52 protein-coding genes (2 of these 52 running past the window's edge) are annotated in these 57,671 nt (G+C 42.1%); 31 read left to right on the top strand and 21 right to left on the bottom strand.

Annotated elements, in window-relative coordinates; genetic code table 11:
- Both ACFOWS_RS03455 and ACFOWS_RS03450 read right to left on the bottom strand, forming a co-directional pair.
- A protein-coding gene (locus ACFOWS_RS03455) for a carboxypeptidase-like regulatory domain-containing protein (RefSeq protein ID WP_379762583.1) crosses the window boundary here: on the bottom strand, nt 1-208 show its beginning. 1,103 nt of this gene lie to the left of the window's left edge; the window shows 208 of its 1,311 coding nt (coding positions 1-208); its start codon is at nt 206-208; its stop codon lies off the left edge, out of view.
- A 117-nt stretch (nt 209-325) separates the two neighbouring features.
- Nucleotides 326-2,776: a M14 family metallopeptidase gene (locus tag ACFOWS_RS03450; protein WP_379762582.1), complete on the bottom strand. Its 2,451-nt coding sequence runs from the start codon at nt 2,774-2,776 to the stop codon at nt 326-328.
- Between the two features lie 147 nt (nt 2,777-2,923).
- Between ACFOWS_RS03450 and bshC the strand changes: the two genes are divergently transcribed.
- Nucleotides 2,924-4,525 (top strand): bacillithiol biosynthesis cysteine-adding enzyme BshC, encoded by a 1,602-nt coding sequence (gene bshC / locus ACFOWS_RS03445; RefSeq protein ID WP_379762581.1) that lies wholly within the window; start codon nt 2,924-2,926, stop codon nt 4,523-4,525.
- Nucleotides 4,526-4,737: 212 nt separating this feature from the next.
- Here bshC and ACFOWS_RS03440 read toward each other — a convergent pair whose 3' ends face one another.
- The 3 genes from ACFOWS_RS03440 to pgmB all read right to left on the bottom strand — a co-directional run bounded on the left by ACFOWS_RS03440 (nt 4,738) and on the right by pgmB (nt 9,530).
- Nucleotides 4,738-6,711, bottom strand: a complete 1,974-nt coding sequence (locus tag ACFOWS_RS03440) for a thiol-activated cytolysin family protein (protein WP_379762579.1) — start codon at nt 6,709-6,711, stop codon at nt 4,738-4,740.
- Nucleotides 6,712-6,934: 223 nt separating this feature from the next.
- A complete protein-coding gene (locus ACFOWS_RS03435) occupies nt 6,935-8,779 on the bottom strand; it encodes a tetratricopeptide repeat protein (RefSeq protein WP_379762578.1) in 1,845 nt (614 codons plus the stop codon).
- A 91-nt stretch (nt 8,780-8,870) separates the two neighbouring features.
- A complete protein-coding gene (pgmB, locus tag ACFOWS_RS03430) occupies nt 8,871-9,530 on the bottom strand; it encodes a beta-phosphoglucomutase (protein ID WP_379762577.1) in 660 nt (219 codons plus the stop codon).
- Between the two features lie 235 nt (nt 9,531-9,765).
- On the opposite strand from pgmB, the gene guaA reads away from it, so the two are divergent.
- From guaA to ACFOWS_RS03410, 4 genes are read left to right on the top strand one after another with little or no spacing between them, the layout of a single operon-like run.
- Complete coding sequence (gene guaA / locus ACFOWS_RS03425; RefSeq protein ID WP_379762575.1) at nt 9,766-11,298, top strand: glutamine-hydrolyzing GMP synthase; 1,533 nt, start codon at nt 9,766-9,768, stop codon at nt 11,296-11,298.
- Nucleotides 11,295-13,466: a LysM peptidoglycan-binding domain-containing protein gene (locus tag ACFOWS_RS03420; protein WP_379762574.1), complete on the top strand. Its 2,172-nt coding sequence runs from the start codon at nt 11,295-11,297 to the stop codon at nt 13,464-13,466. Before guaA ends, ACFOWS_RS03420 begins: the two co-directional genes overlap by 4 nt.
- Nucleotides 13,444-13,848, top strand: a complete 405-nt coding sequence (locus tag ACFOWS_RS03415; RefSeq protein ID WP_379762573.1) for an OsmC family protein — start codon at nt 13,444-13,446, stop codon at nt 13,846-13,848. Before ACFOWS_RS03420 ends, ACFOWS_RS03415 begins: the two co-directional genes overlap by 23 nt.
- The gene (locus ACFOWS_RS03410) at nt 13,836-14,369 is read left to right on the top strand and encodes a DUF922 domain-containing protein (RefSeq protein WP_379762571.1); all 534 of its coding nucleotides are present in this window, start codon (nt 13,836-13,838) and stop codon (nt 14,367-14,369) included. Before ACFOWS_RS03415 ends, ACFOWS_RS03410 begins: the two co-directional genes overlap by 13 nt.
- 18 nt (nt 14,370-14,387) lie before the next feature.
- Here the strand turns inward: ACFOWS_RS03410 and ACFOWS_RS03405 are convergent, their stop codons facing one another.
- The 3 genes from ACFOWS_RS03405 to ACFOWS_RS03395 form a co-directional block, all read right to left on the bottom strand.
- Nucleotides 14,388-15,740 (bottom strand): NAD-dependent succinate-semialdehyde dehydrogenase, encoded by a 1,353-nt coding sequence (locus ACFOWS_RS03405; RefSeq protein WP_379762570.1) that lies wholly within the window; start codon nt 15,738-15,740, stop codon nt 14,388-14,390.
- Nucleotides 15,741-15,897: 157 nt separating this feature from the next.
- Complete coding sequence (locus ACFOWS_RS03400) at nt 15,898-17,274, bottom strand: S41 family peptidase (protein ID WP_379762569.1); 1,377 nt, start codon at nt 17,272-17,274, stop codon at nt 15,898-15,900.
- Nucleotides 17,275-17,323: 49 nt separating this feature from the next.
- Nucleotides 17,324-18,931 (bottom strand): sulfatase family protein, encoded by a 1,608-nt coding sequence (locus tag ACFOWS_RS03395; protein WP_379762568.1) that lies wholly within the window; start codon nt 18,929-18,931, stop codon nt 17,324-17,326.
- Nucleotides 18,932-19,066: 135 nt separating this feature from the next.
- Between ACFOWS_RS03395 and ACFOWS_RS03390 the strand changes: the two genes are divergently transcribed.
- A complete protein-coding gene (locus tag ACFOWS_RS03390; RefSeq protein WP_379762567.1) occupies nt 19,067-19,309 on the top strand; it encodes a hypothetical protein in 243 nt (80 codons plus the stop codon).
- Here ACFOWS_RS03390 and ACFOWS_RS03385 read toward each other — a convergent pair.
- Nucleotides 19,277-20,140, bottom strand: coding sequence for a hydroxypyruvate isomerase family protein (locus ACFOWS_RS03385; protein WP_379762566.1), 864 nt, complete (start codon nt 20,138-20,140; stop codon nt 19,277-19,279). The two genes, ACFOWS_RS03390 and ACFOWS_RS03385, sit on opposite strands and share 33 nt — an antisense overlap.
- A 46-nt stretch (nt 20,141-20,186) precedes the next feature.
- Here ACFOWS_RS03385 and ACFOWS_RS03380 point away from each other — a divergent pair, with 46 nt between their 5' ends.
- From ACFOWS_RS03380 to ACFOWS_RS03350, 7 genes are all read left to right on the top strand, one after another.
- The gene (locus ACFOWS_RS03380) at nt 20,187-20,429 is read left to right on the top strand and encodes a DUF3820 family protein (RefSeq protein WP_366587144.1); all 243 of its coding nucleotides are present in this window, start codon (nt 20,187-20,189) and stop codon (nt 20,427-20,429) included.
- 49 nt (nt 20,430-20,478) lie between these two features.
- Nucleotides 20,479-22,113, top strand: a complete 1,635-nt coding sequence (locus tag ACFOWS_RS03375) for a CTP synthase (protein WP_379762565.1) — start codon at nt 20,479-20,481, stop codon at nt 22,111-22,113.
- A 66-nt stretch (nt 22,114-22,179) separates the two neighbouring features.
- Nucleotides 22,180-24,048, top strand: a complete 1,869-nt coding sequence (gene yidC, locus ACFOWS_RS03370; RefSeq protein WP_379762563.1) for a membrane protein insertase YidC — start codon at nt 22,180-22,182, stop codon at nt 24,046-24,048.
- An 84-nt stretch (nt 24,049-24,132) separates the two neighbouring features.
- Complete coding sequence (locus ACFOWS_RS03365; protein ID WP_379762562.1) at nt 24,133-24,672, top strand: DUF6515 family protein; 540 nt, start codon at nt 24,133-24,135, stop codon at nt 24,670-24,672.
- A gap of 334 nt (nt 24,673-25,006) precedes the next feature.
- Complete coding sequence (gene mnmA / locus ACFOWS_RS03360; protein WP_379762561.1) at nt 25,007-26,197, top strand: tRNA 2-thiouridine(34) synthase MnmA; 1,191 nt, start codon at nt 25,007-25,009, stop codon at nt 26,195-26,197.
- Nucleotides 26,198-26,323: 126 nt separating this feature from the next.
- The gene (locus tag ACFOWS_RS03355) at nt 26,324-27,265 is read left to right on the top strand and encodes an NAD(P)H-dependent flavin oxidoreductase (RefSeq protein WP_379762560.1); all 942 of its coding nucleotides are present in this window, start codon (nt 26,324-26,326) and stop codon (nt 27,263-27,265) included.
- Nucleotides 27,266-27,311: 46 nt separating this feature from the next.
- A complete protein-coding gene (locus ACFOWS_RS03350) occupies nt 27,312-27,782 on the top strand; it encodes a hypothetical protein (protein WP_379762559.1) in 471 nt (156 codons plus the stop codon).
- On the opposite strand, the gene ACFOWS_RS03345 is transcribed toward ACFOWS_RS03350, so the two are convergent.
- The 6 genes from ACFOWS_RS03345 to ACFOWS_RS03320 are packed head-to-tail and all read right to left on the bottom strand — an operon-like array spanning nt 27,779 to nt 33,935.
- Nucleotides 27,779-29,065 carry a DUF58 domain-containing protein gene (locus tag ACFOWS_RS03345; protein WP_379762558.1) on the bottom strand — a complete coding sequence of 429 codons (1,287 nt, stop codon included), beginning with the start codon at nt 29,063-29,065 and terminating at the stop codon, nt 27,779-27,781. The genes ACFOWS_RS03350 and ACFOWS_RS03345 overlap by 4 nt on opposite strands.
- Nucleotides 29,066-29,117: 52 nt before the next feature.
- Complete coding sequence (locus tag ACFOWS_RS03340; protein ID WP_366587129.1) at nt 29,118-30,116, bottom strand: AAA family ATPase; 999 nt, start codon at nt 30,114-30,116, stop codon at nt 29,118-29,120.
- Between the two features lie 2 nt (nt 30,117-30,118).
- Nucleotides 30,119-31,330, bottom strand: a complete 1,212-nt coding sequence (locus tag ACFOWS_RS03335) for a DUF4350 domain-containing protein (protein ID WP_379762557.1) — start codon at nt 31,328-31,330, stop codon at nt 30,119-30,121.
- A gap of 1 nt (nt 31,331) precedes the next feature.
- The gene (locus ACFOWS_RS03330) at nt 31,332-32,051 is read right to left on the bottom strand and encodes a hypothetical protein (protein ID WP_379762556.1); all 720 of its coding nucleotides are present in this window, start codon (nt 32,049-32,051) and stop codon (nt 31,332-31,334) included.
- Nucleotides 32,048-32,986 carry a hypothetical protein gene (locus tag ACFOWS_RS03325; RefSeq protein ID WP_379762555.1) on the bottom strand — a complete coding sequence of 313 codons (939 nt, stop codon included), beginning with the start codon at nt 32,984-32,986 and terminating at the stop codon, nt 32,048-32,050. Before ACFOWS_RS03325 ends, ACFOWS_RS03330 begins: the two co-directional genes overlap by 4 nt.
- The gene (locus ACFOWS_RS03320; protein WP_379762554.1) at nt 32,976-33,935 is read right to left on the bottom strand and encodes a stage II sporulation protein M; all 960 of its coding nucleotides are present in this window, start codon (nt 33,933-33,935) and stop codon (nt 32,976-32,978) included. Before ACFOWS_RS03320 ends, ACFOWS_RS03325 begins: the two co-directional genes overlap by 11 nt.
- Nucleotides 33,936-33,969: 34 nt before the next feature.
- Here ACFOWS_RS03320 and ACFOWS_RS03315 point away from each other — a divergent pair, with 34 nt between their 5' ends.
- The 14 genes from ACFOWS_RS03315 to ACFOWS_RS03250 all read left to right on the top strand — a co-directional run bounded on the left by ACFOWS_RS03315 (nt 33,970) and on the right by ACFOWS_RS03250 (nt 49,610).
- Nucleotides 33,970-34,695 carry an RDD family protein gene (locus tag ACFOWS_RS03315; protein WP_379762553.1) on the top strand — a complete coding sequence of 242 codons (726 nt, stop codon included), beginning with the start codon at nt 33,970-33,972 and terminating at the stop codon, nt 34,693-34,695.
- A gap of 3 nt (nt 34,696-34,698) precedes the next feature.
- On the top strand, nt 34,699-35,319 hold the full coding sequence (locus tag ACFOWS_RS03310) for a trimeric intracellular cation channel family protein (protein WP_366587117.1): 621 nt from the start codon (nt 34,699-34,701) through the stop codon (nt 35,317-35,319).
- A gap of 193 nt (nt 35,320-35,512) precedes the next feature.
- The gene (locus ACFOWS_RS03305) at nt 35,513-36,658 is read left to right on the top strand and encodes a hypothetical protein (RefSeq protein WP_366587115.1); all 1,146 of its coding nucleotides are present in this window, start codon (nt 35,513-35,515) and stop codon (nt 36,656-36,658) included.
- Nucleotides 36,659-36,670: 12 nt separating this feature from the next.
- On the top strand, nt 36,671-37,156 hold the full coding sequence (locus ACFOWS_RS03300; protein ID WP_379762552.1) for a hypothetical protein: 486 nt from the start codon (nt 36,671-36,673) through the stop codon (nt 37,154-37,156).
- 258 nt (nt 37,157-37,414) lie between these two features.
- The gene (locus ACFOWS_RS03295; RefSeq protein ID WP_379762551.1) at nt 37,415-37,987 is read left to right on the top strand and encodes an RNA polymerase sigma factor; all 573 of its coding nucleotides are present in this window, start codon (nt 37,415-37,417) and stop codon (nt 37,985-37,987) included.
- A 186-nt stretch (nt 37,988-38,173) separates the two neighbouring features.
- Entirely contained in the window at nt 38,174-39,337 is a 1,164-nt protein-coding gene (locus ACFOWS_RS03290; RefSeq protein ID WP_379762550.1) for a FecR family protein, read from the top strand.
- Nucleotides 39,338-39,479: 142 nt separating this feature from the next.
- The gene (locus ACFOWS_RS03285; protein WP_379762549.1) at nt 39,480-42,791 is read left to right on the top strand and encodes a TonB-dependent receptor; all 3,312 of its coding nucleotides are present in this window, start codon (nt 39,480-39,482) and stop codon (nt 42,789-42,791) included.
- 10 nt (nt 42,792-42,801) lie between these two features.
- Nucleotides 42,802-44,430 carry a RagB/SusD family nutrient uptake outer membrane protein gene (locus tag ACFOWS_RS03280; protein ID WP_379762548.1) on the top strand — a complete coding sequence of 543 codons (1,629 nt, stop codon included), beginning with the start codon at nt 42,802-42,804 and terminating at the stop codon, nt 44,428-44,430.
- A complete protein-coding gene (locus tag ACFOWS_RS03275; RefSeq protein WP_379762547.1) occupies nt 44,408-45,082 on the top strand; it encodes a YhcH/YjgK/YiaL family protein in 675 nt (224 codons plus the stop codon). The genes ACFOWS_RS03280 and ACFOWS_RS03275 overlap by 23 nt, the downstream gene beginning before the upstream one ends.
- Before the next feature lie 44 nt (nt 45,083-45,126).
- Nucleotides 45,127-46,092 carry an RraA family protein gene (locus ACFOWS_RS03270; RefSeq protein ID WP_379762546.1) on the top strand — a complete coding sequence of 322 codons (966 nt, stop codon included), beginning with the start codon at nt 45,127-45,129 and terminating at the stop codon, nt 46,090-46,092.
- A 7-nt stretch (nt 46,093-46,099) separates the two neighbouring features.
- Nucleotides 46,100-46,600, top strand: a complete 501-nt coding sequence (locus ACFOWS_RS03265) for a nuclear transport factor 2 family protein (protein WP_379762545.1) — start codon at nt 46,100-46,102, stop codon at nt 46,598-46,600.
- A 36-nt stretch (nt 46,601-46,636) separates the two neighbouring features.
- Complete coding sequence (locus ACFOWS_RS03260) at nt 46,637-47,737, top strand: bile acid:sodium symporter family protein (protein ID WP_379762543.1); 1,101 nt, start codon at nt 46,637-46,639, stop codon at nt 47,735-47,737.
- Nucleotides 47,738-47,870: 133 nt separating this feature from the next.
- Entirely contained in the window at nt 47,871-48,917 is a 1,047-nt protein-coding gene (locus ACFOWS_RS03255) for a PfkB family carbohydrate kinase (RefSeq protein ID WP_379762541.1), read from the top strand.
- 12 nt (nt 48,918-48,929) lie between these two features.
- On the top strand, nt 48,930-49,610 hold the full coding sequence (locus ACFOWS_RS03250; RefSeq protein WP_379762539.1) for a bifunctional 4-hydroxy-2-oxoglutarate aldolase/2-dehydro-3-deoxy-phosphogluconate aldolase: 681 nt from the start codon (nt 48,930-48,932) through the stop codon (nt 49,608-49,610).
- 45 nt (nt 49,611-49,655) lie between these two features.
- Here ACFOWS_RS03250 and ACFOWS_RS03245 read toward each other — a convergent pair whose 3' ends face one another.
- Complete coding sequence (locus tag ACFOWS_RS03245) at nt 49,656-50,372, bottom strand: dienelactone hydrolase family protein (RefSeq protein ID WP_379762537.1); 717 nt, start codon at nt 50,370-50,372, stop codon at nt 49,656-49,658.
- Between the two features lie 51 nt (nt 50,373-50,423).
- On the bottom strand, nt 50,424-51,143 hold the full coding sequence (locus ACFOWS_RS03240; protein WP_379762535.1) for a peptidylprolyl isomerase: 720 nt from the start codon (nt 51,141-51,143) through the stop codon (nt 50,424-50,426).
- On the opposite strand from ACFOWS_RS03240, the gene ACFOWS_RS03235 reads away from it, so the two are divergent.
- Complete coding sequence (locus ACFOWS_RS03235) at nt 51,142-51,783, top strand: NUDIX hydrolase (RefSeq protein WP_379762533.1); 642 nt, start codon at nt 51,142-51,144, stop codon at nt 51,781-51,783. The two genes, ACFOWS_RS03240 and ACFOWS_RS03235, sit on opposite strands and share 2 nt — an antisense overlap.
- Before the next feature lie 35 nt (nt 51,784-51,818).
- Entirely contained in the window at nt 51,819-52,631 is an 813-nt protein-coding gene (locus tag ACFOWS_RS03230; protein WP_366590969.1) for a lysophospholipid acyltransferase family protein, read from the top strand.
- On the opposite strand, the gene ACFOWS_RS03225 is transcribed toward ACFOWS_RS03230, so the two are convergent.
- The 3 genes from ACFOWS_RS03225 to ACFOWS_RS03215 form a co-directional block, all read right to left on the bottom strand.
- Nucleotides 52,628-53,269: a hypothetical protein gene (locus ACFOWS_RS03225; protein ID WP_379762603.1), complete on the bottom strand. Its 642-nt coding sequence runs from the start codon at nt 53,267-53,269 to the stop codon at nt 52,628-52,630. The two genes, ACFOWS_RS03230 and ACFOWS_RS03225, sit on opposite strands and share 4 nt — an antisense overlap.
- Nucleotides 53,270-53,275: 6 nt before the next feature.
- On the bottom strand, nt 53,276-53,770 hold the full coding sequence (locus tag ACFOWS_RS03220) for an RNA polymerase sigma factor (RefSeq protein ID WP_379762531.1): 495 nt from the start codon (nt 53,768-53,770) through the stop codon (nt 53,276-53,278).
- 73 nt (nt 53,771-53,843) lie between these two features.
- A complete protein-coding gene (locus ACFOWS_RS03215; protein WP_379762529.1) occupies nt 53,844-55,271 on the bottom strand; it encodes an amidohydrolase in 1,428 nt (475 codons plus the stop codon).
- Between the two features lie 99 nt (nt 55,272-55,370).
- On the opposite strand from ACFOWS_RS03215, the gene ACFOWS_RS03210 reads away from it, so the two are divergent.
- Both ACFOWS_RS03210 and ACFOWS_RS03205 read left to right on the top strand, forming a co-directional pair.
- Complete coding sequence (locus ACFOWS_RS03210; RefSeq protein WP_379762526.1) at nt 55,371-56,681, top strand: NAD(P)/FAD-dependent oxidoreductase; 1,311 nt, start codon at nt 55,371-55,373, stop codon at nt 56,679-56,681.
- 100 nt (nt 56,682-56,781) lie between these two features.
- On the top strand, nt 56,782-57,297 hold the full coding sequence (locus ACFOWS_RS03205; RefSeq protein ID WP_379762524.1) for a hypothetical protein: 516 nt from the start codon (nt 56,782-56,784) through the stop codon (nt 57,295-57,297).
- Nucleotides 57,298-57,301: 4 nt separating this feature from the next.
- Here the strand turns inward: ACFOWS_RS03205 and xerD are convergent, their stop codons facing one another.
- Nucleotides 57,302-57,671, bottom strand: the 3' portion of a protein-coding gene (gene xerD, locus ACFOWS_RS03200) for a site-specific tyrosine recombinase XerD (RefSeq protein ID WP_379762522.1). Its footprint extends 527 nt past the window's final position; only the last 370 of its 897 coding nucleotides appear in the window; the start codon falls outside the window, past its right edge — the gene reads right to left on this strand; it ends in the stop codon at nt 57,302-57,304.

Below are 57,671 nucleotides of genomic sequence, written 5' to 3'. Positions count from 1 at the left end.
TACTGATATTGGTGCCCTCCACAGAAATTGTGGCAAAAACAAGTGGCTTATTGCTCGATTCGTCGACGACCTCACCTCTATATTGATTAAAGTCATTGGTGTCCTCTTCTTCTTGGAAGGCCCAGGAATGGGTTGGGCAAAAAATTATCCCAGCCACCAACAAAACAAGGGATGTTATTTTCTGAAAAAAATGGGTTCTAGCGCGCATATCCTAAAAACTTATACCTGTTGAATCTATTAAAGATACAAAAATTAAGACATCAAAATTGCTTCAATTTTCTTAAAATTTAACCGGTAATGGGTTTAAAATCAATTAAAAAGAACACTAATCCACCATAAAGAGTGCATTGGCAAAAAACAGTTTTCCGTTTTCCCAAAAACCACGGAAAAGTGGGTTGTCCACCATATAAACCACCTGACCTGCTCCAAAATTCTCTACACCAAAAACAAGGGATTCCTTCACTTTTTTCTGGGCTTCACTTCCAGCAAATCCAGAAAATGGCTTGGTGTTTTCCTCCAAATACACGGCATTACCGCTATTCATGTAACTGTAACTGGCATTACCCAATTTTAAAGTGAAATAATCCTTACCATACCCGTATGCCAACGGATGGGTGTTGTCTACCTTGGTCTTAAAAATAGCACCGGTTATGGCATCCTTGATTCGTTCCCGCTCCGAATTTTTGTGGGGGCTTGGTATGTTGGCGGCTGAATCATTTTCCATTTTCTTTTTCGCTATTCCAAAACCGTTCTCACCTTCCAAGGCTTCAATGGCACCGCCCATAGCAATTATTTTGCCCCCTTTTCGGACCCATTGCTGTAATTTCTGGAGTTGTTTTTCATTAAAGTGATTTCCATACCGTCCTCCGGGGAGAATTAAGATATTGTATTCGTCCAAATCTACTTGGTCTGCATATTCATCATCGATTACGGTTAGGGGGTAGTACAATTGTTGTTCAAAAAAGTGCCATATTTCTCCAAAACGAAGGGTAGAGGTGGGACCACCTGAAAGCACTGCAATCTTAGGCTCGGTAATCATTTTAATGGAGGATGAACCAAAGTCCTTTCCAGAATCCACAAAACCTGTCATTGAACTTGTGATATCCTTATCATATTTCTGGGAAGCGGTCGTAAGAACTTCCACAAAATCATTTTTATGCTGGTTGTCACCTTTGGTTATGATCAAGGAGCCTCTTTCAAACGATTGCCCTTCAATGGAAAAAGGATGGTCTGCTTTACGAACACGGATTCCCGCCTTGAGCAAATCCGCAAGAAATTTTGCATCCTTTAAGCTGTTCCAGTCTGTGATATAGGCATAACTATCTGGGGAGATATCACTGCTGGATATCTGTTCTGCTGCTCCATTGGCAGAAACCAAGGATGTAGATGCAATCGCATCCAACCCATAAGCATAAGGAAGCGACCAAGCCGTAATATCATAGGTGAGGGAATCACTCAATTTGGCATTGGGCTCAAACAATACCTTTACCAAAGTCCCCTTGGTCTGATTGGTGGAAACCACTAAACTGTTGTTGGTCGTGGTCATGCTGCCGCTACCTCCCGTAGTGTAGTCAAAACCTTTTACAGTTCCATTGGAAGGACTGCCATAGTTTATTTTATGTTTGTCCAAGAGCGATTTTAGGGCGTCAATTTTGTCTTTGTCCCCATTCAACACATAGCTTTTGTATTTAAAATTCTGGTTGTCATAGAATTTTTTGAACTCTGTATTCAACCGCTCGGCATTTTGTGAAGAAACCTCAACGGTGGACATTCCTGTGGTGAAGTGATGCTCAATTCTGTCTTTTAAGGTCAATGTATCTCCAATAGCTGTAATAACGCCCAATCCACCCTGTCCACTGCCACCTTGTTCATAGGTCATTCCAATAGCTCCATTGTATGTGGGATAGGTGTCGCCGTAGCTTGGATAAAATAGGTCAAAAACCTCTTTTGTGAAGTAAAACCAGCCGTTGGCATCAAAATATTTGGCATGGTTCTTTCCCAGGGTAACCTGGAAATCACGTTGAAAATCGGTTATCACTTCGTGATAAGGTTCTGCTGCAGGTGCAAAATAATAGGGGTTGTTCATGCCTTGCTCATGAAAATCCACATGCACGTGTGGCAGCCATTCGTTATAGACTTTTAGACGTTGTTGGCTCTCAACCTGGGTCAACCATGCCCAATCACGGTTAAGGTCGAACATATAGTGATTGCTTCGCCCGTTCCACCAACCTTCATGGTGTTCCTTGCTATTGTAATCTACTTGATACGGTGTGTTCTTATATTGATTGTACCAATTGCTGTATCTATCTCGGCCATCAGGATTGATACATGGATCCATGATGACCACTGTATTTTCCAGATATTGGCTTTTGGAAGTCAAAAGCTCATATATGGTCTTCATGGAAGCCTCGGTGCTCACACTTTCATTTCCGTGTACGTTGTAACTCAACCAAACAATGGCCTTGGAGGTATCTCCACCCGCTTCCGTATCTTTTAAATGCTCTTGACGGATACTTTCTAAATTGGAAATGTTTTCAGCAGAGGACACATAGGCCAAAAGCAGGGGCCTACGTTCATTGGTCTTTCCATAGACGGTCAATTTTACCCTATCTGGGGCCTCTTTGGCCAAATACTCGTAGTAATCGACCACTTCATGGTGGCGCGTAAATTGGGTGCCCAATTCATACCCCAAAAACTCCGAAGGGGACTTTAATTGTGCTGTTGCGGATATGAAAAAAGCAAAAGTTGTAATGAAAGAGAGGAATAGTTTTGCCATGTATGAGGTGATTAGTCAGAACCAAATCTAACAATAAATTGAACTATTGTCATAATTTTTGTTCAAGATGAGCCATTTGTAATTAACGTATTTTTAGGATGAGAAAAAAACAAGAGGTTTATCTTTGACCACCTCATTGCAGTGTTAATGGAAGTAGATTGTATACCCTTTAAAGAAACCGGTTATTTTTCCAAGCTTATTTGCGACTATTTGGATCAGTTGGAAAGTCTAAAACCATTTTATAGCCGATTTCCCTCAGCTGAAAATTTTAAGGAACAGATTAAGGAGAAAGGGGGTAATTATCCTGCCGCACACCGAAAGGTCTTGGTTGAGGCATTGAAGGGACAATACAAGGGATTTGAGGTTTCCGAATCCACACAGGCCAACATTACAGCCTTGGAAAAGGAGAATTCTTTTACTATTGTTACGGGGCATCAATTGAATTTATTCACGGGTCCTTTGTACTTTTTATATAAAATTGTATCCACCCTTAACTTGGCTAAACAACTCAATGATTTATACCCGGACAACCATTTTGTGCCGGTGTATTGGATGGCCACGGAGGACCATGATTTTGATGAAATCAACTATTTCAACCTTCACGGAAAAAAAATTCAATGGAATCGTTCAGCGTCTGGAGCGGTTGGTGCGTTGAGTACTGAAGGACTTGATGCCGTTTTTGAGTTGCTGTCCCCTGAACTGGGTAATACCGGAAATGCGGAAGAACTCAAAAAGTTGTTTAAAAAAGCGTATTTGGAGCATTCTACCTTGACCGATGCCACACGCTATTTGGCCAATGCTCTATTTGGCAAAGAAGGTTTGGTCATTGTTGATGGTGACGATAAGGCTTTAAAAAAAATACTGATTCCCTATGTAGAAAAAGACATTATTGAGCATATTCCATACAAGGCTGTCTCAGAATCCATTACAAAGTTGTCCGAAGTATCATCAGATTATTCCATTCAGGTGAATCCACGGGAAATCAATTATTTTTATTTGAAAGATGAGATTCGCGAACGCATTGTTAAAAAGAATGGGAAGTTTCATGTCCTCAACACCGAAATAAGTTTTTCAGCCGAAGAACTCAAGGATGAACTGCATAAGTATCCAGAGCGATTTTCACCAAATGTAATAGCACGACCATTATATCAAGAGGTGATTCTGCCTAATCTCTGCTATATTGGAGGAGGTGGGGAGTTGGCGTATTGGTTGGAATTGAAATCATATTTCGGGGAGATGGGGGTTACCTTTCCCATGCTGCTGTTGCGAAACTCTGTGTTGGTCATTACTAAGAAGCAGTCTGAAAAGTTGGAAAAATTGAATCTGAAAATTTCCCACCTCTTTTTAAAACAACACAGTTTCATCAATAAAAAGATTCGGGATATTTCCAATATCGATATTGATTTTTCACCCCAGAAAAAATTGTTGGAAGAACAATTCAAAGATCTTTATGAATTGGCGCAGCAAACCGATAAGAGTTTTTTGGGAGCTGTAAAGGCCCAAGAAGTTAAACAGAAGAAAGGTTTGGATGCATTGGAAAAGCGTCTGCTGAAAGCCCAAAAAAGAAAGCTCAAAGATCATGTCGTCCGCATGACCGATATCCAAAATGAGCTTTTTCCCAATAAGTCACTACAGGAGCGGCAGCTTAATTTTTCAGAACTCTATCTGGAAATGGGAGATGCGCTAATCCCAACACTTCTAGACTCTTTGAATCCATTGAGCGGTGATTTCACCATATTAAAATACTGACAATCAGTTATTTGTGTTATTTAAAGCGATTTTTTTAAAAAAAGTTTAGAATTGAGGTAGGGTATTTCTTCTTACAACTGTTTTAGTAATGAAAATTGCTATGAAAATTAATATTTGAGTTGGTAAACTCATATGTTTAGGTTGGTTTTGATTTTATTTAAAAGCCCCGGAGTGGTTCCCGGGGCTTTTGCTTTTATTTTTAAGAAGATAATTTAATTAATCACCCAAGGTCCCTCAAAACGATCCTGACCGACAGTTGCCGAGGAAAACCATTCATTTATTTCATCTCCCTCTTTATTTACAAAAATGAACCTTCTACTGGAACCTCCGATGGTAAAGCTTGTGGCCGCCCCAACTTCATCAAACAGTGCTCCATTGTTTTCTATACTTTGCGGGTCCCCAAACCATTCATTGGATGGCTTTGTAGAGGTCCAACTTCCACCGCTGGCAGAGTTGTAAACTTGGTATTCGTCACCATCTAGTCCGAAAAATGCCATGGAGGTAGCTCCAACGCTTACTCCAGCTCCTATTCCTTGGGTGCCCAAGGAAAAATTGTTGCTGTCCCCAAAGGTTTCATTGACCAATATGGTAGAACCTGCTGTCCCAATGGGCCCTTCTGGCAACTGATTGTTATCTACATAATTGGTAAGTTGGAATATTTGTAAGTTGAATCCGTTCCCACTAAAGATGTAAAGTCTAGGCTGAAGGTTGTCCGCAAATTTCACAGCTGCTCCAACACTTTCCAATTCCAGTTCTCCTAGAGGGGCATTAGGATCTTTAATGTCAAAGATTTTTCTGTCGCCATCACTTAAAATACCTGGGGTATTTCCATTGAACCATGCATATTTTGTTCCTGTCTTATTAAAAACAAGGACATCACTGTTACCTAAATTGGCCATGGCTCCGATTCCATCCTCAAAAAGGTCTAAAAGATCGCTATATATTCCTGGGGGAAGAATACCTTTTAATTCACAATTTTTAACGGTGTATTTAGTCGCCAAATTCGTGCTAACAACTTGGCTGGGATCTTCCAAGCTGTTCACCACGTATGATAGAGGTAGACCACCAGAGATATCACTGGACGCAGCAAGTCGATCTACAATATCTTTGAGATTGTCAACGGCATCCTCTCCGCCAAATGTTGCACCTACGGCGTTTAAAGTGCCTTCGGAATCCCCTCCATAAGCTATTACCTTTACACTTAAATTATTGTATTCCCGTAAGGACTCTATATCTACATTGCCACTTACTTTTCCAGCAACTGCGTTGTACGAACCTTTCAAGGCAAATTCCATATCCTGGGCTGATGCGGTGGATTCATACAGCATATAAAATATGCGACCGTAAGTCACTGAGGAAATAAAAGTTGCTGGGTTGTTCGGTTGAATAAATTTTGCCAATTGTTCTGCAGTTACATCTTCATGAAAAACTTCATCAAGATCTGTAGGTTTTACATAACTCATGGTATAATAGGCCTGGGTCAATTTTACCAAAACACTGCTGTATTCCGAGTTAGTGTTCAATGAAAAGTTGGAGCTAACTTTTGAAGTCAGAGAGGATGCCTTTAAACCCATTTCCAATGCCAATTGCTCCCTGGAATTTATAGCTACAACATCTAAGGTAAAATTTGCTGGGGTGATCTCCCCGTTTTGTGCTATGACATCATTCATGGCCTGTTGCACTGTTCCTTGGTCTATGACATCCACCTCTACCGTGGCCTTTGGATTTCCGGTGACCAGATTATAGGTGATTTTTCCACCGGCACGCTTTACCACAATGTCAGATGGTGTGGCATTGTCCAAGGTTTTACCTTGTAACAGATTACCAGGCCAAATCACTGAAGCATTGGTATTGTATAGTGGAAAAGTATGGGTTCCTCCGGTGATGTCCACTTCTTTCTCGGTACAGACCCAGCGCTGTTCAATGGTTTCACCTTCGTCTTTTCTGTCATAATCTTCATCTGCTGTTTGTTCGGTACCCGCAACTTCTGTTTCTGTAGTATTCGGCGGATAGTTTTCAAATTCATCTCCGCTGGCCACAATTTCTGCAACGGTGGCTGTTGAAGGGTCAATTGGGTCTGTTGGGTCTGTTGTGTCATCACCATCTCCACTTTTGCTACAGGCTATTGCGGAAAATATCAGTACGTGGGTCAAAAATCTACTGAATAATTTCTTGATTGCTTTCATCACTTCTTTTTGTTTTGTGGTTAAACTTTAAGATTCTGTTTTGTGTGACCCGCCCGGTAACGGTCTGCAGCCCTTAGCCGAGCAAGACCACAAAACTGGTGTCAAATACATGACAATACAAACCTAAATCGCTGATTTTGAGCAATGAAATAATGAGGGTGGACAAAAGGTGGACACTCTTATAAAAGTGAAAGGACACTTGGTGGACAGGGTAACGGGCCCATTAAAGACTCAATACCAAATCCTGTAGAGAGTCTTCAGTTGTGATATTCAATTTTTTACGTAATCGGTAACGGGCTTTTTTAATACCCTCCTGCGAAATGTTGAGAATGTTGGCTATTTCTTTGGAGGAGAGGTTCATCTTTAAAAGTGCTAAAAGCCGAAGCTCGTTAGAGGTAATTTCCGGGAATTTGGCTTTTACATTGCTGTTAAAATCCTTGTGGACCTGCTCAAAATAGCGGGAAAAGTTTTTCCAATTGTCATCATCCTGCAAATCAAAATTGATTGTGCGGATAAGTTGTTGGTATCCATTTTTGGAGGTTTCTCCCTCTTTTAGCTCCTTGGCCTTTTGTTTGAGTCCCTCTAAAACTTCGTTCTTTTTGGCCAAATGTAGTGCATGGGTGGTCAATTCTTTCTTTTTAAAGGCGAGCTCCACATCAAGTTTTTCCCTTTCCGCTTTGTTACGCTTTAATTTCTGCCTAATCCCATAAAATCCAAATCCAAATACCAATACAGATAATCCCAATCCGCTTCCCAAAAGCATTTTTTGAAGATGGCTTACTTTGGCCTCTTGCTCAAGAAGAACAATTTGCTGTTCTTTTTTTTCGGTTTCATAAATGGTTCGAAGCTCCTCTATTTGCTGGGATTTAGTTGTATTGAAAATAGAATCGTTAAGGTTTATGAAGTGCTTTTTATCTTCTAATGCTTCTTTAAATTGACCATTCTTTTCATAGGCAAGTGACCTACCCTCGTAACCATCCTTGAGTTCGGCAAGGCTTTGAATGGAATCAGCCAAATGAATGGCCCTTGTATGATTTTTTATAGCATCAGCCATTTGATTTTTCTCTAGAAACAAACTGCCCAATTCGTTGTAGGAACTCACATTGTTGTTGGCCGTTGTCTTACCAAGTGCAATGCTTTTGGTTAGAAAGTCTTCCGCTAGAACAAGGTTTCCCTTTTTTCGGTTGGCCAACCCCAAATTGTGGTAGCAGATGGCTTCAAAACCTTTTCTACCCGAAGAAATGGAGATTTCCAGACTCTTGTTGAAATGCTCAATACTCTTGTCAATTTTGTCAAGGCCAAGGTATGCATAACCAATTTCGGTATGGGTGATGCATTGCCAAAGATGATTTTTCTGTTTTTCAAAGATTTTGAGTCCTTCCATGAGTTGGGGCAGGGCGGCCCCATCGTTTCCTCTAAGGCTTTCTATCCTTCCAACACCAACCAACATGTCAGCACGTTTTTCTAAGTAGGGTTTTTTAAGGGAATCCAATCCACGGAGTCCATTCAACATGTATTTTATACCAATTTCATAACTCGCTTTATCCATGTAAATCGTGGCAATTTCCCTATTGGTTTCAGCAATACGAATTCCACTTTTCATGTTTTTGGCGGTCTGCATGACCTTCTCGTATAATTCCAAGGATTTGGTAAAATTACCCTGTAATTGTTCAATCTTGGCTAAGCCGTTAAAGGTTTTAAATCTACCCTCATTGTCATCCAACTCTTCCCAAATGGATGCAGAACGTTCAAAATAGTAGTGGGCCGAATCAAAGGCATAAATACGACGATAGTAATTGCCATAATTGAAAAGGGCATCACCTTCTCCTTTTTTATAGTTGAAAGTTTTTGAAAGTTGAAACTGTTCCTTTACGTAAGGCAGTACATCTTCAGGTTTTCTTAAATGCAAGGTTCCATAATAGAGTTGGTCCAGCGTTTCAATTTTTTCAATCCCGTCCGGTTGATTTTCATATACGTTTAGAAGGCTATCGAGTCTCTCTTCTTTTTGCGCTTGAAGAATAAAGCAAGAGAATAGCAGGTAGATTGAGACAAAGAATCTGGTTTTCATGGAGGCTGAATTACCTCTTAAAAATAGACATTTTGCCCCAACTTTATGAATAAGAGTAGTTTGAGTCGAAGAAAGGGAACTGTAAAGTTTATTAGAACAATTCTTTGAAATGTGACTTCACTTCAAACAAAGTGGCTTCCTTCATGGTATTAAACCGAATATCGGCATGACCTACACGTTCCTCTGGACCTATTCCAACGCTGTGAAAACCTCCGGCCTTGGCAGCATCAATGCCTTTTTCGGCATCTTCAAAAACGATACAATTGGCAGGGGGAAGTTGCAACTTCTCGGCCGCATACAGGAAAATATCAGGAGCGGGTTTACTTTTTGCAACGCTGTTTCCATCACCAATAACATCAAAATACCCCGTTGCGTTGAGTTGCTGTAGCACTTTTTCAGCATTCTTGCTGGCACTTCCCAAAGCCACACTAAATCCTTCGGTTCTAAGATGGGTCAATAATTCTCGTGCTCCGGGCAGATAATCTTCGGGCGTTACGTTATCCAAGCTGGCCACATACAGGTCGTTCTTTTTGGTGGCCAATTCAACAATGGTGCTTTCATCTAAAGAGACCTTGTTGTGCTGCATAATGACCTTAATGGAGTCCATTCTTGAGATACCCCTAAGTTTTTCATTGACTTCCCGGTCAAAATTCCAGCCCATTTCATCGGCCAATGCCTTCCAAGCTTCATAATGCAGTTCAGCCGTATCGGTAATTACGCCATCCAAATCGAAGATAAAACCCTTGATCATGGTTTAGTGTTTATGAATGGCAAAGAAATAACGAAATGTGTTAAGAAAAAAACTACATAACGTTATATTCGCTAAAATGTAACTTGTTCACTTTGTTAGGAGATTATGAGATCTTGCTATAAAAAAGATGTTAAAAAACTTTCTATAATCCACATACAATAAGCTGTTTACAAACTTGTCATAAATATCCCTTAAAAGATACTTTTTTAAAAAAACCAAATCGCTATTTTTGCCCATGCAGAACAACGTACTCATCCTTGATTTTGGTTCCCAGTACACTCAGTTGATCGCAAGACGCGTAAGGGAACTCAATATTTACTCTGAAATAAAACCATATAACAAGCTGCCCGAGGACCTCTCGGAATATAAGGCTGTAATCCTTTCAGGTTCCCCATCATCGGTGAGGGGAGACAATGCCCCGCATCCCAATTTATCCGAAATAAAAGGCAAAAAACCATTGTTGGGCATCTGTTATGGGGCCCAATATTTATCGCATTTTAATGGAGGTAGTGTAGCACCTTCAGCAACACGCGAGTATGGAAGGGCAAATCTCTCTTTTGTAAAGCAAGGGGAGGAATTTTTAAAAGGATTGGCTGAAGGCAGCCAAGTGTGGATGAGCCATAGCGATACCATTAAGGAACTGCCCGAGGGCGGAATTCGACTGGCAAGTACGCATGATGTTGAAAATGCAGCCTACAAGATTGAAGGTGAACATACCTACGGAATCCAATTCCACCCCGAGGTCTACCATACCACCGATGGGAAAAAACTGCTCGAGAACTTTTTGGTGAACATTGCCGGATTGAAACAAGACTGGACCCCTGATGCCTTTGTGGAGACCACTGTGGATGAACTTAAGGCACAGATTGGGGACGACAAAGTAATTTTGGGTCTCTCTGGAGGTGTTGATTCCAGCGTGGCAGCCATGTTGCTGCACAAGGCCATTGGAAAACACCTGCACTGCATTTTTGTGAACAATGGTTTGCTTCGAAAAAATGAGTTTGGAAGTGTACTGGACCAATACAAGCACATGGGACTCAATGTGAAGGGTGTTGATGCTTCGGCACGTTTTTTGGACGCCTTAAAAGGTGAATCCGACCCAGAAAAGAAACGTAAGATTATTGGCGGCGTCTTTATTAATGTTTTTGATGATGAGGCCCATAAAGTGGAAAATGCCAAATGGTTGGCGCAAGGAACCATTTATCCCGATCGGATTGAATCCGTTTCGGCCAGTGGAGGTCCATCCGCAGTGATTAAAAGTCACCACAATGTAGGCGGATTGCCAGATTATATGAAATTGAAGATTGTTGAACCCCTAAAAATGTTGTTCAAGGATGAGGTGAGAAGAGTAGGGGCCAGCATGGGTATGGAAGATTTTATTTTGGGGAGACACCCTTTTCCCGGACCTGGTTTGGGAATCCGTATCTTAGGGGATATTACCGCAGAAAAAGTGGCCATTTTACAAGAAGTGGACGCTATTTTTATTGACGGATTAAAAAAATGGGGACTTTATGATAAGGTTTGGCAGGCCGGAGCCATGCTTTTGCCCGTAGATAGTGTAGGGGTCATGGGCGATGAACGAACGTATGAAAAATGTGTGGCCTTAAGAGCGGTTGAAAGTACGGACGGAATGACCGCAGATTGGGTAAATCTGCCATACGAATTCCTACAAAAGACCTCAAATGATATAATAAATAAGGTCAAAGGCGTTAATAGAGTAGTGTATGACATAAGCTCAAAGCCACCAGCAACTATAGAATGGGAATGAAAAAGTATATTTTACAACTGGGTTTTGTGGTCTTTTTGTTGGCCTCAATCTCGGTTTCTGCACAAAATAAGTATGAAACACATGCGGTAAAGGAAGGCGAGACCTTACAGAGTATTTCGCAAAAGTACCGCGTTACTCCGTATAGCATACTTCAGGCGAACAAGGAAATAAAGAGTGCCGCCGACGTAAAGGAAAACACTATTTTGATCATTCCTTTGAATGGTGCGGTCAACGTTGAAAAAGAAAAACCCAAGGAGGAAGTCCAACAAGAGCCAAAACCCATTGGATTTACCCGACACAGAGTACGAAGGAAAGAAACCTTATTTGGACTTACCCAGAAATATGAGATTACCGAAGAGCAACTGAAACGGTACAACACTCAGTTGTATTCTGAGCCTTTGAAGAAGGGAATGGTTCTGCAGGTCCCCAAATATCCAGAGATTGACCCTGAGGATGAACGTGAGCTGGATTTTGAAACGTATATCGTTCAACCCAAGGAAACCCGATGGAGCATCGCACACAAATATGGTATTACCGTGGACAGTCTTCTTATCCTCAATCCAGATTTGAGCAAAACAACCAATTATCTTGCTGCTGGCCACGAATTGAAATTACCCCGACCCAAGGGTGACAGTTTAAAAGAACAAAAAGTTGAGATTTTCACTTCGTACACCGTTCCTCCCAAAATGACCTTGTACAGTTTGGGTAGGGAATATGGCATACCTTCAGATTCCATTGTTAAGCTAAACCCTGAAATTATGGCCCTGGGCGGTTTAAAAGAAGGGATGGTCATTCGGCTTCCTAAAAAACAAGACAAAGCCGGGGTTGTAAATACTGACAACTATATTTTTTACGAGGTAAAACCCAAGCAAAATATCTTCAGGTTGACCCAAAACCTAAAAATTACCCGTGAAGAACTATTCCGATTAAATCCTGCGCTTGAGAATGGACTTAAAGCGGGAATGGTCCTAAAATTGCCAAAGGAAAAGGCGGAAGGTCTTGAAGTAAAAAATGCCTTGGTTTTGGATAAAATCAATCTTTTGGACAGTGTCAATGTGGAGAACAAGCCCAAGGTGGTGTTCATGTTGCCGTTTCGATTGGACCGGATTGATGTTAACAACAAGGAAAAAACCGAAAGTCAGATTAAGACCAGACGGGACTTGACCCTAAGTCTTGGTTTTTATTCAGGGGCTATGGTGGCCTTGGATTCCATCAAAAAATTGGGCATTTCGGTAAATGTTAAAACGTATGACACTGAGTTGAGCCAAACCAAAGTGAAAGAAATCCTTTTTCGGGAAAATCTACAGGGCGTCAATGCGATTATTGGTCCAGTGGCCTCCGCGGCTTTAAATGAAGTTGCGGTGCAGGCAGCATCCAAGAATATTCCGGTCATTGCACCGATTGCTTCGGACAGTGAGTTTAGCCATTCCAATGTATTCTTTTCTGTGCCTAGGGATGAGGTCCTCAGAAGCAAGATGCTTTCCTACATGGAAAAAATCTATACGAATCAAAATATAATTATCATCGCTGATTCCACGCATCAGGTGGCGCACGATTCTATTTTAAGCAAGTTTCCTGCGGCGCAGATTGCCAAGGTAATCGATAATAAATCCTTGCACTTAGACAGGTTTTTAGTACGACTCTCAGAAGACAAGGAAAATTGGGTGTTTTTGGAGACTGACCAACCCAATATGGTGGCCAGTGTCACTTCCATATTAAATTCAGCCAATACTGCGAGTCTTCTATCAGAAAAAGAGACCCAAATTAGAGTCCGCATGTTCACTACAAGCTATAATAGCGCCTTTGAGGACGATGCCGTATCCAATACGCATCTATCCAACTTAAGGTTTACGTACCCCTCTCTTTACAGGGAAGCGGGCAATGATTCTTTTGTACAGGCGTACCAGAAAAGATTCAATGGCCTAAGACCTGATCGCTACGCGGTTCGTGGATTTGACGTGACTTTTGATGTGTTGTTGAAGCTCGCACACAAGAACAACCTATTTGAAACCTCCAAGATCATTGGCCTTACTGAATATACCGGAAACAGTTTTGATTATATCAACAACTGGACCTCGGGGTATTTCAATAGGGCTTGCTATATTATGGAGTACAATAATTTAGAAATTAAAGAAGTAAAATTGGATGACCTCAAAAGTAACCTATAACGGGAATTTACGCACCACCTGTGTGCATATACGGTCGGGAAATGAATACATTACCGATGCTCCAATTGATAACAACGGAAAGGGTGAAGCCTTTTCACCCACGGATACCGTTGCTACTGGTTTGGCCAATTGTATGTTGACCACCATGGGCATAAAAGCTGGAAATCTGGAGGTGAATTTAGACGGTTCCACTGCCGAAGTAACCAAACACATGGCCGCTGATCCAAGGCGAATCGTTAAAATTGAAGTGAAATTGGAACTTCCAAAAGATGTTTCCGAAAAAAACCGTAAGATTTTGGAAAATACGGCAAGAACCTGCCCGGTGGACTATAGCTTGCACCCAGATATTGAAAGAGTAATCGATTTTCATTGGGTAAGATAATTACCATACAATGTTTATTGTTCCTTGGTTTTTTTGGTTTTGGTCAGGAAATCGAGGAAGGTGTCCTTTGGGACCCTAATTTACGGCTTACTTGGGCCGATTTTAAGGGGAAAGTCCCACCAGCGGCTGTACCTGCAGCCACCACCGCCAGCGGTATCAGCTACACCTATTCCGCGAATTTGATGCACCATGAGGTGGAACTGGATTATGAGGTGAACGCTTATTTTTACCCCAATGAATCGTGGTACAAACCGCAAGTTTGTGATGAAAATACGCTGAGCCACGAACAACTTCATTTTGATATTGCCGAACTTTTTGCCCGAAAAATGCGGGAACGGTTAGACCAAACCTCTTTTTCAGATAATGTAAAGGCCGAAATCAGAAAAATCTACCAAGAGATTCTACAAGAGCTTCAGGACTATCAAGAGCAATATGATTGGGAGACCAACTTTTCCCGGAACCGTAAAAAACAAATGGAGTGGAACCAAAAAATTGCCCAAGAACTTCGAATGGAAGAATAAAGCGCTTGTAAAAAGTGGCTACTTAATGTAGACGGTCTTCTTGTTCACAAACTCCTGAATGCCATCCGAAGAAAGTTCCCGTCCATACCCTGATATTTTAGTCCCACCAAAAGGTAATCGAGGGTCGCTCTTCACTAACTCGTTCACAAAAACGGCGCCATCCTCAAATTGTGGTGCGAGTCTTTTTGCTGTTTCCAAATTCTCGGTAAACAGGGAAACGCCCAATCCAAATGCACTTTGGTTGACGAGATTTACAGCTTCTTCTTCGGTTTCAAAAACGGTAATGCCAATCAAAGGACCGAAGGTTTCTTCCTTGAAAATGGTCATGTTTGCAGATACATTGCTTGCAACGGTGGGCTCAAAATAGGCGTCTTTTCGATTTCCGCCGACAAGAATTTTTGCGCCTTGTTCCACCGATTGCTTTAATTGTTGTTCAAGTTCTTCGGCAAGGTCAACTCGCGCCATTGGACCTATGTAAGTGTCTTTGTCCAGTGGGTCACCACTTTTGAGTTTACGAACGGCATCAATAAATTTTTTGGTGAAATCTTCCGCAATGGGTTTTTGCAATAGCAATCGTTTTCCGGCAATGCAGCTTTGGCCCGTGTTCTGATATCGCGCCTGAATACAGGTTTTAACGGTTTCTTCCATGTTGCAATCATCAAAGACCACAAGTGCATTGCTTCCACCCAATTCCAACACGGATTTTTTGATTTCGGACCCTGCCAAAGATGCCACAGCGCTACCGGCGGGTTTACTTCCGGTAAGGGTCACAGCCTTTATTTTTTTGTTTTTGATGATGTCTTCAACCATCCCGCTATTGATGGGGAGATTGGTAAAGCATCCTTCCGGAAATCCCGCTCTTGAAAACACCTTTTCAATATTGGCAGCGCTTTTCATGACATTACTGGCATGCTTCAACAACCCAACATTGCCGGCCATTAAAGCAGGCGCAGCAAAACGGAACACCTGCCAAAAGGGATAATTCCACGGCATAACGGCCAAGACCGCTCCCAAGGGCTCATAGCTCACATAACTTTCTAAGGCATCCGTTTCTATGGACTTATTTGCCAGCTGTCTCTCGGCATTTTCAGCATAATATTCACACACCCAAGCACATTTTTCAATCTCCGCTATGGACTGACTGATGGGTTTTCCCATTTCCAAGGTAATATCTTCTGCATAGGTCTCTTTGTTCTTTTTAAGCTCTTCCGCTGCAGCCAGCATATGGTCACTTCTTTTTGAAAAAGAACGTGTTCTCCACGATTTAAAGCATTCATCGGCCGTATCAATAGCTGCCTTAGCTTGTTCAAAAGAAAATTCTTTTATGCTATAAACTTCTTTTAGGGTATATGGATTTATGGATTGGAGCATGACAATTATGTTGTTCTCGAAATGAATCTTTAACAGAAGGTTGATATTACCTGTCGCTATTTAAATATACAACATGTGTCAGCTTTGTAATGGTTTGGCCCTAGCTTTTTCAAAGCAGGTCCAAAAAGTTCAACTTAGCTCAAATTGAAAAAATGACTTAGTTAGCAATCATATCCATTACACCGTTCAATATTTCATCGGTTTCATCCAATAAATGGTCTTGGATGTAGACATCTGGAATCACACCTTCTGCCTTGGTGTTTCCATTTACCCGAACGATATATCCTTTGGATACTTTAACGGGAATACCCGTATTGGGGAGACTATATTGAAATTGGGATGCATACAACGAAGGATAGTCGCCTGTTTCTTCTCCAACAAGAGTCCCAAATTTATAATCCTGAATTTGGGCTGCGGTAACAGCGGATTGGGAATGGGATTGCCTATTTATCAGCACGTATACCTTTCCATCAAATCTTTTGGATTTAGGTTGAGGTTGGTAGGAGTTAAAACTATAGGGATAAATCTCACCATCTTGATGGGAAAGAATTTTTTGGAAAAAGACCGATGTGGTATCGTTGTGTTGCCGCACATGATTTTTTAAAAATTTACTGGTCTTTAGTGTGAAGCTGGAATTCCAAGTAAAAGGCTTATCAGCGATATAGGAAACCAGATAATCGCTGAATGAATCATTACCACCGCCATTGTTTCTAAGGTCAATGATGATATTTTGGATTGCCTTTTTTTTAACGGCAGTAAAAGCGGAATCGATAAATTGTTGATACTTTGCTTCATCGCCGCTAAAATTTCCGGGGTTGAGATAAGCCGAATTCTCAAAATATTTAAGTTCCATTTTGGCGTTCAGTACCTCATTTCGTTTCATCTCATAACCATCAATTAGGTCAACTGCTTTAAAAGTGTGCTTCTTTATATTTCCGTTGGTCCGGATTTCAACCACAAAATCGTCCTGTTTGCCAAACACCTGCCAGTACAGCCTAGGAAATGAATACAGCTCAATCTTCACATTTTTAAAATAGGGTCTTTCTGCGGATATCTGCGGATATATCTTGGACAAAATAGCTTCCATGGACATTCCGTTTATGCTGAGAATTTCAGAGCCGATAGTTATGCTTTCGTCACCCGAAAAATTCTTTCGTACCAACGATTTTCCATTTTCAAAGGCAATTTCCAAAGGAAATAGGGTCCCACCACCGTAGGCATAATTCCCGTAGGATTGTCCCGGGAAGTCAATTTCGGTATGGCCGTTGTTCACTACAGAAATCAATCGCTGAAAAATAGTTGTTGCTTCCAACAAGCTGATGGAATCTTTTTTTATCGAGTTTTTTACATTTTGATAGCGAGCTTCAAACTCTTCTTCCGTGGTATAGGCAAAGAGGTTATAATGGGCATCTTTTAAGGATTCACTTAAAGTTTGTAAATCTTCCAATATGGCTTTTCTAGAAAATGTGGTGGCTGATTGTCCAAAGGAAGATATGGTAAAACAGAAAAAAAGAATTAAAAATGGTAATCTCATGGGTTCATGTGTTGTTTTCTATTGGCACAACGACTCAGTCCACTATTTGTTACTGTTTTTTTGTGTTGTATTGATCAATAAACTTCTGGTCCAATTCCTCAGAATCCTTATACTTCACCCGAAGGGTCATTAATTCCTCTTTTAACTTCTCCCGAATTTCGGCATAGGCAGGGTCATCGTACACATTTTGCATTTCATGCGGGTCTTTGGCGAGGTCGTACAGCTCCCATTCATCCACATCATGGTAAAAGTGCATCAACTTATATTGCTTGTTGGCCATGCCATAATGCCTTTTTACAGCATGTTCGGCAGGATATTCGTAATAGTGGTAATATACATTCTCCCTATTCCACTGCTCTAAATTTCCGGTGAAAATGGGCATTAGGCTTTCCCCTTGCATATCATCGGGAAGAGCAGCCCCGCCAGCTTCCAAGAAAGTTTGGGCAAAGTCTAGGTTTTGCACCATTTCATCACTAGTGATTCCGGGTTTTATGGTATTGGGCCAACGAATCAACAGTGGGGTCCTAAAAGATTCCTGGTACATGAATCGCTTATCGAACCAACCATGCTCGCCCAAATAAAACCCTTGGTCAGAAGTATAGACCACTAAGGTATTCTCGGCCAAATTGGTTTCGTCCAAATAGTCCAGCACCCGACCCACATTGTCGTCCACAGAGGCAATAGTGGCCAGGTAATCCTGCATATAGCGTTGGTATTTCCAGCGGGTCTTTTCGGTATCGTCCATATTTGGCCACTTGGTCTTGAAATCTTCGGCAATGGCATCTAAAATGGGAAGATACTCCGCTTGTTGTTCCTCTGTGAGGCGCGCAACCTCCCCATTACTGAAAAGCGGTGTGTTCCTGGGGTCGGTGTTCATACCCAATTCATCGGCAAGTTCGGGATAGACCTTGCAATCATAGCTGAGCATCATGTGTTTAAAAATATTCATCTCGGCGGTCCGTGCTGCAGTGCCCCGATTTGAATAGTCGTCAAAAAGCGAGCTGGGTTCAGGAATTTCCTTCTCCAGATAGGCTTTGAACTTGTCCGCCTTGGGCCACCATGGTCGGTGCGGTGCCTTGTGCAGATACATCATTAGGAATGGTTTTTCAGGGTCCCGTTTTTGATCCAGCCATTCCAAGGTCATATCAGTAATAATATCCGAGGCATAGCCCATTTTTTGGATGGTATCGCCCTCGGGTGTAATAAAGTCGGGGTTCATGTAGCGCCCCTGTCCGGGTACAATCATAAACTCATCAAACCCCCTGGGACTGTTGCCAAAGTGCAACTTGCCGAACATGGCCGTTTGGTAACCCGCCTTTTGCAACAGTTGTGGAAAAGTGACCTGGGTGGTATCAAAAGGGGAGAGGTTGTCTATTTTTCCATTGATGTGGGTATGCTTCCCGGTTAAAATGGTGGCCCGTGAAGGGGCACAGATGGAGTTGGTGACTGAGGCATTGGTGAACAACATTCCTTCCTTTGCCAATCGGTCTATGTTTGGGGTTCGTATCAATGTGCTGTCATAGGCGCTGATGGCTTGGTAGCCATGGTCATCGCTCATAATGAACAGGATGTTGGGCCGGGCCTTGGCGGTTTCGGCATGTTCTTTTGGGGTATCTTTACATCCGATAAGGAAGAAGATAAGGACAAGGAGTAACATTAATGCGGGGTTAGACCTCATGATGTTGGATGGGTTTAGAGGTTGAAAGGTAGCAAAATCAAATGGTACGATATATAAGGCTACTGTTTTCAAAATAATTCGAGAACTTGCGGATAGGAATCAATACAAACCGATATGCCATCCAATAATCCATTCATTGAACTATCCAATTTTGTAGAGGACACCTACGGCACGCCCGAAACTTTGGCCAATTGGCTAGATTTGGCTGTGGAAATGTTATTTTATGCAGAAGAAGATACCTTTTCTCGAGTTGAATTTCAGGAAGTAGCTATGGCGATAAAAAATGTTGTCCGTGCTTTACGGAGTTGTCAACCCTGCACAAAATCAAACATCACATCGTATAAAAGCATCCTTTAGGGCCCCAATCTTGTCCTCCCAGGTTACAATAAACTCTTGGGCCACGTACCCCTTAAATCCTGTAGCGTGAATCGCTTTAATAATCGCGGGGTAGTAGAGCTCTTGGGTCTCATCAATCTCATGCCGGCCGGGAACCCCAGCGGTATGGTAGTGCCCAAAATACGGGTGGTAGTTCTGTATGCTGCGTATAATGTCCCCCTCCTGAATCTGCATGTGGTAAATGTCAAACAACAATTTAAAGTTCTCGCTGCCCAAATGTTTACAGAGTTCCACGCCCCAGAGCGAGTTGTCGCACATATAATCAGGGTGGTTCACTTGGTTAAAAAGCTCCATTTGAATGACCACGCCGTGCTTTTCGGCCAAGGGCATAATTTGTGAAAGCCCCTCCACACAGTTTTGCAAACCCACATAATCGTTCATGCCATTGCGGTTGCCACTAAAGCAAATGAGGTTGGTGTAGCCTGCTTCCGCCACTTTTGGAATGATTTCGGTGTAATTTTTAATGAGCTGTTCGTGGTATTTGGGGTTGTTCCATCCCTCGGTCAAACTGATTTCAGCCCCGTTGCACATGGAGCAATGGATATCGTATTTTTTCAAGATGTGCCATCTATCCGGGCCTATTAAATCAATGGCCTTTACGCCCAATTCATTCAAGGTCTGTAAAAACTCTTCAAAGGGAATATCGTTAAAGCACCATTCACAAACGCTATGGTTGATGTTGTGCTTCAGTTTAAAATCTTTTTGTGATTGGTTGTCCTTGGCAAAGCCAGATACCGATGCCAAACCTGCGGAACCTGCAGCGGCAGTGGCAATAAAATTTCTTCGTTTCATTATTGGGATAGATTGTTCAGCGAAAGATAGTACATTAGGCCTACAAATGGAAATGCAACCCGACCCGAAACAACTTTTGGAACTGGCCCATTATAAAATGCCTTTTGGCAAATACAAGGGCCGTTATCTGGTGGATTTGCCGTTGGCTTATCTGGTGTGGTTCAGGCAAAAAGGATTTCCCGAAGGGAAACTTGGCAACCATCTTAGCGCCATGCTCACCATTAAAGATGAAGGCTTGGAACCGCTCATCAGAAAACTACAAAAAGATTTTCCAAAGGAATCCTCCTGATTTCTGCGCGGCAATTTGTAACTTTACGCCCCGTAATAGAAAGATCAATATGTCACAGACCAAGTACATTTTCGTTACGGGAGGCGTTACCTCATCATTGGGTAAGGGAATCATCGCCGCATCCTTGGCTAAACTACTACAGGCCAGGGGTTACCGCACCACCATACAAAAATTAGATCCTTACATCAATGTTGATCCTGGAACGCTGAATCCATACGAACATGGCGAGTGTTATGTGACCGATGATGGCGCTGAAACCGATTTGGACCTAGGCCACTATGAGCGGTTTTTGAACGTTCGTACTTCGCAGGCCAATAATGTGACTACGGGTAGGATTTACCAAAGTGTGATTGAAAAGGAGCGTAGAGGTGAATTTTTGGGGAAAACCGTTCAGGTAGTGCCCCATATTACCAATGAAATCAAAGAGCGTATCCAAAATTTGGGCAAAAGTGGCGAGTATGATATCGTCATCACTGAAATTGGAGGTACCGTGGGTGACATTGAGTCACTACCTTATATTGAAGCCGTGCGACAATTGCTTTGGGAACTAGGTGAACATAATGGTATTGTGGTACACCTTACTTTGGTTCCGTTTTTATCCGCCGCCGGCGAATTGAAGACCAAACCTACCCAGCACTCCGTAAAAACCTTGATGGAAAGCGGTATCAAAGCCGATATTTTGGTCTGCCGTACCGAACATGAGATTTCCGAAGACATTAAGGAAAAACTGGCACTGTTCTGCAATGTAAAGAAAGAGGCCGTGATTCAATCCATCGATGCGTCCACCATATATGATGTGCCGATTTTAATGCAAGAAGAAGGTCTCGACACCGTGGCCCTGGAAAAATTGGCCTTGCCCAATGATACTGAGCCAAATCTGGACCAATGGAAAGAATTTTTACAACGACATAAGAATCCAAAGAACAAAGTCACTATTGGATTGATTGGAAAATATGTGGAACTCCCAGATTCCTATAAATCCATCCAAGAAGCCTTTATTCATGCTGGAGCGACCAATGAAGTTGAGGTTGAGGTGCGTTCCATTCATTCAGAACATCTTGAGGCCAAGAACATCGATAAAAAATTGATGGGCTTGGACGGTCTATTGGTAGCCCCCGGTTTTGGGGAGCGTGGTATTGAAGGGAAAGTAAAAGCTGTTCAATATGCACGTGAAAACGATGTTCCCTTTTTGGGAATTTGTTTGGGTATGCAAATGGCTGTAATTGAATTTGCCCGTAATGTTTTGAACTTGAATGGGGCCAATTCCACCGAAATGGACAAAAGCACTGCGCATCCTGTCATAAGCTTGATGGAAGAACAAAAATCCATTACCGATATGGGCGGTACCATGCGTTTGGGGGCCTGGGATTGCCATTTGTCCGATTACAGTTTGGTACACGAAGTATACGGAACTACTGATATTTCAGAGCGCCACCGCCACCGTTTTGAATTCAATAACGACTACAAGCAGCAAATGGAAGAAGCTGGGTTGGTGCCCACGGGTTTCAATCCCAAAACGGGACTGGTGGAAGTGATAGAGATTCCGTCCCATCCTTGGTTTATTGGCGTGCAGTATCATCCAGAGTATCGAAGTACCGTGGCCAGTCCTCACCCCTTATTTGTGGGGTTTGTTAAAGCGGTATTGGCACAGAAACAACAACAAAAGAGTGCCAGTTTGACATAAAGTGCGGTTTTGGACATATATTTGCCACCTGAAATACCGATAATAGATTTCTACTAAATAATTTTCATGGAAGAGAAGAAGCTGGATATCAATTCCATTATTGGATTTGTACTGATTTTTGGGATACTCATCTTTATGTTTTACCAAAATCAGCCTACCCCAGAAGAGTTGGAGGCACAGAAAGCAGAGCAAGAGCAGGTTGAAGCGGCTGCAAAGGAAGCTGAGAAGAAAGCCGACACCACTCCGATAAACCAACCAGAGCCCATTAACTTGCAGGATTCCACCGCAGTGGCCAATTACAAAAGTGAGGTAGGTGCGTTTGGCTTTACCCAAGCTTCTGACGGAACCACCAAATTGGAAAACGAAGTACTGTATTTGGAAGTATCCAATAAAGGGGGACAGATTGTGGAGGCCAAAATGAAAAATTTTGTCACCTACGATTCAGTTCCGGTGTATTTGGTAAAAGACGGCAATGCCAACTTTGCGCTAAATTTTTCTACCAATGATAATAGGGTGCTCAGTACAGCCGATTTGTATTTTGAGCCATCACTGACCAAAAGTGGTGACAATCAGGTACTTTCCATGAAGGCCAAAGTGGGCAATAACCAGTTTTTAGAGTATCGCTATGAAATGAAACCGAATGAGTATTTGGTTGATTTTACGGTACGTTCCCAAGGATTAAACGGAATCATCAACAGCACCAGACCCATCGAATTGAATTGGGACTTAAAAGGTATCCGCCATAACAAAAGTGTGCAGTATGGAAACCGCTATACCCGTTTAACCTATAATCATGATGACGGAAAAATCAGCAAACTTTCCGAAAGCAGTGACTTGGACGAAGAAACCGAAGAGGACGTAAAATGGCTGTCGTACCGTCAGCACTTTTTCAGTTCCATTTTGGCAACGGACAATCATTTTAAAACAGCTGAACTCAGTTCCAAAAATTTGGTAGAGGAGGAGAGCAAGGATGTTTTGTTTACCAAGGAATATAGCACTAAGGCCCCTTTGGAGCTTCAAGGTGGGGAATTGTCCCAGAACATGCACTGGTACTACGGTCCAACCGATGTGAAAATATTGGACGATTACAAAGAATTGGGCTTGGCGGATTCAATCCCATTTGGTTGGGGAATTTTTGGTTGGATCAACCGTTACATCTTCACCCCGTTTTTTAGCTTTTTGAGCTCATTCTTACCTTTTGGTATTGCCATTGTTGTGATGACCATTATTGTGCGTTTGGTGCTATCACCCGTAACCTATAAGTCCTATCTCTCACAGGCCAAAATGAAGGTGTTGAAGCCGGAGATTACCGAAATCAACGAGAAGTACAAGGACAACGCCATGAAAAAGCAGCAAGAAACTATGAAGCTATACAACAAAGCGGGGGTGAGCCCCATGAGCGGATGTATTCCGGCCCTGTTGCAATTGCCCATTTTCTATGCCCTTTTCATGTTCTTCCCGACTTCGTTTTCATTACGACAAAAATCCTTTTTGTGGGCGGAAGATTTGTCTTCTTATGATACTATTTTTGAACTTCCATTCACCATTCCATTTTATGGAGATCACGTGAGTCTATTTCCAATTTTGGCATCGGTAGCCATCTTCTTTTATATGATGATGACTACGGGTCAGAGCATGCAGATGCAACAGCAACCTGGCATGCCCAACATGAAGTTCATCATGTACCTGTCGCCCATTATGATGTTGTTTTTCTTCAACAACTATGCGAGTGGGTTGAGTTTGTACTACTTTGTTTCCAACCTGATTACCATTTTCATCATGTTGGCCATAAAGAACTACATTTTGGATGAGGATAAAATCCATGCCCAAATTCAGGAAAACAAGAAAAAGCCGAAGAAGGAAAACAAGTTCCAGCGTAAAATGCGCGAAATGATGGAGCAGGCCGAAGAGCAGAAAAAAGCCGGTAGAAGATAGTTTTGGATTAAAATTTGGGGTCAACCTTTAAACCTTTCAATTTTTTGAAGGTCTTAACCGTATATGATCCTAAATTTTAATAGTATGAAACATCTACATTTAGTATTCCTCCTTGTTGCTTTTTTGTCCGTGGGCTCCATAGAGTACGTTGAAGCCCAGGTCACCCGGCATGAAAAACGTGTCATTAAGCGCAAGGTGCGTCGTCATAACCGTCGAGTGGTTCGAAGAACGTTACGACGTTTACCAGCCAACACCCGTCCCATTGTTTATCGAAGAATCTCGTACTATCCGGTTGGTGGAATGTACTACGTTCAACGAAAAGGTGTTTACGTAAGAACTTTTCCGCCAAGAGGTTTCCGTTTAAGGGCATTACCTGTTACCGCCGTTGTTTTAACGGTTCGAGGTGTTCCATATCGCTATGCGGATGGCGTTTTCTACAGGGAAATCGATGGTGAATATGAAGTTTCCGAAACACCTATTGGCGCTGTGGTAAAAGAACTACCGCAAGATGCCGAGGAAATCAACTTTGATGGTATCTCCGCTTACGAACTTAATGATGCTGTCTATAGGGCCGTGGAAGATGGTTATGAAATCATCGATATCTTGGAAGAGGAAGAAAATTAGGAATGATCACTAAACAAAAAAACTCCCTCAAGTTGTTGGGGGAGTTTTCCATTTGTAGGTATAGTTTGGAAAGATTTGGGACTTCAAAGATGCGGCATTGTGGTTGGTAAAAAAATTAATAGTTGTCAAAACGGGGTTTTTTGTATGGTAAAAGGAACCCTTTTGATGTGTCATCGACGAACGGTAATCTCCATCGATGAAAGGCTCCCAAAAATTGGTTTTTCAATGCGCACCTCTGTGGAACTTCAACCTGCTTTGTAAGGTATGCGCCAAACTACGGACTACATACGGTCACTAAACATATTTTGTATTTTTGTACCCATAATCAAGAACGATGAAAAAGGTTGTTGTAGGACTTTCGGGAGGAGTGGATTCCAGTGTCACTGCTTATCTTTTAAAAGAGCAGGGATACGAGGTGATTGGTCTTTTTATGAAGAATTGGGTGGATGATTCCGTCATCATTTCCGAAGAATGCCCTTGGGTGGAGGATAGCAACGATGCCTTGATTGTGGCCGAGAAACTTGGGATTCCTTTTCAAACCGTTGATTTAAGTGCCGAATACAAAGAGCGTATTGTAGACTACATGTTCAGTGAATATGAAAAGGGGAGGACACCCAATCCTGATGTACTTTGCAATCGCGAAATAAAGTTTGATGTGTTCCTAAAAATTGCCCTGCAATTGGGAGCGGATTATGTGGCCACAGGTCATTATTGTAGAAAAGGGATCATCAAAAATGAAGATGGTACCGAAACCTACCAACTTTTGGCCGGAGTGGACAAAAACAAAGACCAATCCTATTTTCTGTGCCAATTGTCTCAAGAGCAACTTTCAAAAGCTTTGTTTCCCATTGGAGGTTTGACCAAACCTGAGGCACGAAAGATAGCCGCTGAAAATGATTTGATCACGGCGGACAAAAAAGATTCCCAAGGACTTTGTTTTGTTGGGAAGGTACATTTGCCTGAATTCTTACAACAAAAACTGAGCCCTAAAAAAGGAGTTATTGTTGAAGTACCCACAGATGCTTCGCAATTTTCGGTAGTGGCTCCTGCTTTTCACAATAAACGCGAAGAGTTGGCCTTCAATGCGGAAAAGCCTCTCTATTCCCAAACGGATGGAAAAGTAGTGGGAGAACATCAAGGGGCACATTATTTTACGATTGGACAGCGAAAAGGGCTCAATGTAGGGGGAACCAAGGAGCCTTTGTTCGTCATTGATACCGATGTGGAGAAAAACATCATCTATACCGGTCAGGGAAAGCAACATCCCGGCTTGTACCGCCATACCCTATTTGTCAACGAAGATGAACTGCATTGGGTGCGCCCCGATTTGGCCTTAAAAGTGGATGAAACCTTGGAGGTCATGGCACGAATCCGGTACAGACAACCGCTGCAACCCGCTACGCTCTATAAAATTGAAAATGGGTTGTATGTGGACTTCAAGGAAAAACAATCCGCCATTACGGAGGGTCAGTTTGTGGCATGGTATATCGATGATGAATTGGTGGGATCTGGGGTGATTTCATAGCTTCTTAGTATCTTTCGTTATTCTGAATTTGGGCGGCAGGCAAGCTATTTCAGAATCTTTTAGCCTATTATTTTTATTTTGATGTGAAGCTGGAACAAGTTCAGTTTGACAATTATTTACTATTTCATGCAAAACAGAATCACACAACTATTCGGAATACAATACCCCATCATTCAGGCAGGAATGGTCTGGGCCAGTGGTTGGCGTTTGGCCTCTGCGGTTTCCAATTCAGGCGGACTGGGACTCTTGGGCGCGGGTAGTATGTACCCCGAAGTCCTTCAAGAACACATAGAAAAGTGCAAAAAAGCAACGGACAAACCTTTTGGGGTGAATGTACCCATGCTCTACCCAGATATTGACCGACTGATGCAGATTATTGTGGATTCTGGAGTGAAAATTGTGTTCACTTCCGCAGGAAACCCCAAAACCTGGACCTCTTTTTTGAAAGAAAAAGGCATCACCGTAGTGCATGTGGTGAGCAGTGTGAAATTTGCCCTAAAAGCTCAGGAAGCAGGTGTGGATGCCATTGTAGCTGAAGGCTTTGAAGCAGGCGGGCACAATGGACGGGATGAGACCACTACCATGGTTTTGATTCCTTCGGTAAAGGAGAAAATCAGTGTTCCGTTGATTGCGGCTGGTGGCATTGCCACGGGTAGGGCCATGCTGGCTGCGATGGTGTTGGGCGCCGATGGCGTTCAGGTGGGAAGTCGGTTTGTGGCCAGCCCAGAAGCATCATCACATCAACTTTTTAAACAACGAGTAGTCGATGCAAAGGAAGGGGACACTCATCTTACGTTAAAGGAATTGGCCCCGGTTCGACTCCTCAAAAATAAATTTTATCAAGATGTTCAAGCAGCCTATGCAAAGGGGGCTTCGGTTGAGGAATTAAAAACGTTGTTAGGAAGGGCACGAGCCAAAAAAGGGATGTTTGAGGGCGACATGGAGGAAGGGGAACTGGAAATTGGTCAGGTTTCTGGGTTGATTCATGAAATTACCCCAGCCGCCGAAATTGTCCAAAACCTGATGTCGGAGTTCAATTTGGCCAAAAAAGAAGCGGAAGACCTGTAGACTTTGGGATGTAACTCAGTAACTTTTCATACATTTAGCCCGCGCAATGAGAATGCTAATCCCCACACTACTCTTTTTTGTGCTCGCTTTGCATGGCCATGGTCAGGTTGAGCGGGACAAAGCTCTTCACTTTTTGGGCGGAAACCTCTTTGGCCTAGCCGGAGCGGGAATTGCAAAACAGGCTTCGGACGGGAATCGTATCTGGACCTTTGTAGGCTCGGTAGCAGGCAGTGCTTTGATTGGGGTTGCCAAAGAAGCAGTGGACGCAGGACAGCGTGAAAACGGTTGGGATAACGATGATTTGGCCGCTACGGTACTGGGCGGTGTTACGGTTGGTGTTACCATTGACCTCTTCTCAAAGAAAAAGGACAAAAAAAGGCTTCGGGGCAACTATACCCAAAACAACAAACGTAATTATGATTTCCAATTGAAAAAGAACACTGGGACACTGGTGTTGGAAGCCGCTCCTGTATCGCTAAGTTCCCTTGGGTTTTCGTATCAAATGCTCGAAGATTAGATAAGCCCTCTTGCTTTTATCTCCAAATATTTATTGATGGTGTTGATGGTCAAATTCTCAGGCTTGGTCAAGATGGTTTGTATGCCGTGCTTTCGTAATTCGTTCACAATGAGCTTTTTTTCATAAATGAATTTCTCCGCAATGGTCTGCTCAAAGATTTGATGGACTGTATTCGCTTTTTTATCCGCGAATTCATTGAGTTCCGTATTTTCAAAAAAGATTACCACCAATAAATGCTGTTTGGCCATGGCCACCAAATAGGGGAGTTGGCGATGGAGTGCGTCCAAAGTCTCAAAATTGGTGTATAGCAGCAATAAGCTCCGTTGGTTGAGATTGCGTTTCACATCAATATACAATCTACTGAAATCGCTCTCAATAAAATTGGTGTTCAGATTGTAGAGCGTTTCCAAAATCAGGTTCATTTGAGAGCTCCTGCGTTCGGCCACCACCCGATTTTCAATCTTGTTGCTAAAAGAGAACATTCCCGCCTTGTCGTGCTTTTTAAGAGCTATGTTGCTGATGACCAAGGTGGCATTGATGGCATAATCCAATAGACTCAACCCATTGAACGGCATCTTCATGACCCTTCCCTTATCAATTACGGAGTAAATGGGTTGTGATTTCTCATCTTGGTATTGGTTGACCATGAGTTGCCCCCGTTTGGCCGTGGCCTTCCAGTTGATGTTTCTTATGTCATCTCCCAAAACATAATCTTTGATTTGTTCAAATTCCATGGTATGGCCAATCCGACGGATTTTCTTGAGCCCGTATTCATGTAACCGATTGGTAAAGGCAATCAAATCATACTTCTGCAATTGCAGAAAGGAAGGATAAACAGGTACTTCCTGGGCTTGGTCAAACATATATTTTTTGGCCAGAAAACCAATCGGGGAAACTGCAAAAACATTCAAACTTCCAAAGGAATACACGCCTCGTTCTGTTGGTCTTAACTGATAGTCGTACACTTTGTTTCCACCACTGGCAATCTTGCTGACCAATCCAAAATCCCGTTTTTGAAATTGAAACGGAATTTCATCAATAAGTTTCACTGTTACTGCAAAAAGGTAGGTGTTTGCTACATTCAACTGGATTGGATTGTCATCACCATTGGAAAGTTTGTCGGGTAATATGCGTTTACCTTCAATTTTTCCTTTCGAGGCAAACAGTAGGAGCAAATCAACAATAAAAAACAGTACAAAGACAAAGAACAGCACTTTTAGGGCACCAAACAAATTGGGAACCATATAGGAGACCACAAAACCCACAATGAGGGCAACCAGCACTATAAAGAACCGTTTTTGAAGATATATGGGCCTAAAGAACCGTTTCACTTGCTTACCTAGGAATTTCGATACTGTCCACTATTTGATTCACCACCTGTGCCGAGGTCAATCCTTCCATTTCACGTTCAGGGGTTAATATGATTCTGTGCCCCAAAACCGGACCTGCCACTTTTTTAATGTCATCTGGAGTGATAAAGTCCCTACCGTTCATGGCGGCTAATGCCTTAGATGCGTCCATAATGGCGATGGATGCCCTTGGCGATGCCCCCAAATACAGATTGGCATTGGTTCGGGTATTGTCCACAATGGATGCAATATATTTAAGTAGATTTTTTTCAACGATGATTTCCTTGATGGTCTTTTGGTAATCTGCTATCTGCTGAGCAGAAAGTAGACTGTTCACCAAATCCTCCTCAATTTTGGTTTTCTGTTCGTGCTTGCTCTCCAAAATCTGAATTTCCTCTTCCAAGGAGGGATAGTTCACATTGATTTTGAACAAGAAACGGTCCAATTGGGCTTCGGGCAGTCTGTAGGTGCCCTCTTGCTCAATGGGGTTTTGTGTAGCAAACACCAAAAAGGGTGGCTCCATGGCGTATTCGGTACCATCCATAGTAATTTGGCGTTCTGCCATGGCCTCAAAAAGGGCAGCCTGGGTCTTGGCCGGGGCGCGATTAATCTCATCAATCAAAATGATGTTGGAAAACAATGGGCCCTTTTTAAACTCAAATTCAGAAGTTTTTACGTTAAAAATGGAGGTGCCCAAAATATCGCTGGGCATTAAATCTGGGGTGAACTGGATTCGGCTGAAATCCACACTCATGGTCTTGGCCAATAATTTGGCGGTCACCGTTTTGGCCACTCCGGGCACACCTTCAATGAGGGAATGCCCATTGGCCAAAATTGAAATGATAAGCAACTCTATCATGTCTTGCTGGCCAATGATTACTTTTGCCAATTCAGATTTAATACCAGAAACGGCCTCTTGCAATTGGGTCAGGTCAATCCGGCTATTGAATTGTAACGCGTCGTCCTGTTGTTCGTTTTCTTCCATATTTACTGCTTAAATGCGGTTATTCTTTTATTGAGTTCTATGCTGTCTTGTTCGGTATGGGTGTTTTTTTGCTTTAACGTCACGATATATTCCACTAACTTTTTGGTTTCCCTCACTTCTTTTCCAGCTCTGGAGGCCAACACTTGAATCGTCTTTTCATCGAGTTGGGAGGTGTCAATTTGATATCGGTTTCTTAAATAGGCCAAAAAATAGTTCAATTTTTTATGAATGAGGTCCGTATAGTCCTTATTTTGATGGTATAGGGACCCCACGGCCTGGGCAAACTCCACCGAGGAATTCTTTAGAGGTTCTATCACTGGAATGATGCGTTGTTCCCGTTTTCCCCGGAAAAGTACGAACAACAAAATACCCAAAATGGTAAGATAATAGGTCCATTTTAGTGCGGGTTGCGTGAGTACAAAGCGCATGGGTGAATTAATGATGATACGACCCGATTTTTTGTAATTGTCCCAGTAGAGAAGGCCTTTATTTTGCAGATACGAAAAAGTATGGGCCACATAATCTTGGTTTCCTTTGAGCATGTAGTAGTTGGAATAGGCTTGTGGGGTACTACTCAGAATAAAATGCCCTTTTCCGAATTTTGTCTTGATGAAATTGGGCTTGGTGACGGTAATCTCTGGCTGATTTTCCAAAAAGTTTTCCTTGGTATAGGTGATATGCCCCAGAATGGTAGTGTTGGTGGAGTCCACACTGGTAAAATGTGAATTGAAAACACCTCTGGACAGTTCAAATTGTTCGTTGTTGAATTGGTTATGGGTCAAATTTAGGACAGCGGTACCCTCCTTGAGGTTGTAATCCGATTCTATGGAGATATTCAGGGTGTCGAGCAGTGGCCATCCGAATCCGGTAGCTGAAATAAAAACGGAGTTTCCTTGCTCAACATATTTCAAAAGCTGATGGGTTTCCTGTTCATCCAAATCGATGTACTCGTTGATGAAGATGTAATTGGAACTTAAAGTGGAATCCCTACTGACCATAAGGTCATACACACTTTTATCCACCGTTTCAATAGTATCATCAGGAAAAATGGAAGGGAGTTCGTTATAAAGGACGTAGCACCCAAACGGGATTTTATCGGTTGAGGTATAGGAAGGCCTCCAATTAATGGGTTTTGGCCTGGCAATTTCGGTGATGATGATGACCACCACGACCAAGGCAAAAAGCGCAATGACTAGTTTCGATTTCCGGTCCATGTCATCGCTGAATTAAATTGTTCAAAGTGGTAAATCGGGAACTTGTTTTGGCATACCCAACCTCGTCAATGGGTTGTTCCCCGTACCAAATATTCTCGTAGAGATAGGAGGCGTTTTTAAACGCCTCCTGAAGATTGCCGTGTTTTATTTCCCGTTCGTAATCCACATTGGTCTTTTCAAAATGCCATTCAATGAGGTTCTTTTGGGAAAGTAGTTTCAGGATTTTTAAAAATTGATATCGTACTGCAAGCCGGTAATCTTTGTTTGTTAAAGCTTCATTCATCAGGGAATCCAAATCCAAGGATTCAATATGTTGCTCGGATAAATCGATGTCAACAATGGACTTGGCTTTTTTGGTAAATAGGGCATTGAATTTTTCATTGACAAACACCCGAATCAGCAGGAAAATAACCAAGGCTCCCATAAGCCCATAAATAATATATTCAAGGATGAGCAGGGTCTGGGGAGAGATATCCAAACCAAAGGTTTCGCCCAAACTGTTCAATAGCCATCGGATAAAGCGGGCCAACAAGTTGGCCGATTCCCCGGTCTTTACCTCATAATTGAAATCATCGCCCGTGTATTTATCGCTGAGGTCTTCTTGAATTTCACGCTCAGTCAGGGCGGAGCCTTCATCTATGGGAATGGCAATGGAATCATTCTGGGCAAACGAAACCGAAACCCAAAGCAAAAAAAATATGATGAAATTTAATCTGATCACTGTTCGGATTGTCCTATTTGTTCAATTTTACTCCGTGTGTTGACATTATAGGTCTTCTCATGCAGGGTGTAGAAAAGAATTCCATTGATAAACTGTGACAAACATTGAGCATAAACCATTAAAATGAGCAATGCGCACAAACCAAGGGTATAGACAACTGTGGATACAATACCGCCTACATCCACATTATTTTCCACTACGTGGAAGGTGTAAATACCAATCAATATCCCCGGAATTATGAGCACAATAAACATGAGCAACCCATTAAGTAGGCCCAGAATGAAGTTGACCCCAACAGATTTCCAGAAGTTTTTGCTGACCAGATTCCACCCTTCGCCAAAAGCATCGGTTACACCTTTGTTTTCACTCAACATGCTGAAAAAGGAAACCCCAATCCATGCCGTCATAAAAAATTGGATGATATATTGTGCAAACATGCCCAGCAAAGGAATAAAGGCAAAAATTATGGAAGCAATAAAAAATAGAAGGTAGATCGGTATCAAGAGCAAGATAAAGACCACAGTGTTGCCAAGTTTTTCCTTGGTAAGGTTCCAAACTTCGGTTTTAGTGAAACCTGTGCCTTTATGCTCATCGTATTTGATCATATAAGAAGAACTGAGACTAAAGTTCAGTCCGGCAACCATTAGGAAAATCAGGAAAAAGAGAATTCCTCCGGCAATGATGTAGATCCAATAGGTCTCATCATCGGTTTGCCCAGCATCAATACCATATAAAGCTGAATTTGTTGATATCATACCAACAAAGCCACTCACCAATAAATAACTGGTAATCAGTAGGCCAATAAGGAAAATACCGTTGTAGCTGAGAAAAACATTGGTGAACTTTTTGATGTTCTGCTTTAAGAAATCAAAATACGCGGTGAGGATGTCACCGAAATCGCGATTGATTCGAAGTTCAATGTATTTATCTTTCATAAGATCGGTTTAGTAAGATTGGATATAGAATGTAATAATAGGCGATAAGAAATAACGACCCTCCAATAATCAAAAAGGCGAGCCAATCGGGCATTGAAGCATAACGTGTTATGAATCCCTCAATAAATCCGGCAATGATGAAAAAGGGAATGGTGCTCACCACCACTTTTAAACCATCTTTGGCCCCTTTCATAAAGGAAACCCGCCTGGAAAAAGTTTTGGGGAATAAAATACTGTTGCCCATAATGAGTCCAGCGCATCCAGCAATAATAATCACCGAAATTTCAATGGTGCCATGCAGCCAGATTTGTCGGTTGGCTTCAAAAAATACCCCTTTGGTGTAAAAAAATGTGATAAAAGCGCCTAGCATTACCCCATTGCTAAATAGAATGTAAGCTGTTCCAATACTTGTGATCACACCAAAAGCAAAAGCCAAAAAGGCTACGCGAATATTGTTGATGGTGATTCCCAAAAACGTACCCACTTCGCTTCCACTTTTGTAAATGGCTGTGGGTTCGCCATTGGCAATATTATTCAAGGTCTCATTTACATAGGCATCCCCCAGAATAAGACGCACAAACGAAGAGTCGTTCAAGGCTGAGATACAACCAATGGCCGAGGCCACGATAAAAATCAAAAAAGCTACAAGCAGTGTCTTGTGATAATGCCTGAAAAAAAGTGGAAATTCCCGTGCCCAAAACGAAACGATTCGGTTCCCCGATTCCTTTTTGTTCTTATAAATTTTTTGATGCGCTTGGGAAGCCAATGAGTTCAAGTACAATAAAGTCTTGCTTTCTGCGTAATACGTCTGTGCGTAGGCCAAATCGTTTGTGAGTTGGATGTAGCCATCCACAAGAGCATCTGGGTCGGTATGGTTACCAAATGATATTGCTTTTTCAAAAGCAATCCATTTTTCCTTATTTTGTTTCACAAAGGCAGCTTCGCGCATAAGTGGAAATTCCTAAAGCTAAAATTACGGTTATATGGGTAACCTCCAAATCAATACAACGCAAAATGTCAACTTAGATTATAAGATTGTCAGTATTGGTGAACGTATTGTGGCATTTTTAATAGATGGCTTCATTCTGTACATGTATGCCTTCTTGGTCAATCTTATTGGCGATGCCATCGGTTATGTGTACGAAGATGTCTGGACCCAACGCGGGTTGGTGGCTCTAATTTTTCTGCCCGCCATGTTCTATTCCCTTTTGATGCACAGCCTTTTTAATGGTCAGACGGTGGGCAAGATGTTGCTAAAAATGCGGGTAGTCCGTTTGGATGGTACCCCTGTGCATTGGAGCAATTTGTTGGTGAGATGGATGCTTCGCTTGGTGGATATCTGGATTTTTTTGGGTTCTATTGGAATCTTGAGTATTCTATTTTCAGAGAGAAGACAACGGGTGGGTGATGCCGCCGCAGGTACGGTGGTCATCAGTACTAAAAAGAAGACCAAAGTTTCGTACACCATTTTGGAAGAAATCAACGAAGAATATATACCGCAGTTTACCAATGTGACCTTACTGACAGATAAAGATGTCCGTTTGATTAAGGAAACCTTTTATATCGCCAAAAAAAGTGGGGATTTTAAAACCCTGACCGCGCTTCGAGTGAAGGTTGAGAGTATTCTCCAGACCAATTCAAAACTCTACGATGTTCCTTATTTGGATACCGTTTTGAAGGATTACAATTATTTCACCCAAAAAATGTAGACAATGCTTTACCAAATTATAGATATTTTGGGTACGGTGGCTTTTGCCATTTCAGGGGTTTTGGTGGCCATGGAAAAGAAATTGGATTTGTTCGGGGTGCTTATCATTGCTTTTGTAACGGCTATTGGTGGAGGAACCCTTCGCGATCTTCTCATTGGTAATACGCCAGTGACATGGATGATGGACATCACCTATATGATCACCATATTTATTGCAGTGGTTTTTGCGGTCATTTTTGTGAACCAGTTGAAATATGTAAGACGGTCATTATTTCTTTTTGATACAATTGGGATTGGTCTTTATACCATGGTAGGGGTAGAAAAAGGACTTCAGGCCGAATTATTGCCCGTTGTGTGCATTGCTTTGGGAACCATGACCGCATGTTTTGGGGGTGTAATCAGGGATATGCTGTGCAATGAAATTCCAATTATCTTTCGACGAACAGAAATTTATGCTACTACCTGTATTTTGGGAGGTGCAAGCTATTTTCTGCTTACGTGGCTTTCAGTACCTGAGAAATATGCTTATCTCTCCGCCATTGTTGTGGTTATCGTAATGAGGACTTTGGCCGTTCGGTTTGGGATACGATTGCCCAACATTTATAAACGAGAAGCACAGGGGTAAATAAATTCACTTTAGGTTAATCCATTTTTAACCTCATTAATCCTTTGTTAATCTTTTTTACCTCGCTGTTAGTCCACAGGTGTGATTTATAGCTATACTTTGGCCTCCAAGTTTAGCAATCTTCATGAAGTATGTAATATAAAGGCCGCTCTCATGGGGTCGGCCTTCTTTTAGAACAACCAATCACATCAAAATGAAATCTCAAAGAACACTTTATCTATTAATTTTTATTGCAGTCATCTTTTTAGGAATCAGTACCTCCAATGCACAAGGTTGTGTGGCCATTCGTCATTTTTCATCTTGCGTAGGGAACACTTTGGAAAGCAATCTTTTGGGTCCGGGTGACATTCAAATTGGCTCCAATTATCGTTATTTTAAATCATTCCGACACTTTAGGGGCACCCATGAAGAACCGGATAGGGTTGCCAATGGGTCTGAGGTTATTAACCATAATCATTCGTGGGATTTCTTCCTGACCTATGGAATAACCGATCGGTTATATACCAGTATCACCATTCCTACGGTGATTAATACGCGGTCTTCGCTTTATGAGCATGGTCGCGAAGAACGAAATGTTACCTATTCACGTGGTTTGGCTGATATCCGAGTTGGAGTGGGCTATTGGCTTTTTGATTTGGAAAAACATCAAAATGGAAACTTGGCCGTTGGCTTAGGTCTAAAACTTCCCACAGGAAATTGGAATGCTTCCGACATTTTTTACAATGTAGGTCCAGAAGGAGGCCCACAAGTAAGGCCGGTTGACCAAAGTATCCAGCCAGGAGATGGAGGCTTTGGAATAACCGTTGATTTTCAATTTTACCAAAAAATAGCCGAGAAATTGTTCGCTTACGGGGGTGGATTTTATTTGATCAACCCAAGGGAAACCAACGGAACAAGAACCTTTAGGGAAACCTTGAGTCCAATTCTTCAGAACGAGGCCATCATGGCCGTTCCGGACCAGTTTTCTGTTCGCGCGGGTGTTAGTCAAAGTTTCTCAAATACAATTTCTGGTTCATTGGGCGCGAGATATGAAGGTGTTCCCGTTAAGGACCTTATTGGAGGCAATGAAGGATTTAGAAGACCTGGGAATGTTTTGTCCATAGACCCTGGGATTGCCTTTATAAAGGATAATTTTTCAATCAACTTGAACGTACCTTTCGCTGTTCGAAGAGATCGCCCACAAAGTGTTACGGATAAACAAACGGAAGAAGCTACTGGTAACCCAAGAAACGGGGACGCAGCTTTTGCAGATTATCTCATTAATCTTGGGGTTTCTTTTCGCTTTCCCAATAAAAAAGTAAAAGTGGACCCAGAGCTAATGAACCAATTTAGCAACTAATTCATTGCAGGTATGAAACAGCCCGCCAGAAACAGCCTTCTAGCAATTTCCATTGGACTGGTTTATCTATGGTTTGGGGCCTTAAAATTTTTTCCAGATCTAAGTCCGGCCGAAGAATTGGCCAAGAGTACGGTACATGTTTTAACGTTCGGATTGATCCCAGATGGTGTCGCCCTTATTCTTCTGGCGCTTTGGGAAACATGGATTGGGATTTTTTTGGTGTTCAATGTTGCGCGAAAAACAGTCGTATTCATGGCTTTGGTGCATATCATTTTCACATTTACCCCGCTTGTATTTTTTCCAGATCAAGTGTTCAGCGGTGGAATGCCTTTCTTGACATTGTTAGGGCAGTATATTATCAAGAACTTGATTATCATAGCTGCCCTATTTTCAATGCTCAATGTGGATTTAGAATCCATTAAGTTCAAATTAAAAAGACTTCAACATCCCTTATCTAGTGTAATTCTGAAGCTTGGTTCTAGCCATAAAGAATCCTAAAAAAAAAGTATTGTACTGATTTATAAATTCTATTTTCGATTCTGTTACAACAGAACAGATTTTGGCTTATTCTTAAAATTAGTGAAACTTTCGGGAGTGATAAAGAAAGTTTATCACTGAGTTGATATTACGTAATTAAACTGTTCGAAATCGATTTCGTAAATAATTTTAATATCACAAGAAAGTAGGAATATTATTATCAAATTGTTGTTTATAAAATAAAATATTTAGATTTATGGTAATATCAACCAAAAACCAATGCCAGAAAACGACCAAGAGTTGCTCTCTCGTCTTAAAAAAGGCGATGTGCTTGCATATGAGGAAATCTACTCTAAATATGCAGAAAGACTCTTTTTTTATGCGATGAATATTTTTAAACAGCAAGAGCTTTGTGAAGATATTCTTCAAAACGTTTTTGTTCATCTGTGGGAAAAAAGAAAAGAGCATAACATTACGCACCTTAAAGCCTACTTACATCAAGCGGTAAAATTTCAAATTTTTAAAATGCTTCGAAATCAACGCTTCACCCATGAGGATTTAACACGCTTGAATATAGTTGATGCCTCTTTGAATGCTTCCCGAAAAATGGAATTTGATGAATTGGAATCATTGGTAAAAAACTTGGTAAACAACCTTAGTCCTAGGTGTAGGGAGATTTTTATTATGAGCAGATTTGAAGAAAAGTCAAATAAGCAGATTGCAGAAGAACTGGGTCTATCCATACAATCAGTTAAGAATCAAATAAGCAAGGCGCTCAAATTATTAAAAGAACAAATCTCTCCCGAGCAGTTGGCCATATACCAGTTTATACTTTTTATTTTCTTCATTTAACCGCATACTCTCTTTTCCGTTTTGTAACATCGTTGGTTGTCAATATGACTTTCTATGAGCATTAATATTACTATTACTTTAATTATTTATATAAAAAAATGATGAATAATTAAAAAAGGATAGGTACTTTTTCGAATGTTTTGGTACTAAGGTACTATATGGGCAATCCCAGATAAGTACAACTACATGAAATACCTTAATAAAAAGCAAGCTAAGAGCTTATTTAAAAAGTACCTTAAAGGACAATGTACTCCCGAAGAGGAAGAGCTTTTGGAAAGCTTTTTACAGTCGTATCAAGATGATTCTAATATCTGGTCCGATCTGGATTTTAATGAAGCCATAAAGGAAAGGGTTTGGGAAAAGTTGAAAAACCAAGCTGTTCCAGAGCGTAAATCTACGGTGAGAAAGATCTACTCCGGTTCTTGGATCAAATATGCTGCCGTTGTTATTGGGTTGACTGTTGCTCTGATTTCCTACTTTAATTACAATGACATAGATGGGGAACTACTAAAAATTGACGAAGAAATGATTGTTCTGCAAACCGGTGATGGGAAGAATAATCTAAACGAAAATGCAGCTGGAGAAATAACTAATGAATCAGGAAAGGTCATTGCCTCCCAACGTAAGGGGGTTCTTAGCTACAAAAAGGACAGTACACTCAAAGAACTTGTGTATAACGAAATAAAGGTGCCTAGGGGAAAGACCTTTAAGCTGATTCTTTCAGATGGAACTTGGGTTCATCTAAATGCAGGTACAAGTTTGCGATTTCCAGTCAATTTTTTACCTGATGCAAACAGGGAGGTGTTTTTGCTTGGAGAAGCCTATTTTGAAGTGGCCAGAGATGAACAGTCCCCTTTTATTGTCCAAGCCAATGACATGGAGGTTGAGGTACTGGGCACACATTTTAATGTGAGCTCTTATGAGGGCTCTAATCATCACACTGTTTTGGTAGAAGGAAGTGTTCAAGTGAACAATAAAATTGCCAAGACCCTCAATTTTGAACCTCTGGTAATAAAGCCAGGGCAAAAGGCCTCTTTGGTTCCTGAAGGATTGAATATAAACGAGGTAGATGTTAAGGATTATATTGGTTGGACACAGGACCTGCTCATTTTCAATGATGATTCATTTACGGAGATCATACAAAAAATTGAACGGAGATATAATGTTGAGGTAGAAAACAACTATTCAGAGTTGAACGATTCTCGCTTTCATGGCAAGTTTAGTGAAGAGTCTATCATAGACTTAATGAACACGTTTAAGGAAAGTGCAAATTTTGATTACCTGATCAACGATGGAAAAATAATAATAAACAAAAAAGAGAATGCCTATGGTGATATGAACAAAAACTAAAAATCGGGAAGTGGTGCAACACTTCCCGACAAGGATTGATTTTAATAGAAATGTTACTAACTAATCAAAACCATTCAAAATTATGCAAAAAATAGATTGGTTTCCAGACTTTCTGGGAAATATTCTTAATAAGAACCGAACTATGAAGCTCTCATTTCTTCTTTTGGTATGTGCTTTGCTAAATGTACAAGCAAACTCATTCTCCCAAAATACCAAAATAGATTTAGAAGTAGAAAATGAGACCATTCAAAACGTACTTGAGGAAATAGAATCCAAAAGTAATTTTACATTTTTTTACAGAAGCGGAGAAATTAATGAAGGTAGGACTGTTTCCCTCAAGGTGAGGAACAAACCTATTTCTGAAATACTAGACCTTATTTTTAAAGGGCAATACGTGAGTTACTCCATGGTCAAGAACCAAATTGTGCTAAAAAGGGGAGGCCCACCCATTAAAAAAATTCCAGTTCAAGAAAAGATCTCCAATGATTTGCTGTTGGATGCAAAAATTGTTCAGCAAACTGTTACTGGTACTATTGTGGACAATCAAGGAATTCCTATACCCGGGGCCAACGTTGTTGAAAAGAACACAACGAATGGAACGGCCGCAGATTTCGATGGCAATTACTCCTTGCAAATCTCAGGACCCGAATCAATATTAGTGTTCACTTCCATAGGATACGCCAGTCAAGAGATTCCCGTTGGAGTATCAACCACTATTGATGTTGTAATGCAGGAAGATTCCCAAGCCTTGGATGAAGTTGTGGTTGTGGGGTATGGAACACAAAAACGTAGAGACGTTACTGGTTCGGTTGCTTCTGTAAGCACCGAAGATATAGCCGATATTCCCATGACATCCATTGAAGGAGGGATAGTTGGACGTATACCCGGATTGGATGTGGTGCCCTCTGGGGCAGGACCTGGAGCTTCTACCCAAATACAGCTGAGAGGCCAGCGCTCTTTTACAGCAACCAACGATCCATTGATTATATTGGATGGGTCACCTTATTATGGAACTTTGAATGACATCAACCCTTATGATATTGAGAGCGTGGATGTATTGAAAGATGCTTCATCCACAGCAATTTATGGGGCAAGGGGGGCCAATGGTGTAATTATCATTACAACCAAACGAGGTGCCACTGGAGCGCCAAGGTTTATTTTTGAAAGTTATGGAGGTCCCATTATGGCCTATGGAACCATTCCCTATGCCAATGGTCCACAATATGCCGAGATTGCAAGAGAAGCATACAGGGCAATTGGGGATTATCCTGAAGGTGGAACCAGCGCAGAGTTTGATGAAATTATATTCGATGAAATAGAAATAGAGAGTCTTAGGCAAGGAGGCAATGGTCTAAACTATCAAGATTTACTATACGAACATGGGTTTCAGCAGAAACACCAGTTAACCGTGAGCGGTGGGTCTGAAAAGGTAAAATATAATTTTTCAGGAAGCTATTTCCAGCAAGATGGAATAATTCCTGGCGAAAACTTTGACCGATACAGCATGCGGACAAATTTGGATTTTACTTTTTCACCTATCTTCAGTGGGGGAGCATCAATTTTACTTAATCACTCCTACAATAAAAGGAAGTCCAGCGCAGCATTGTTCCAAGCATTTCAGTCAAGTCCGCTGGGTAAGTTGTACGAGGATGATGGAACTCCAAGATTTACAGCTACTGCAGATGGTTTATTGTTGAATCCATTGGCAGATTATATATATGACTCCTACCGATGGGACAATAAAAGTTGGGGAGCTATTTTAAACGTATTTGGGGAAGCGAAGATAACTCCAGATTTAACGTATAGGTTAAATCTTGGGACAAACTTCAAATTAAGGACCATAAAAGAATCGGCAGGGTTTTATTCACTTGCTAGAAACCTTGGTACGGCAACGGCTCAGGTAGATAATACTGTAGATAACCTGTTGTTATACGAAAGTATACTTACCTATAATAAGCAGTTCAATGAAAAACACCAATTAACCGTAACTGCAATACAAGGAGTCCAAACCACCAGATTAGAGACTAGTGACGCCGGGGTGAGTGATCTTCCGTATGAGGAATCTAGATACCATAATTTGGGCAGTGCTACTTTGGTGAATTCGGTTGGATCAAATTTGATAGAAACCAATCTATTGTCCTATGCAGGTAGAATATTTTATGGATATGACAGCAAGTATCTATTGACCTTGTCCCTCCGGGCAGACGGAGCATCCCAATTTTCACCGAACCATAAATGGGGATACTTTCCTTCGGCAGCATTTGCCTACAGGATATCAGATGAGGGGTTTATGAAAAGCACTGAAAATTGGTTGGATGATTTGAAGTTGAGGTTGAGTTATGGTGTTACTGGTAACCAAGGGATTAGCCCTTACCAAACCCAAGGTGGTGCTGATAGGAGTGCTTATTCGTGGAATGAGTCACCAGGCTTTGGGTATTATCCCACAGAATTGGAAAATAGAAACCTAAAATGGGAAACCACGGCTGTTTATAACTTTGGGGTTGATTTCAGGCTCTTCGGGGGCAGGCTCTCAGGAAGTGTTGATATGTACAATACAAACACCTACGACCTCCTTATGTTCCGAAAACTCCCAATTACCTCGGGGTATGACCAAGTACTTCAAAATGTTGGGAAAACAAAGAACAAAGGTTTTGAACTTTCCTTGAATTCCGTGAATATATCAACTGAGGAATTTAGTTGGAGAACGGACTTGACATTCTTCCGAAACAATACCGAAATAGATGAACTTTATAACGGTAAAGTTGATGATATAGGCAATAGATGGTTCATAGGTGAGCCTATAGAAGTTTTTTATGACTTTAAAAAGATTGGTATATGGCAACAAAATGAAAGTGCAGAGGCCGCAAGCTATGGTCAGGAGCCTGGCCAAATAAAAGTTTTGGATGTTGATAATGACGGCGCCATTACCGATGCGGACAGAATGGTGTTGGGAAGTCCTCAGCCAGATTTTGTGAGCAACATTACAAATACCTTCAATTACAAGAACTTTGACCTTTCTTTTCAGACCTATATACGTTGGGGGGGTATGTCCTCAATAGGCCCTTTTGCACCTTTTTCCAAGAAGCGTTACAATAAGTTGGTTTTTGATTATTGGACACCTACAAATCCAACCAATAATTACCCGAGACCCAATCAATTGTATGAAGGAAGTGGTTTGTACGGAAGTACGCTAACCTACAGGGACGCGAGCTTGATAAGTCTTAGACAGATTTCTCTAGGATACCGTTTCCCGGCCTCGTTGATTGAGAAAACACCCCTTTCTGGGTTGAGACTCTATTTGTCCGGTGAGAATTTGGCGTACTGGACAAAATCCGAAATGCGGGATTTTAACATGAAACCCGATTTGACCGGAGATGTTGTTGATGGAACAAGGACAATATCCTCTTATCCTGCTACAAGAACAGTTATTCTCGGTCTAAACATTCAATTCTAAAAATATAGTTATGAAAAGACATATAAATATAGTTCTGTTCGTTGTGATTACTGCAATTATAGGTAGTTGTTCTAGTGATTTTCTCGATGAAGAGAAAATTGTATCACCACCCATCAATTCATACTTCACAACCGAGAAGGGATTTAATGACCTTGTCAATTCCAATTATACATTCACACGGACTCTGTTCGCTGGTGGAAACAATTTTGCACCATTAGTGTTTTTCGGAACTGACCTCTGGACCAATGGATCAGATGGAACATTCATTGAGTTTAATGCTTATAACTCTGGAATACAGCCGGCCAATCCAGTGCTTTGGAATTTATGGTCTCCATTTTATCAAGGGATCGCGGCCTGCAATGCCGCTATTTCAAGAGCGGGAGCTGTGGAGGAAATGCCTGAAAGTGCGGTCAATCAAAAAGTTGCTGAGTCCTATTTTTTAAGGGCCTGGTACTACCATATTTTGGTGATGCACTTTGGTGGATTGCCTTTGGTGACAGAAGAAGTTACTGATGTGGTAACAACGGCTACAAGGGCTTCGGAAGCTGAGGTGTACAATCAGATTGTACAGGATTTATTGTTTGCAGAGCAACATTTACCTGATACACAAGATGATTTTGGTCGAGTCACTAGGCCCGCCGCCCAGGCTTTGCTGGCTAGAGTGTACCTTACTTTGAACCAGAATGATATGGCTGCAGAATATGCGGAAAAAGTAATCAATGATTATGGTTTTTCACTGCTCGATGATTATTCACGTCTGTGGGACGTAGATAATAGAGTGAACTCTGAAGTGATTTGGTCTATTCAATTCTCTCAGGATGAAAGACTTAATGGAAGTGGAAATGCCTATTTCCTATACTTTACACCCAGGTACGATCTTCAGCCCGGAATGACTAGGGCCCTAGAGAATGACCGACCTTGGCCTCGTTTTGTAGCAACCCGATACTATTTTGACCTTTTGGCTTCCAACCGTGAAAACGACTCAAGATTTGCTAAGTCTTGGAAGACAGCTTGGATAGCAAATAATGAGTCCACTCTTGTTGGCAATATACAAATTGGAGATACTGCTTTTATTTACGTTCCTTGGGATATTCCAGATATTGAAGAAGCTGAACTGGAGCAGAAATACGGTGTTTTTGATATCAATGATTTATATGATGGTGAAAATCCAACTGGTTCTAGAGAGCTTTTTCCGCATATGCGAAAATACAAAGACCCATTAAGACCATCCATAAATAGTGGAGTTGGAACCAAGAACGTAATAGAAATACGTTTGGCGGAAATGTACTTGATTGCTGCAGAGGCACAGATGAAGGAAGGAAACCTGCCCGAAGCGGTCGACCATATCAATACGATTAGGCATCGAGCTGCATGGCCAGGGAAAGAGGTTGATATGGAGATAACAGAGGCTGATTTGGATATTGACTTTATCCTAGATGAAAGGGCATTGGAATTGGGAGCAGAAAGGTTAAGATGGGCCGATTTGAAGCGGACTGGAAAACTCATTGAAAGAGTTCAATTATACAACACTCTCGGGAGAGACAATGTTGAGCAAAAACACCTGCTCCGACCTATTCCGAGTAACATGATAGATCGACTTACCAATCGGGAAGAATTTGAACAAAATCCTGGGTACTAACCTTTACAGTAGATCTATTATGATGAATTTAATGGAACCCTTTGCAAAAAGGGTTCCAATACTCATCCTGTTTTTTTTGTGTTCCATAGGAACAAATTCACAGAGTATTGGGACCCCATGCAATAAGGAAAATGTATCTGATTGGTACAAGAGCAAGGTATGGTTGGGCGGCTTACAGTTAAAGCCCCATAAATCAATTGATCAAGAAGAACTGGCCCGCCAGTATTGTGAAAACTCCACTTGGTGGGACCAAGCATTTGAGTTCTTGAATTCGCACAATCTTGAGGACCTGGAAACAGGGAGGTATATCATTGATGAAGGAAATGTTATGGTTTATGTTTCAGAAGGGCCTACAAAAGATATTGATGAAATAGAATGGGAGACCCACCAGAATTTTAATGATCTACAGTATGTGGTAAAGGGCAAGGCAGGTATGGGTGTTGCTTCCTTGAACAATGCAGAATACAGCTCAACTGTGGCATACAATCCAAAAAGGGATGTAGAAAACTACAATGTGGAGAATGGGAAATTTTATGTGGCAAAACCAGGTAGGTTCTTCATTTTTTCACCAAGAGATATTCATCGCCCTGCCTTTAGGAAAAAGGGTCATGACACAATAAAGAAGATTTTGATCAAAGTAAGGGTTCCATAAAACCAAGAAATAAACATATTAAGATATTAATTAAAACAAATATTATGAAAAGAGTATTTATATCATGTATTGCTATTGTATGCACTGTATTTGGATTGCAATCACAAAATGTAGTTTGGCAACCAGAAACGATAAAAGCGTTGACTTCTGAATGGGAAGGTGAACGAACATCAGATGGTAGGCCCAAAGTATCAGATGAGTTACTGGAGAGACTCAAGGCGCTGTCCATGGAAGAAGTTTGGGGTACTCTAAGAAGAAATGGGTACAATAATCAATTTGAAAATTTTGCCAGCCCTTATGAGAATGGCTGGGAAATTTTACATCCAGATCAGGTCATGACAGGTCGTGTAGTAACTGCTCAGTTCATGCCTCTCCGAAATGATTTTAATAATTATATCCAAGAACAGGCAGAGAAGGAGGGGACCAAAACCCCGGTAACCAATTATGCGCCTATTCTAAAGTTAATGGATGGTGACGTGTATGTGGCAGATAGTTATGGTAAAATGGTTGATGGAACTTTGATAGGTGACAATTTGGGTAATGCAATCTATAAGGCTGGTAAGCGAGGGGTTATATTCAATGGATCGGTTCGAGATGTTGAAGGTCTTTCCCAAATTAAAGGATTCAATGCATGGATTCGCGGTTCTGATCCATCTGCTATCAAAGAAATGATGATAGAATCAGTGAATGGTCCAATTCGTATCGGTAGAGTAACCGTCTTACCTGGTGATGTGGTATTGGCTAAGTCCACAGGGGTAAGTTTTATTCCACCACATTTAGTCCAAAAGGTCGTTATTTCTGGTGAATTTACCGCACTTCAAGATGAGTTCAATAGATTTTGCATGCGTACCAATAAATATGAGTATGTCAATGAAAGATTTGTTGTGGACGATGAAGTTTTCGAAAAGGATTTTAAGGAGTGGTTAGACAAATATCCAAATCTACCCATGTCTAAATCCGAACTGGATACTTTTTTGAAAGAGAGGGAAGAAAGAAGAAATGATGGATAATTGCTCTATGGAAACTGTCAATGGGATAAAATATCAAATAATCATTTGTCTGGTATTTGTTGCTGTATCCTGTAACACAAAACTGGAAAAGCAAGAAACCGTTAATGCGAGCAGTACCAATGTGGTCCAAAAATTTTCAGTTTCTGAAGAGGATGTTAAAAAAGTAGTAATTAAGTTCAACAACGCCATGGTAAATGCAGATAGTATCCAATTGGTTGATTTAACCTCAGATGATCTGACCTACGGACACTCAAGTGGACTTGTACAGAACAAGAGGGAGTTTATTGACGATGTGGTCCACGGGCCGTTCAATTTTTCCATGATCAACAATCCATTGCAAAGTGTTCATTTGTTTGATGACACGGCAATCGTAAGACATGTTTTTGAAGCAAAGGCAACCAATAATGGAGAGCTTGTTGACATTCGCATTGGTAACATTCAAGTGTACAAGCAAAATGAAGAAGGAAAATGGCAATTACTGGCACGTCAAGCATACAAATTGCAATAATAACTTCTGTGGTGAACTAATTTATAACTATATATTTTGAGTAAAATTAACATACATAGTATTTCATTGGCGCTTGCCGGGCTGATATTGTCTGCATTTGTACTTATGGCGTGGACTGGTAACCTAGATAGGGCCGGACTCCTGCTGACCGGGTTTTTTGTGTTGCTCGCTATTGGTTTCAGCGGATATAGGGAATTTAAGGGGTACATATTTGCCGCAATGATTTTTGCCGGGGTTGTGCTCGCCCTATACTGGCCACAGTATTTTGTGAAGATTGGTAATTTTAAGCTTACCGTACTGATCATACCCTTGATTCAGATCATTATGTTTGGTATGGGCACCTCAATGAGCATCAAGGATTTTGCGGAGATTATAAAATCTCCAAAAGGTGTCCTTGTGGGAGTTTCGGCCCAGCTGGCCATAATGCCCTTGGTGGGGTTTGCCCTTGCTGATGTAAGTGGACTCCCCCCAGAGATTGCAGCAGGAATCGTGTTAATAGGCTGTTCCCCCAGTGGCGTAGCTTCAAACGTAATGGCATATTTGGCAAAGGCGAACCTGGCCCTTTCCATTACCATAACATCCATAGCTACACTATTGGCACCCTTTGTTACTCCGTTATTGATGAAACTATTGGCTGGGCAGTTCGTGGAGATTGAGGTGCTCGCTATGATGTGGAGCATCATCAAGATGATCATACTGCCCATTGGGGCCGGTCTCTTGTTCAACCACCTGCTGCATGGCCGTACAAAGTGGCTGGACAAGGTCATGCCCTTGATATCAATGTTGGCCATAGGTTTGATAATAATCGTAATTACGGCCGCTGGCCGTGACAGTCTGTTAGATATTGGGGGATTGTTATTGCTGCTTGTCCTCGCTCATAACCTTTTTGGATACTTTCTAGGATATTGTTTTGCACGTTTGGTGGGGATGGATGAGCGTGATGCCCGCACTATATCCATAGAAGTGGGCATGCAGAACGGCGGACTTGCCTCGGGAATTGCCAATACGTTGGGAAAAATAGCTACCATGGGACTTGCACCTGCAGTTTTTGGACCGCTGATGAACATTACGGGCTCCATACTGGCATCTTATTGGCATAAAAAAGTTCCAAATGATGATTTAATCAATAAAGAATAAAGAAAATAGTTGTTGTGTTAGTTTAGTTATCCAGTGAAGAACGTACTGCATTTTAGGTGCGTTCTTCTTTTTTATCCATGAAATTTTTAATTGGATTCTTAAATCGATTTTAACTATAAAAAATAGAATAGAAATGAATAAAGTAGTGACCTTCGGAGAGATCATGCTACGCTTGGCCCCTCCAGGATTTTTAAGGTTCTCGCAGGCGAACAGTTTTGATGTGGTGTACGGTGGTGGGGAGTCCAATGTGGCGGTCTCCCTGGCCAATTATGGGGTCCCGGTGGACTTTGTGACCCGTCTGCCGAAGAACGATATCGGGGAATGTGCCCTGATGGAGATGCGCAAGCGGGGCGTGGGCACGGACCGGATAGTGTTCGGGGGCGACCGTCTGGGCATCTATTTTCTGGAGACCGGTGCGGTGAGCCGTGGGAGCAAGGTTGTCTACGACAGGGCCCATTCGGCCATGGCGGAGATCGCCCCGGGAATGATCGATTGGAAGAAGGTCTTTGGGGGGGCGCAGTGGTTCCATTGGACGGGGATTACACCTGCCATCTCACAGGGAGCTGCCGATGCTTGCATAGAGGCCGTTAAGGTGGCCCGAAAGATGGGCGTTACCATATCAACGGACCTGAACTACAGGGCCAAGCTCTGGAAGTACTGCGATGATGCCAAACGGGAGGAGATCATGTCCGAGCTGACCTCACATTGCGACATTGTCCTGGGCAACGAGGAGGACGCGGAGAAGCATTTCGGCATCAAGCCCGAGGGGCTCGATATCACCACCCAGGGCGAGCACGTGAAGGCCGAGGCCTTTCTATCGGTGTGCAAACAGATGATGGAGAGGTTCCCCAATGCCAAGAAGGTGATCACCACCCTCAGGGGATCGCTGTCGGCCTCACACAACACCTGGGCGGGCGTACTCTATGATGGAAAGGAGCTATACAAGTCAAGGGAGTACCAGATAACCCATATCGTTGACCGTGTGGGCGGAGGTGATTCCTTTATGGGCGGGCTGATCTATGGGTTGATAAAGTACCCGGGGGACGACCAGAACGCACTGGACTTTGCGGTGGCGGCCTCTTGCTTGAAACACACCATAAAGGGCGACGCCAATCTGGTGAGCGTGGATGAAGTGGAAAAATTGATGGGGGGCGACGCCTCTGGAAGGGTATCACGATAAAAACGGAAGAAAATGGCAAGATATACACGGATTGAAGTAATTAATGCAATGATGGGAACGGGAATGGTGCCCTTGTTCTACCACCCCGATGTCGGGGTGGGAAAGAAGGTGCTGAGGGCCTGTTACGATGGCGGTGCCCGGCTGATGGAGTTCACCTCCCGGGGCGACTTCGCCCATGAGGTGTTCACGGAGCTCAACAGATATGCGCTAAAGGAACTCCCGGGGATGATGATGGGGGTGGGCTCGGTGACCGATGCGGCTTCGGCCTCGCTCTACATGCAGTTGGGGGCGAACTTTGTGGTGACGGCCTCGTTGAGGGAGGACGTGGCGGTTGTCTGCAACCGCAGGAAGGTTCCCTATAGCCCGGGCTGTGGCTCGTTGACGGAAATAGCAAGGGCGGAGGAACTGGGCTGCGAGATCGTGAAGCTTTTCCCCGGCTCAACCTACGGTCCCGGATTCGTGAAGGCCATAAAGGGCCCACAGCCATGGACGAGCATCATGCCCACTGGGGGTGTGAGCACCGATGGGGACAACCTGAAGGGCTGGTTCGATGCAGGGGTGGCCTGTGTTGGACTGGGCTCGCAACTTATCAGCAAGGAAACCATCCAAAATGGGGATTTCAAAGGGTTGGAGAACAATGTGCGCAAGACATTGGCCTTGATAGCCAAGATTAAAACAAGTGATACCAAATAGAGCAATCTTTTTACGAGCCCATAACCTCCAAAATCCTTTTAAAGCTTATTCAAAAACTTCATTAAGAAAATGGGTCATCCGTTGCCAAGACCTATCATTGGCCAATGGGTTGAACTGCATACCACCATCGGGGTCATTGGCATTGGGATTTGTGAATGCGTGGCCTGTATGTCCAAAGACATCGATTTCCCAAGTAGCATTGCGTTCTGTGAGTTCATACCCCAATGAAACGATGTCTTTTGGAAACGCCATAGGGTCTTCCCACCCGTGAAGCACTAGAATTTTAGCTAGGATGTCGCCTTCATGTTCAATGCCTGGTGGGTCAAAAATTCCGTGGAAGCAAACCACTCCTTTCATATTAATTCCGGAGCGAGCCAAATCCAAGACACATTTTCCACCAAAACAGAATCCAATGGCGCCTACATTTTTGGCATCGGCCATTTCGTTTTTCTTGATGGTCTCCATGGCCAAAAGTATTCGGTTCAGAAGTTCTTGCCGGTCTTCCAACATTTCGTTCATCAAGGCTTCGGCTTCTTCAGCATTTTTAGCCCTTCTGTCCTGACCAAAAACGTCAATGGCGAAGGCTAGATAACCAAGTTTGGCCAATTCCTTGGCTTTGTCTTCTTCAAATTGCGATTGTCCCATCCAGGTATGGGAAACCAACACTACGGGACGTTTCCCTTTTTGGGAATCGTCATAGGCAATTACGCCCTCATAGGATTGTTTTTTGTCTGAGTAAATGAGTTGAGTTGTTTGTATCATTAGTTTGAGTTATTCCATAGGCTGCCTAAATTATAGTATTTTTTCGTTGGTTTACAATACTTCCACTTTAAGAATGTAAACATTTTTCTGCGGCCAGTCCCCGTCTCCAACGGGAACTTGATTAATGGCATCCACTATGTCCATACCCTCAACCACACGACCAAAAGGGGTGTAGGAACCATCTAAGTGGTACGAACCGGGATTGGTGACCACAATGAAAAATTCATACGGGGAAGCCAATTTATGGGGATTGTCGCGCTCACTGCTGGGCATGGATATGGTACCTCTATGGTGCTTGTATCCTTTTTTGGCATCGGGTGGCAGTAGGTATCTGCCAATATCTCCACGCTTTCTTGCCGTTTTGCGGTCATCCGAGTTCCCCCCTTGAATGATAAAATCTTTTACTACGCGGTGGAACTGGGTGCTGTCAAAATACTTTTTTCGTGCCAGATAGATAAAATTGGCCTTGTGGTAGGGCACATCATCATACAATTGAACGATGAAACTGCCCATGGTAGTCGTAATCTTTACCTTATTTTTTTTGAGTTTCTTGGCATAATCAAAAAAGAAATCGATGGCATTTTCCTCATCAAGGACAAATGCATTGTCCTGTTCTTCTTCAGAATCATCTTCAACCTCTTCTTGTTGAACAGAATCAGCAGGAACGGCAGTTTCTACTTTTTGTGGGGTTTTCTTTTTTGGGGATTCACCACAAGAGACGAAAAAAAATAATAGTATACTTGTAATTAAAGCGAATGGTTTTAGCAACATGAATTTTGATGCATTTTGTGAAATAGCTCTAAAATTAAAAAATCTACCTCTTCCCGGAGAGGAATCCCACTATAAAATGTCCCCGACAGAGCGGATTCAGTGGTTAAAGCAAAATAATAATAAGAAAATCAATCCCAAAAGAGCGGGAGTCATGGCGCTTTTTTATCCTGATGCCTTGAGTGAAACCCGTTTGCTGCTTATTCTTCGAAAGACCTATGAGGGTGTGCATTCCAACCAAATTGGTTTTCCGGGTGGTAAGGTTGAAAAGCAGGATACGGATTTGATGGATACCGCCCTTCGGGAGACGTATGAAGAAGTGGGGGTACACCCTGATTCCGTACAAGTGATACGGGCATTGAGTGAAGTTTATATCCCTCCCAGTAATTTTATGGTGCAACCCTATATGGGGATTTATCCAAAGCCACAACCCTTTGTGCCACAGGAAGATGAAGTGGAGCAAGTGGTGGAAGCTTACGTAAAGGATTTTTTGGATGATGCCAACCTCATTGAAGAATTGTTGAGTACATCGTATGCAAAAAATATAAACGTACCCGCTTATAAATTAAATGGTTATACCGTTTGGGGCGCCACAGCCATGATGTTGAGTGAAATCAGGGAGCTTTTACGGCAAGTCCTTTAGCGGCTATTTTGTAAATTTGCCAACAAGAGTTACCCATGGGTCTATTCAAAACAAATCCTTTCGGTCATATTCTGTTCTTAAAACGTTGGTTGATTCGTATTGCGGGTATGATGACGCACCAACGTTATAAAGGATTTAACACCCTTGAAATAGAAGGTTCACAAATTATCCGTGACCTGCCGGAAACCAATGTACTTTTTGTTAGCAACCACCAAACCTATTTTGCGGATGTTGTGGCCATGTTCCATGTGTTCAACGCCAGTTTAAAGGGTAGGGATGACAATATTAAGAACTTGGGGTATCTATGGAACCCTAAACTGAATATCTACTATGTGGCCGCCAAGGAGACCATGGGAAAAAGTTTGCTTACCAAGATTTTGGCCTACGCAGGTTCCATTAGTATAGAACGGACATGGCGAGCTGACGGTCAAGATGTAAACCGACAAGTAAAATTCAGCGATATCAGCAACATTGCCAAAGCACTTGATGATGGTTGGGTAATCACTTTTCCACAAGGTACCACGACACCATGGAAGCCACTTCGTAAGGGTACGGCGCACATCATAAAAAGATACAAACCTGTGGTGGTTCCCGTGGTCATTGATGGATTTAGGCGTTCTTTTGATAAAAAGGGACTTCGGGTAAAAAAGAAAGGTATTTTGCAATCCATGCAAATTAAGACTCCTTTGGAAATTGACTATGACAACGAGTCGATTGATGCTATTTTGGAAAAGTTGGAATATGCCATTGAACAACATCCATCTTTCCTAAAGGTAATCTCCAAGGAAGAATTGGCGGCTTATGAGGAGGAAAACCAAAAAAGGAGGTATAGTTACAAAGGGAATTAAACCTCTAACTTTTTCAATTCTTTATAATTCTGGCGCAACCGCTTCAGCAGTATTCCATACAGCAGTTTGTAGAAAAGCCAAATAAGGAGCAAAAATACCGCGATGAAAACTATGGAGAAAGCAATGGTCATTGCCCAAAACATGGTGGTATTGCCATCTTGCAGGGCTGCTTCCATAATTTTCTTCCCTTCTGGACCGTAGACCAATGTACCATAGGAATAAATCACCGTGTATATTGTAAAAATGCTTAGGTTGAACCAAACGTATTGGGTAACTATTCTTTTAACGGAAAGTATGGTCTTCATCAACTTTTTGGAAGAATCAGTGAAGGAGATTTTACGGTAATTGGTATAGAATCTGTAGATAAAGTATATAATAATGCCGTAATTGATGAAATTAAGCACCATCAAAACACGATAAATGTGCAACGCTTTGAGTTCTTGCATGGACTCAGCATCGCTAAAGATAATGTTGAGCGCAGCCCAAAAGACAAATTCTATGATACTAATGTAAAAAATCCATTTTACTATAGAAGACGACTTTTTCCAGATCATCTTATAGATTTGGTCATAAGACAATTTGGGAAGGTCGGCCTCCTTCTTTTGCCAGTCTTTTTTTAATAGTTCCAATTCATCCACCATAAGCTACGGATTTAGTATGGTTCTTAATTTGTTTTTTACCCGGTTCATTTTCACTCTGGCATTCACTTCGGTGATACCGAGCGTCTCGGCTATTTCTGTATAATTTTTGTCTTCCAGATAAAGAAACACCAGTGCTTTGTCGATGTCGCCCAATTGCCGTACTGCATCATACATCAATTTCAGTTGTCGCTCTTCGGTATCGTCATAAGGATCAGCCTTTATTTTATGTACGACTGAATCATAATCTTGCGTCTTTACCCTTCTTTTCGACTTTCTGTACAGCGTAATGGCCGTATTCAACGCCACTCTATACATCCATGTGCTGAACTTGGAGTCGCCCCTAAATTTGGGGTAAGCTTTCCACAATTGTATCGTGATTTCTTGAAAGAGGTCATTGTGGGAATCCTTGTCATTGGTATAGAGGCTGCACACCTTGTGAACAATATTTTGATTGTTCTCAAGTTCGGTAACAAAACGATGTTCCAGTTCTTTGTTCAAAAGGTTGGTAAGTAGTTTGACTTATTATATGTAGCTACAAAACGCTTTTTGTTACAACAGTATCCAAAAACCTTTATTTGCGATAATCCAAGGCCGGTGGTCTGTTGCCCAACAAAGGAATGTACTTGAAGTCAGCACCCCGGCGTTCCTCAAGTTCTGCCTTTGCAGCTTTTACGGTTTCAGGATTATTAAAAATATCCATAGCAGTAAGCGTTAGTGTCTTGGCAGCTACCATCATACCCTTGGTTCCGATGGATGTTCCGCCAGCAGCTACGGCTTGCCAACTGTGGGCTGGCGTACCGGGAACCCATGTGGCGGTTCCCAACCCTGCGGTAGGAACAGTAAAACTTACATCACCTACATCGGTGGAGCCGTAGGCCCGTGCTTCTTCTTTATACGGTTGAATGTTCTCTGCGGTTTCCATATCCAAGGATTTGGCACCTAAGGTTGTGGATATTTTCTCTGCGAAAGCCTTTTCTTCAGAAGTATAGGTTACCCCTCCAACTTTGGTAAGGTTGTCATACATGATTTTTTGAAGGGTGAGGTTGGGCAAAAGCTCGTGTGTTCCCCCAATCATTTCATATTCCATGGTGGTTCCAGTGCCCAATGCAGCGCCTTCGGCTGCTTTTACAATACGGTCAAAAATATCGATGACCACATCTCTTTTACCATGCCTTGAATAATAATATACTTCAGCAAAATCGGGCACTACATTTGGTGCTTTCCCGCCGTCCGTAATCACATAATGTATTCTGGCGTCCTGCGGAATGTGTTCCCGCATCATATTTACCATGGCGTTCATGGCTTCAACACCATCGAGGGCAGAACGACCTCGTTCTGGCGCTCCAGCGGCATGTGCGGAAACCCCATGAAATCTAAACTTAGCTGATTTGTTGGCCAAGGCAGCCCCTGCGCTGGCTTCATTCTCTGCACCGGGATGCCAGTGTAGGGCAACATCCACATCATTAAAAACCCCTTCACGAACCATATATACTTTTCCTGAACCACCTTCTTCGGCTGGACAGCCATAAAAGCGAATGGTTCCCTGTATTTTTTTGGAAGTAAGCCAATCTTTTACTGCAATGGCTGCGGCTGTAGAAGCTGTGCCAAAAAGATGATGTCCACAGGCATGTCCTGCTGCTTTATCGGCCGATTTCTTCTCGGGAACCGCCTGTTGCGATAAACCGGGTAGGGCATCGTATTCCCCTAAAATGGCAATTACGGGATATCCAGAACCATATTCTGCCTTAAATGCTGTGGGGATACCAGCAATTCCTTTTTCAATGGAGAAACCCGCATCTGAAAGTGTTTTTTGCAATAAGGCCGAACTCTTCTCCTCCAAATATCCCATTTCTGCCAACTCCCAAATCTCATGGGCAATATCACCGTATTTTTGAGTTTTGGCGTTTAAGTCATTCAATACTTTTTCTTCATCTTTTTGGGAAAATACAACAGTTGTGGAAAGTAACAGTGCAATACTGATGGGGAGAATGTTTTTCATTGTATGGAGTTTTTGAGTCAGGTTCTAAATATACTAAAAAACCGACCTTTATATGAAAAAGCCAACCTCGTATTGCGTAATTTTGCAGGTATGTCTGCCATGAATATACCGCAATCAAGCTACCCAAGGGTAGTTATCATAGGAGGTGGTTTTGGAGGAATCGCCTTAGCCAAAAAGCTTAGTAAGAAAGATGTACAAGTAGTGCTTTTGGATAAGCACAATTATCACAACTTTCAGCCCCTGTTATACCAAGTTTCAACAGGTGGATTGGAGCCGGATTCCATTGCCTATCCTATCCGAAAAGTCCTTCAGGGATACCCCAATTTTTTCTTTCGATTGGCCAAAGTGACCAGTGTGGACACCATGGCAAGGGAAGTAAAGACCAATATTGGCGAGATTACCTATGATTATTTGGTAGTTGCCGCCGGTTCAGAAACCAATTTCTTCGGAAACAAAAATATTGAGACCAAGGGCATGGCCATGAAGAGCATTCCCCAGTCCTTGAACCTGAGGAGCCTTATTTTGGAAAATTTTGAGCAAGCACTTCTCACGGATGACCTTCATGAACGGGATGCCTTAATGAATTTTGTGATTGTTGGAGGCGGACCTACCGGTGTGGAATTGGCCGGGGCTTTAGCCGAAATCAAAAAGGGAATATTGCCCAAAGATTATCCCGATTTGGATACCCGTAGGGCGCAAATTAATTTGGTGCAGGGTGGAGACCGAATCCTTCCGGCAATGAGCGAAGTGGCTTCGGCCAAGGCTGAACGTTTTTTGGAGGAGTTGGGTGTGAATGTGTGGAAAAACATTAGGGTCATGGATTATGATGGTAATTACGTAACCACCGACACCAAAACCATTTTTGAGACGGCCACATTGGTGTGGGCAGCGGGTGTGCAAGCAGTTGGAATAAAGGGATTGGACGCCAAAGAATTTTTGTGCAGGGGAAATCGTTTACGAGTAAACCGTTTCCATCAAGTAGAAGGATTCACTGAGATTTTTGCCATTGGCGATGTTGCCCAAATGGAAAGCGAAGATTTTCCGTATGGCCACCCCATGATGGCGCAGCCAGCCATTCAACAAGGTAGAAGCCTTGGTGAAAATTTGGTGCGGTTGGTGGAAGGCCTACCCATGAAACCTTTTGTCTACAAGGACAAGGGAAGTATGGCCACCGTTGGTCGTAACAAGGCCGTGGTAGATATGAAGAGAGTGAAATTCCAAGGTGTTTTTGCATGGTTTGTGTGGATGTTCGTGCACTTGTATTTCTTGATAGGATTTAGAAATAGGGTGGTGGTCTTCATCAACTGGGTGTACAATTATATTCGTTTTGATCGTGAGGCACGGTTGATTATTCGACCGTATAAAAAGCAGAATCAAGAATTGAAAAACCAACTAAATAGGGGTAGTTGATTCACTTTTGGAAACTTCTATAGATTTCTAAGGTTAAAATTTAGCCAACCTTCTTTATTCTTCATGATTGATGTGGTAACTTTTGGGGAAACTACTGGTCATGTCCAAACAGGTTTTTTGTTCAGTAATTTTGGCGTTGCTGATTTTCAGTCAGTGGAATTACGGTCAAATCAACGGGGCTTCTGCAACGCATCAAGAAAGTCCATTGATCATGGAGGGCTACGATTTTCCAACTTTTGACGGGTTGTCCAATTATGCTTGGTTCAAAGTCAACCTTGCTCTTACCCAAAAAACAGAGTTCAGTATTGGTGGGGAACATTATCGGAGACTTTTTGCTGACCGATTTACCATTCCAATTCAGTTAAAGCAATATTTGGACGAAAGAACATATATATTAGGGGGATATCAGCGAGAATGGGATTTAATGAACGGTGGAAAAGGACGTCCAAACCCCATGCCCAGAGAAGATGTGTTTTTTGGAATAGGGCATGATGTGCGGCCCAATATGATGTTGGAAGCCAAAATGGTGACACCCATGGGTGACCCAAAGTTTTATAGTATAGGACTGGAAGGTGTAAAAAACAGTTTTAAGCTGGGTACGCGATTGAAATTTTAAAATATCATTTTCTTGGGTGGTACTCATTTAGGACAGTGGCCAAATGTTTTCGGTTTACATGCATATAGACTTCGGTGGTAGTAATGCTTTCATGGCCCAGCATTTGTTGAATGGCACGGAGGTCAGCACCATTCTCCAATAAATGGGTGGCAAAGGAATGCCGAAAGGTATGCGGACTGATGTTTTTCTTCAATCCAATGGTTTCTGCCAATCGTTTTATGATGGTAAAAATCATGGCTCTCGTGAGCTGTTTTCCCCTTCGATTCAAAAAAATGAAATCATTATGTTCTTTTTGAATGGGCAAATGTGCGCGAACCTCATTTCTGTATATGTTGATGTACTTCTGATTGATATTGCTGATAGGAACAAAACGT

Origin of the sequence: Flagellimonas marina (assembly GCF_042651185.1) — a bacterium.
Classification (GTDB): domain Bacteria; phylum Bacteroidota; class Bacteroidia; order Flavobacteriales; family Flavobacteriaceae; genus Flagellimonas; species Flagellimonas marina.
Note: the sequence above shows the minus strand (reverse complement) of the source record. Positions and strands in the feature narration are given on the sequence as shown.

What these genes read in the sequence shown, in the direction of transcription:
- ACFOWS_RS03450 (WP_379762582.1), bottom strand. Translation starts at nt 2,776, where the DNA reads ATGGCAAAACTATTCCTCTCTTTCATTACAACTTTTGCTTTTTTCATA.
- bshC (WP_379762581.1), top strand. Translation starts at nt 2,924, where the DNA reads ATGGAAGTAGATTGTATACCCTTTAAAGAAACCGGTTATTTTTCCAAG.
- ACFOWS_RS03440 (WP_379762579.1), bottom strand. Translation starts at nt 6,711, where the DNA reads ATGAAAGCAATCAAGAAATTATTCAGTAGATTTTTGACCCACGTACTG.
- ACFOWS_RS03435 (WP_379762578.1), bottom strand. Translation starts at nt 8,779, where the DNA reads ATGAAAACCAGATTCTTTGTCTCAATCTACCTGCTATTCTCTTGCTTT.
- pgmB (WP_379762577.1), bottom strand. Translation starts at nt 9,530, where the DNA reads ATGATCAAGGGTTTTATCTTCGATTTGGATGGCGTAATTACCGATACG.
- guaA (WP_379762575.1), top strand. Translation starts at nt 9,766, where the DNA reads ATGCAGAACAACGTACTCATCCTTGATTTTGGTTCCCAGTACACTCAG.
- ACFOWS_RS03420 (WP_379762574.1), top strand. Translation starts at nt 11,295, where the DNA reads ATGAAAAAGTATATTTTACAACTGGGTTTTGTGGTCTTTTTGTTGGCC.
- ACFOWS_RS03415 (WP_379762573.1), top strand. Translation starts at nt 13,444, where the DNA reads ATGACCTCAAAAGTAACCTATAACGGGAATTTACGCACCACCTGTGTG.
- ACFOWS_RS03405 (WP_379762570.1), bottom strand. Translation starts at nt 15,740, where the DNA reads ATGCTCCAATCCATAAATCCATATACCCTAAAAGAAGTTTATAGCATA.
- ACFOWS_RS03400 (WP_379762569.1), bottom strand. Translation starts at nt 17,274, where the DNA reads ATGAGATTACCATTTTTAATTCTTTTTTTCTGTTTTACCATATCTTCC.
- ACFOWS_RS03395 (WP_379762568.1), bottom strand. Translation starts at nt 18,931, where the DNA reads ATGTTACTCCTTGTCCTTATCTTCTTCCTTATCGGATGTAAAGATACC.
- ACFOWS_RS03390 (WP_379762567.1), top strand. Translation starts at nt 19,067, where the DNA reads ATGCCATCCAATAATCCATTCATTGAACTATCCAATTTTGTAGAGGAC.
- ACFOWS_RS03385 (WP_379762566.1), bottom strand. Translation starts at nt 20,140, where the DNA reads ATGAAACGAAGAAATTTTATTGCCACTGCCGCTGCAGGTTCCGCAGGT.
- ACFOWS_RS03380 (WP_366587144.1), top strand. Translation starts at nt 20,187, where the DNA reads ATGGAAATGCAACCCGACCCGAAACAACTTTTGGAACTGGCCCATTAT.
- ACFOWS_RS03375 (WP_379762565.1), top strand. Translation starts at nt 20,479, where the DNA reads ATGTCACAGACCAAGTACATTTTCGTTACGGGAGGCGTTACCTCATCA.
- yidC (WP_379762563.1), top strand. Translation starts at nt 22,180, where the DNA reads ATGGAAGAGAAGAAGCTGGATATCAATTCCATTATTGGATTTGTACTG.
- ACFOWS_RS03365 (WP_379762562.1), top strand. Translation starts at nt 24,133, where the DNA reads ATGAAACATCTACATTTAGTATTCCTCCTTGTTGCTTTTTTGTCCGTG.
- mnmA (WP_379762561.1), top strand. Translation starts at nt 25,007, where the DNA reads ATGAAAAAGGTTGTTGTAGGACTTTCGGGAGGAGTGGATTCCAGTGTC.
- ACFOWS_RS03355 (WP_379762560.1), top strand. Translation starts at nt 26,324, where the DNA reads ATGCAAAACAGAATCACACAACTATTCGGAATACAATACCCCATCATT.
- ACFOWS_RS03350 (WP_379762559.1), top strand. Translation starts at nt 27,312, where the DNA reads ATGAGAATGCTAATCCCCACACTACTCTTTTTTGTGCTCGCTTTGCAT.
- ACFOWS_RS03340 (WP_366587129.1), bottom strand. Translation starts at nt 30,116, where the DNA reads ATGGAAGAAAACGAACAACAGGACGACGCGTTACAATTCAATAGCCGG.
- ACFOWS_RS03335 (WP_379762557.1), bottom strand. Translation starts at nt 31,330, where the DNA reads ATGGACCGGAAATCGAAACTAGTCATTGCGCTTTTTGCCTTGGTCGTG.
- ACFOWS_RS03325 (WP_379762555.1), bottom strand. Translation starts at nt 32,986, where the DNA reads ATGAAAGATAAATACATTGAACTTCGAATCAATCGCGATTTCGGTGAC.
- ACFOWS_RS03320 (WP_379762554.1), bottom strand. Translation starts at nt 33,935, where the DNA reads ATGCGCGAAGCTGCCTTTGTGAAACAAAATAAGGAAAAATGGATTGCT.
- ACFOWS_RS03315 (WP_379762553.1), top strand. Translation starts at nt 33,970, where the DNA reads ATGGGTAACCTCCAAATCAATACAACGCAAAATGTCAACTTAGATTAT.
- ACFOWS_RS03310 (WP_366587117.1), top strand. Translation starts at nt 34,699, where the DNA reads ATGCTTTACCAAATTATAGATATTTTGGGTACGGTGGCTTTTGCCATT.
- ACFOWS_RS03305 (WP_366587115.1), top strand. Translation starts at nt 35,513, where the DNA reads ATGAAATCTCAAAGAACACTTTATCTATTAATTTTTATTGCAGTCATC.
- ACFOWS_RS03300 (WP_379762552.1), top strand. Translation starts at nt 36,671, where the DNA reads ATGAAACAGCCCGCCAGAAACAGCCTTCTAGCAATTTCCATTGGACTG.
- ACFOWS_RS03295 (WP_379762551.1), top strand. Translation starts at nt 37,415, where the DNA reads ATGCCAGAAAACGACCAAGAGTTGCTCTCTCGTCTTAAAAAAGGCGAT.
- ACFOWS_RS03290 (WP_379762550.1), top strand. Translation starts at nt 38,174, where the DNA reads ATGAAATACCTTAATAAAAAGCAAGCTAAGAGCTTATTTAAAAAGTAC.
- ACFOWS_RS03285 (WP_379762549.1), top strand. Translation starts at nt 39,480, where the DNA reads ATGAAGCTCTCATTTCTTCTTTTGGTATGTGCTTTGCTAAATGTACAA.
- ACFOWS_RS03280 (WP_379762548.1), top strand. Translation starts at nt 42,802, where the DNA reads ATGAAAAGACATATAAATATAGTTCTGTTCGTTGTGATTACTGCAATT.
- ACFOWS_RS03270 (WP_379762546.1), top strand. Translation starts at nt 45,127, where the DNA reads ATGAAAAGAGTATTTATATCATGTATTGCTATTGTATGCACTGTATTT.
- ACFOWS_RS03265 (WP_379762545.1), top strand. Translation starts at nt 46,100, where the DNA reads ATGGAAACTGTCAATGGGATAAAATATCAAATAATCATTTGTCTGGTA.
- ACFOWS_RS03255 (WP_379762541.1), top strand. Translation starts at nt 47,871, where the DNA reads ATGAATAAAGTAGTGACCTTCGGAGAGATCATGCTACGCTTGGCCCCT.
- ACFOWS_RS03250 (WP_379762539.1), top strand. Translation starts at nt 48,930, where the DNA reads ATGGCAAGATATACACGGATTGAAGTAATTAATGCAATGATGGGAACG.
- ACFOWS_RS03245 (WP_379762537.1), bottom strand. Translation starts at nt 50,372, where the DNA reads ATGATACAAACAACTCAACTCATTTACTCAGACAAAAAACAATCCTAT.
- ACFOWS_RS03235 (WP_379762533.1), top strand. Translation starts at nt 51,142, where the DNA reads ATGAATTTTGATGCATTTTGTGAAATAGCTCTAAAATTAAAAAATCTA.
- ACFOWS_RS03240 (WP_379762535.1), bottom strand. Translation starts at nt 51,143, where the DNA reads ATGTTGCTAAAACCATTCGCTTTAATTACAAGTATACTATTATTTTTT.
- ACFOWS_RS03230 (WP_366590969.1), top strand. Translation starts at nt 51,819, where the DNA reads ATGGGTCTATTCAAAACAAATCCTTTCGGTCATATTCTGTTCTTAAAA.
- ACFOWS_RS03215 (WP_379762529.1), bottom strand. Translation starts at nt 55,271, where the DNA reads ATGAAAAACATTCTCCCCATCAGTATTGCACTGTTACTTTCCACAACT.
- ACFOWS_RS03210 (WP_379762526.1), top strand. Translation starts at nt 55,371, where the DNA reads ATGAATATACCGCAATCAAGCTACCCAAGGGTAGTTATCATAGGAGGT.
- ACFOWS_RS03205 (WP_379762524.1), top strand. Translation starts at nt 56,782, where the DNA reads ATGTCCAAACAGGTTTTTTGTTCAGTAATTTTGGCGTTGCTGATTTTC.